This is a genomic window from Streptomyces sp. NPDC046308 (assembly GCF_055588065.1).
In genome coordinates, this window is sequence record NZ_JBVJFB010000001.1 from 997741 (window position 1) to 1054503 (window position 56763).

At 72.6% G+C, this 56763-nt stretch carries 52 protein-coding genes and 1 pseudogene (2 of these 53 cut by a window edge); 21 read left to right on the forward strand and 32 right to left on the reverse strand.

The features are described 5' to 3' along the window. Positions 1-605, forward strand: partial view of a lipase maturation factor family protein gene (locus tag ACZ6JT_RS04460; RefSeq protein ID WP_469207066.1) — the end only. The gene continues 838 nt to the left of window position 1, outside the view; 605 of the gene's 1443 nt are visible here — the last part of the coding sequence; the start codon falls outside the window, past its left edge; the stop codon is at positions 603-605. On the opposite strand, the gene ACZ6JT_RS04465 is transcribed toward ACZ6JT_RS04460, so the two are convergent. Next, entirely contained in the window at positions 591-1571 is a 981-nt protein-coding gene (locus tag ACZ6JT_RS04465; protein WP_469207068.1) for an NAD-dependent epimerase/dehydratase family protein, read from the reverse strand. The genes ACZ6JT_RS04460 and ACZ6JT_RS04465 overlap by 15 nt on opposite strands. A 150-nt stretch (positions 1572-1721) precedes the next feature. After that, a complete protein-coding gene (locus ACZ6JT_RS04470) occupies positions 1722-1895 on the reverse strand; it encodes a hypothetical protein (RefSeq protein WP_189969287.1) in 174 nt (57 codons plus the stop codon). Positions 1896-2207: 312 nt separating this feature from the next. On the opposite strand from ACZ6JT_RS04470, the gene ACZ6JT_RS04475 reads away from it, so the two are divergent. Then, positions 2208-2639, forward strand: a complete 432-nt coding sequence (locus ACZ6JT_RS04475) for an HD domain-containing protein (RefSeq protein ID WP_469207070.1) — start codon at positions 2208-2210, stop codon at positions 2637-2639. 96 nt (positions 2640-2735) lie between these two features. Here the strand turns inward: ACZ6JT_RS04475 and ACZ6JT_RS04480 are convergent, their stop codons facing one another. After that, complete coding sequence (locus ACZ6JT_RS04480) at positions 2736-4223, reverse strand: SDR family NAD(P)-dependent oxidoreductase (protein ID WP_469207072.1); 1488 nt, start codon at positions 4221-4223, stop codon at positions 2736-2738. 291 nt (positions 4224-4514) lie between these two features. Between ACZ6JT_RS04480 and ACZ6JT_RS04485 the strand changes: the two are divergent. Further along, positions 4515-5255: pseudogene (locus tag ACZ6JT_RS04485) on the forward strand (DMT family transporter); the annotation flags it as partial. Between the two features lie 96 nt (positions 5256-5351). On the opposite strand, the gene ACZ6JT_RS04490 reads toward ACZ6JT_RS04485, so the two are convergent. Next, the gene (locus tag ACZ6JT_RS04490) at positions 5352-6653 is read right to left on the reverse strand and encodes a transglycosylase family protein (RefSeq protein ID WP_469207074.1); all 1302 of its coding nucleotides are present in this window, start codon (positions 6651-6653) and stop codon (positions 5352-5354) included. Positions 6654-6847: 194 nt separating this feature from the next. On the opposite strand from ACZ6JT_RS04490, the gene gndA reads away from it, so the two are divergent. Beyond that, the gene (gene gndA, locus ACZ6JT_RS04495) at positions 6848-8293 is read left to right on the forward strand and encodes an NADP-dependent phosphogluconate dehydrogenase (RefSeq protein ID WP_469207076.1); all 1446 of its coding nucleotides are present in this window, start codon (positions 6848-6850) and stop codon (positions 8291-8293) included. A 231-nt stretch (positions 8294-8524) separates the two neighbouring features. On the opposite strand, the gene ACZ6JT_RS04500 is transcribed toward gndA, so the two are convergent. The 4 genes from ACZ6JT_RS04500 to ACZ6JT_RS04515 all read right to left on the reverse strand — a co-directional run bounded on the left by ACZ6JT_RS04500 (position 8525) and on the right by ACZ6JT_RS04515 (position 11161). After that, positions 8525-9163, reverse strand: a complete 639-nt coding sequence (locus tag ACZ6JT_RS04500) for an aspartate/glutamate racemase family protein (RefSeq protein WP_469207078.1) — start codon at positions 9161-9163, stop codon at positions 8525-8527. Then, positions 9160-9519 (reverse strand): GNAT family N-acetyltransferase, encoded by a 360-nt coding sequence (locus tag ACZ6JT_RS04505; protein WP_469207080.1) that lies wholly within the window; start codon positions 9517-9519, stop codon positions 9160-9162. The genes ACZ6JT_RS04500 and ACZ6JT_RS04505 overlap by 4 nt, the downstream gene beginning before the upstream one ends. 16 nt (positions 9520-9535) lie before the next feature. Further along, positions 9536-9955, reverse strand: coding sequence for an aspartate 1-decarboxylase (panD, locus tag ACZ6JT_RS04510; protein WP_030717564.1), 420 nt, complete (start codon positions 9953-9955; stop codon positions 9536-9538). A 117-nt stretch (positions 9956-10072) separates the two neighbouring features. Beyond that, entirely contained in the window at positions 10073-11161 is a 1089-nt protein-coding gene (locus ACZ6JT_RS04515) for a serine hydrolase domain-containing protein (RefSeq protein WP_469208188.1), read from the reverse strand. A 398-nt stretch (positions 11162-11559) separates the two neighbouring features. Here ACZ6JT_RS04515 and ACZ6JT_RS04520 point away from each other — a divergent pair, with 398 nt between their 5' ends. Then, complete coding sequence (locus tag ACZ6JT_RS04520) at positions 11560-13410, forward strand: glycoside hydrolase family 15 protein (RefSeq protein WP_469207082.1); 1851 nt, start codon at positions 11560-11562, stop codon at positions 13408-13410. Positions 13411-13470: 60 nt separating this feature from the next. Here ACZ6JT_RS04520 and ACZ6JT_RS04525 read toward each other — a convergent pair whose 3' ends face one another. The 9 genes from ACZ6JT_RS04525 to ACZ6JT_RS04565 form a co-directional block, all read right to left on the reverse strand. Next, positions 13471-13836 (reverse strand): peptidase inhibitor family I36 protein, encoded by a 366-nt coding sequence (locus ACZ6JT_RS04525; RefSeq protein WP_469207084.1) that lies wholly within the window; start codon positions 13834-13836, stop codon positions 13471-13473. Between the two features lie 117 nt (positions 13837-13953). Continuing rightward, entirely contained in the window at positions 13954-15720 is a 1767-nt protein-coding gene (locus tag ACZ6JT_RS04530; RefSeq protein WP_469207086.1) for a cation:proton antiporter, read from the reverse strand. A 39-nt stretch (positions 15721-15759) separates the two neighbouring features. Then, on the reverse strand, positions 15760-16812 hold the full coding sequence (locus ACZ6JT_RS04535) for a cytochrome d ubiquinol oxidase subunit II (protein ID WP_469207088.1): 1053 nt from the start codon (positions 16810-16812) through the stop codon (positions 15760-15762). Further along, a complete protein-coding gene (locus ACZ6JT_RS04540; RefSeq protein ID WP_469207090.1) occupies positions 16812-18332 on the reverse strand; it encodes a cytochrome ubiquinol oxidase subunit I in 1521 nt (506 codons plus the stop codon). The genes ACZ6JT_RS04535 and ACZ6JT_RS04540 overlap by 1 nt, the downstream gene beginning before the upstream one ends. 41 nt (positions 18333-18373) lie before the next feature. Then, positions 18374-19213: an SDR family oxidoreductase gene (locus ACZ6JT_RS04545; protein ID WP_469207092.1), complete on the reverse strand. Its 840-nt coding sequence runs from the start codon at positions 19211-19213 to the stop codon at positions 18374-18376. A gap of 164 nt (positions 19214-19377) precedes the next feature. Next, positions 19378-20958, reverse strand: a complete 1581-nt coding sequence (locus ACZ6JT_RS04550) for a GMC oxidoreductase (protein ID WP_469207094.1) — start codon at positions 20956-20958, stop codon at positions 19378-19380. 146 nt (positions 20959-21104) lie between these two features. Further along, a complete protein-coding gene (locus ACZ6JT_RS04555; RefSeq protein WP_469208190.1) occupies positions 21105-22028 on the reverse strand; it encodes a cyclase family protein in 924 nt (307 codons plus the stop codon). Positions 22029-22060: 32 nt separating this feature from the next. After that, a complete protein-coding gene (locus ACZ6JT_RS04560; RefSeq protein ID WP_469207096.1) occupies positions 22061-23530 on the reverse strand; it encodes a gluconokinase, GntK/IdnK-type in 1470 nt (489 codons plus the stop codon). A 10-nt stretch (positions 23531-23540) separates the two neighbouring features. Beyond that, entirely contained in the window at positions 23541-24944 is a 1404-nt protein-coding gene (locus ACZ6JT_RS04565) for a chloride channel protein (RefSeq protein ID WP_469208192.1), read from the reverse strand. 382 nt (positions 24945-25326) lie between these two features. On the opposite strand from ACZ6JT_RS04565, the gene ACZ6JT_RS04570 reads away from it, so the two are divergent. Further along, positions 25327-26712, forward strand: a complete 1386-nt coding sequence (locus ACZ6JT_RS04570; RefSeq protein ID WP_469207098.1) for a chloride channel protein — start codon at positions 25327-25329, stop codon at positions 26710-26712. Positions 26713-26761: 49 nt separating this feature from the next. On the opposite strand, the gene ACZ6JT_RS04575 is transcribed toward ACZ6JT_RS04570, so the two are convergent. Beyond that, the gene (locus tag ACZ6JT_RS04575; protein ID WP_469207100.1) at positions 26762-28192 is read right to left on the reverse strand and encodes a DUF2252 domain-containing protein; all 1431 of its coding nucleotides are present in this window, start codon (positions 28190-28192) and stop codon (positions 26762-26764) included. 255 nt (positions 28193-28447) lie between these two features. Between ACZ6JT_RS04575 and ACZ6JT_RS04580 the strand changes: the two genes are divergently transcribed. The 5 genes from ACZ6JT_RS04580 (at position 28448) to ACZ6JT_RS04600 (ending at position 32714) form a co-directional block, all read left to right on the forward strand. Continuing rightward, positions 28448-29890, forward strand: a complete 1443-nt coding sequence (locus ACZ6JT_RS04580) for an MFS transporter (protein WP_469207103.1) — start codon at positions 28448-28450, stop codon at positions 29888-29890. Further along, the gene (locus tag ACZ6JT_RS04585) at positions 29883-30179 is read left to right on the forward strand and encodes an amphi-Trp domain-containing protein (RefSeq protein WP_469207105.1); all 297 of its coding nucleotides are present in this window, start codon (positions 29883-29885) and stop codon (positions 30177-30179) included. Before ACZ6JT_RS04580 ends, ACZ6JT_RS04585 begins: the two co-directional genes overlap by 8 nt. 4 nt (positions 30180-30183) lie before the next feature. Then, entirely contained in the window at positions 30184-31149 is a 966-nt protein-coding gene (locus tag ACZ6JT_RS04590) for a hypothetical protein (RefSeq protein WP_469207111.1), read from the forward strand. Between the two features lie 85 nt (positions 31150-31234). Next, the gene (locus tag ACZ6JT_RS04595; protein WP_469207113.1) at positions 31235-32329 is read left to right on the forward strand and encodes a carboxylate-amine ligase; all 1095 of its coding nucleotides are present in this window, start codon (positions 31235-31237) and stop codon (positions 32327-32329) included. 85 nt (positions 32330-32414) lie between these two features. Then, positions 32415-32714: an SHOCT domain-containing protein gene (locus tag ACZ6JT_RS04600; protein WP_469207115.1), complete on the forward strand. Its 300-nt coding sequence runs from the start codon at positions 32415-32417 to the stop codon at positions 32712-32714. A 38-nt stretch (positions 32715-32752) separates the two neighbouring features. Here ACZ6JT_RS04600 and ACZ6JT_RS04605 read toward each other — a convergent pair whose 3' ends face one another. The 6 genes from ACZ6JT_RS04605 to ACZ6JT_RS04630 all read right to left on the reverse strand — a co-directional run bounded on the left by ACZ6JT_RS04605 (position 32753) and on the right by ACZ6JT_RS04630 (position 38613). Beyond that, positions 32753-33214, reverse strand: a complete 462-nt coding sequence (locus ACZ6JT_RS04605; protein ID WP_469207117.1) for a DUF6325 family protein — start codon at positions 33212-33214, stop codon at positions 32753-32755. A 111-nt stretch (positions 33215-33325) separates the two neighbouring features. Next, positions 33326-34057 carry a GAP family protein gene (locus tag ACZ6JT_RS04610; protein ID WP_469207119.1) on the reverse strand — a complete coding sequence of 244 codons (732 nt, stop codon included), beginning with the start codon at positions 34055-34057 and terminating at the stop codon, positions 33326-33328. Positions 34058-34084: 27 nt separating this feature from the next. Continuing rightward, positions 34085-35956, reverse strand: coding sequence for a glycoside hydrolase family 15 protein (locus ACZ6JT_RS04615; RefSeq protein ID WP_469207122.1), 1872 nt, complete (start codon positions 35954-35956; stop codon positions 34085-34087). 34 nt (positions 35957-35990) lie between these two features. Beyond that, entirely contained in the window at positions 35991-36410 is a 420-nt protein-coding gene (locus ACZ6JT_RS04620; RefSeq protein ID WP_469207124.1) for an SHOCT domain-containing protein, read from the reverse strand. Between the two features lie 27 nt (positions 36411-36437). Next, the gene (locus ACZ6JT_RS04625) at positions 36438-37271 is read right to left on the reverse strand and encodes a class II glutamine amidotransferase (RefSeq protein WP_469207126.1); all 834 of its coding nucleotides are present in this window, start codon (positions 37269-37271) and stop codon (positions 36438-36440) included. Between the two features lie 124 nt (positions 37272-37395). Next, positions 37396-38613 carry a hypothetical protein gene (locus ACZ6JT_RS04630; RefSeq protein ID WP_469207128.1) on the reverse strand — a complete coding sequence of 406 codons (1218 nt, stop codon included), beginning with the start codon at positions 38611-38613 and terminating at the stop codon, positions 37396-37398. Here ACZ6JT_RS04630 and ACZ6JT_RS04635 point away from each other — a divergent pair. The 3 genes from ACZ6JT_RS04635 to ACZ6JT_RS04645 all read left to right on the forward strand — a co-directional run bounded on the left by ACZ6JT_RS04635 (position 38603) and on the right by ACZ6JT_RS04645 (position 42937). Continuing rightward, a complete protein-coding gene (locus ACZ6JT_RS04635; RefSeq protein WP_469207130.1) occupies positions 38603-38752 on the forward strand; it encodes a hypothetical protein in 150 nt (49 codons plus the stop codon). The two genes, ACZ6JT_RS04630 and ACZ6JT_RS04635, sit on opposite strands and share 11 nt — an antisense overlap. Positions 38753-38922: 170 nt before the next feature. Beyond that, on the forward strand, positions 38923-41673 hold the full coding sequence (locus tag ACZ6JT_RS04640; RefSeq protein ID WP_469207132.1) for a SpoIIE family protein phosphatase: 2751 nt from the start codon (positions 38923-38925) through the stop codon (positions 41671-41673). A 118-nt stretch (positions 41674-41791) separates the two neighbouring features. Then, positions 41792-42937 (forward strand): ABC transporter substrate-binding protein, encoded by a 1146-nt coding sequence (locus tag ACZ6JT_RS04645; RefSeq protein WP_469207134.1) that lies wholly within the window; start codon positions 41792-41794, stop codon positions 42935-42937. A 5-nt stretch (positions 42938-42942) separates the two neighbouring features. Here the strand turns inward: ACZ6JT_RS04645 and ACZ6JT_RS04650 are convergent, their stop codons facing one another. Together ACZ6JT_RS04650 and ACZ6JT_RS04655 are read right to left on the reverse strand one after the other, a co-directional pair. Then, the gene (locus tag ACZ6JT_RS04650) at positions 42943-43452 is read right to left on the reverse strand and encodes a hypothetical protein (RefSeq protein WP_469207136.1); all 510 of its coding nucleotides are present in this window, start codon (positions 43450-43452) and stop codon (positions 42943-42945) included. An 83-nt stretch (positions 43453-43535) separates the two neighbouring features. Beyond that, complete coding sequence (locus ACZ6JT_RS04655) at positions 43536-45449, reverse strand: glycoside hydrolase family 5 protein (protein ID WP_469207138.1); 1914 nt, start codon at positions 45447-45449, stop codon at positions 43536-43538. Positions 45450-45518: 69 nt separating this feature from the next. Here ACZ6JT_RS04655 and ACZ6JT_RS04660 point away from each other — a divergent pair, with 69 nt between their 5' ends. Then, positions 45519-45845 carry a hypothetical protein gene (locus ACZ6JT_RS04660; protein ID WP_469207140.1) on the forward strand — a complete coding sequence of 109 codons (327 nt, stop codon included), beginning with the start codon at positions 45519-45521 and terminating at the stop codon, positions 45843-45845. Beyond that, positions 45842-45994: a hypothetical protein gene (locus ACZ6JT_RS04665; protein WP_469207142.1), complete on the forward strand. Its 153-nt coding sequence runs from the start codon at positions 45842-45844 to the stop codon at positions 45992-45994. Before ACZ6JT_RS04660 ends, ACZ6JT_RS04665 begins: the two co-directional genes overlap by 4 nt. Positions 45995-46026: 32 nt before the next feature. Here ACZ6JT_RS04665 and galK read toward each other — a convergent pair whose 3' ends face one another. After that, a complete protein-coding gene (gene galK / locus ACZ6JT_RS04670) occupies positions 46027-47226 on the reverse strand; it encodes a galactokinase (protein ID WP_469207144.1) in 1200 nt (399 codons plus the stop codon). Beyond that, complete coding sequence (galT, locus tag ACZ6JT_RS04675; RefSeq protein WP_469207146.1) at positions 47223-48272, reverse strand: galactose-1-phosphate uridylyltransferase; 1050 nt, start codon at positions 48270-48272, stop codon at positions 47223-47225. Before galT ends, galK begins: the two co-directional genes overlap by 4 nt. A gap of 98 nt (positions 48273-48370) precedes the next feature. Between galT and ACZ6JT_RS04680 the strand changes: the two genes are divergently transcribed. Next, positions 48371-49207 (forward strand): DeoR/GlpR family DNA-binding transcription regulator, encoded by an 837-nt coding sequence (locus ACZ6JT_RS04680; RefSeq protein ID WP_469207148.1) that lies wholly within the window; start codon positions 48371-48373, stop codon positions 49205-49207. Here ACZ6JT_RS04680 and ACZ6JT_RS04685 read toward each other — a convergent pair. Continuing rightward, the gene (locus tag ACZ6JT_RS04685) at positions 49189-49803 is read right to left on the reverse strand and encodes a 2'-5' RNA ligase family protein (protein ID WP_469207150.1); all 615 of its coding nucleotides are present in this window, start codon (positions 49801-49803) and stop codon (positions 49189-49191) included. The two genes, ACZ6JT_RS04680 and ACZ6JT_RS04685, sit on opposite strands and share 19 nt — an antisense overlap. A 42-nt stretch (positions 49804-49845) precedes the next feature. Beyond that, a complete protein-coding gene (locus ACZ6JT_RS04690) occupies positions 49846-50658 on the reverse strand; it encodes a crotonase/enoyl-CoA hydratase family protein (RefSeq protein ID WP_469207152.1) in 813 nt (270 codons plus the stop codon). 136 nt (positions 50659-50794) lie between these two features. Between ACZ6JT_RS04690 and ACZ6JT_RS04695 the strand changes: the two genes are divergently transcribed. Together ACZ6JT_RS04695 and ACZ6JT_RS04700 are read left to right on the forward strand one after the other, a co-directional pair. Beyond that, complete coding sequence (locus ACZ6JT_RS04695; RefSeq protein WP_469207154.1) at positions 50795-51544, forward strand: hypothetical protein; 750 nt, start codon at positions 50795-50797, stop codon at positions 51542-51544. Positions 51545-51559: 15 nt separating this feature from the next. Beyond that, on the forward strand, positions 51560-52357 hold the full coding sequence (locus ACZ6JT_RS04700) for a VOC family protein (RefSeq protein WP_469207156.1): 798 nt from the start codon (positions 51560-51562) through the stop codon (positions 52355-52357). 157 nt (positions 52358-52514) lie between these two features. Here the strand turns inward: ACZ6JT_RS04700 and ACZ6JT_RS04705 are convergent, their stop codons facing one another. Then, positions 52515-54578, reverse strand: coding sequence for a SpoIIE family protein phosphatase (locus ACZ6JT_RS04705; RefSeq protein ID WP_469207158.1), 2064 nt, complete (start codon positions 54576-54578; stop codon positions 52515-52517). A gap of 223 nt (positions 54579-54801) precedes the next feature. Here ACZ6JT_RS04705 and ACZ6JT_RS04710 point away from each other — a divergent pair, with 223 nt between their 5' ends. Then, the gene (locus tag ACZ6JT_RS04710; RefSeq protein WP_469207160.1) at positions 54802-55221 is read left to right on the forward strand and encodes a VOC family protein; all 420 of its coding nucleotides are present in this window, start codon (positions 54802-54804) and stop codon (positions 55219-55221) included. Positions 55222-55428: 207 nt separating this feature from the next. Further along, positions 55429-55887: a GNAT family N-acetyltransferase gene (locus ACZ6JT_RS04715; protein ID WP_469207162.1), complete on the forward strand. Its 459-nt coding sequence runs from the start codon at positions 55429-55431 to the stop codon at positions 55885-55887. Here ACZ6JT_RS04715 and helR read toward each other — a convergent pair. Further along, a protein-coding gene (gene helR / locus ACZ6JT_RS04720) for an RNA polymerase recycling motor ATPase HelR (protein WP_469207164.1) crosses the window boundary here: on the reverse strand, positions 55856-56763 show its 3' end. It continues 1282 nt past the right edge of the window; only the last 908 of its 2190 coding nucleotides appear in the window; its start codon lies beyond the right edge, outside the window; its stop codon occupies positions 55856-55858. The genes ACZ6JT_RS04715 and helR overlap by 32 nt on opposite strands.

The window sequence follows — 56763 nt, forward strand, 5'->3', positions numbered from 1 at the left end:
CCTCGCAGGGGGCTCCCGTGTGGTTCGTGGTCCTCGTCTGCGCGGTGACCGCCCTCGTGCTGTTCCTCAGCCGTCGCCCGGTGCTCAACATGGTCTCGCGCCGACAGGTGATGAACCGCTCCTTCGACGCACTGCACCTGGTCAACACCTACGGGGCCTTCGGCTCGGTCGGCCGGGTCCGGATGGAGGTGGTCGTGGAGGGCACCGCGGACCGGGTGCCGCACGAGGACGGCGGCGCCTGGCGGGAGTACGGCTTCCGGGGAAAGCCGACCGAACTGCGCAGGCTTCCGCGCCAGTTCGCCCCGTACCACCTGCGGCTGGACTGGCTGATGTGGTTCGCGGCGATCTCCCCGGGCTACGCGCGGGACTGGTTCGGGCCGTTCGTGGAGCGGCTGCTGGCGGGCGACCGGGACACGCTGCGGCTGCTGCGCCACAACCCGTTCCCGGACGCGCCGCCCGTCTACGTCCGGGCCCTGCTCTACCGCTACCGGTTCACCACCTGGCGGGAGCTGCGCGAGACGGGGGCCTGGTGGCACCGCACGCTCGTGCGCGAGTACCTCCCGCCGACCCGCCTCGCGGGCGCCCGGCTGTCAGAGCCCGAGTAGCGCGGCCTCCCGCTCGGCGTCGAGTCCGGGGGCCGGCCGGTCGGACCGCTGCGGGGCCTGCCCGCCGAGAGTGCGGAGCCAGGCCCACGTGTCGGCCACGGTCTCCTCGACGGGGCGGCACTTCAGTCCGGCCGCCAGCGCCTTGCCGACGTCCGCGCCGAACATGTGGTCGTGCAACTCGCCCTCGGGGAGCCAGACCGGGAGCTCGGTCCACGGCTCCACGCCGGCCGCCAGGATCGCCTCCGGGTCGGTCCAGCGCAGGTCACCGCCGCCGGTGACGGCGGCGCAGGCGTCGAGGAACGTGCCCATGGTGGCGTGCCCGACCGGGGAGACGAGGTCGTACGGGCCGCCGAGCCCGGCCTCGGCGGCGTCCAGGGTCCAGCGCGCGAGGTCGCGGACGTCGATGTACTGGAGCGGGAGCTCGCGGGGGCCGGGGGCGAGCACCGGACCGCCGCGTGCCGTGCGGTTCAACCACCACGGCAGCCGCCCGACGTTCTCGTACGGGCCGAGGATCAGGCCGGCGCGGACCAGCAGGGCACGGTCCGCGAAGGCGTCCAGTGCGGCGAGTTCGCCGCCCCGCTTGTCCTCGGCGTAGGCCGTCGGCCGTGCGTCCGGCGAGCCCTCCACGAGGGGGCCGCCCTCCCCCTGCCCGGCGGGGGCCGGGTAGGCGTACACCGAGCGGCTGGAGATGTACGCGTACCTCCGGGCGCGGCCGCTCAGCAGGCGGGCGCTGTCGCGCACCGCCGTGGGGGCGCCGCCCCAGGTGTCGACGACGAGGTCCCACTCCCCCGCGGCGAGGGCGTCCAGGCCTCCGGGGGCGGTGCGGTCCCCGTGCAGGGCCGTGGCGCCCGGCGGGGGCGCGTGGTGTCCGCGGTGGAAGACCGTCACCTCCCAGCCCCGGTCGAGGGCCTCCTCGGTGACCGCGCGTCCGACGAATTCGGTACCACCCAGCATCAGCAGCTTCATGGCGGCCAGCCTGCCGGGGGCGTGCGGGGCGCGGAAGGGTTGATCGCCGACAGCGATGACGCCCAGGGCGTACGCGGGACGGGAACCCGCCGGGACGGGCAGCGCCCCCGGTGCCGGTCGGCACGGGGGCGCTCTGCGCTGCTCTGCGGATCAGTCGATTCCGGGCAGGATGTGTGCTTCCGCCAGGTCGTCCTCGTAGCCGGCCAGTCGGATCGGGGCGGATCGGGCCCAGACCTCGAGGCTGCCGAGTTCGTCGGTACGGGGCTTCGCCCGCGTCGCCGTCCGCTCCATGACCGTCGGTTCGGGCTTGGTCTTCTCAGTCACCGCGCACTCCTTTGTGTCGCGCAACCCGGCATGCGGACCGCGAGCCGGGCAAGGGGATAAAGGGTTTCCGGACGCGGTGGCGCCTTGGTGGAGCGCGGCCCGGATGGGGGCCGTCTTGATGCCCCAGAGTACACATATGAGCGGACCTCCGCTCGATCGGAAGGCAAAATCCGCTGCGCCCTCTTACTTTCGCTCCTGGTTCAGCAACTCGTCGGGCTGCGGGTGCGTGACGGGTGATCTGCTCGACCCCGGACGAGCAGGGTGCGACGGAGGGGGTCGGCGGTGGCGGAGTCCGGGGTGTCCGAAGCTCAAGTGCCGTACGTCACAAGCGTGATGGAGCTGATGGAGCTGCTGCACGACAGCCCCGACGACCGGGGCCTGCGGACCGCGGCCCTACTGCGCCGCTCACACCCCTCCGACAAAGAACTGCAGCTCGCGGGCTTGCTGCACGACATCGGCCAGATGCTCCGTCCGGGTGACAGAGCGCGACACGCCGTACTCGCAGCGGAGGCGGTGCGCCCGCTGCTGGGCGAGAGAGTGGCCCGGCTCGTACGGCTGCACGCGCCGGCCGACGGAACCGGTGACGAAGCCGGGGAAGCGGCGGAGGCGGGGGAAGAGGCCGACGCCGTGGCCACCCTGCGCCAGGCCCGCGACGCGGCCGAGGGGTCGCCACTGGACGCGGGCGTACCGGAGGACTGGCGGCCGCTGCTGGAACTCGTCGCGGCCGGGTCCTGCCGGGCCTAGTGCTGTGGCCGGTCACAGCACTGGGAACGCGATCGACCCCCTCGGTTCTCCGAAGGGGTCGATCGGGGGCACGTCGTGGCCCGAGGGCCGCCGGGACTACCAGTTCGCCGGGGCGTAGTCCTTCAGGAAGACGCCGAACAGGTCCTCGCCGAGCTCGCCGCGGACGATGGGGTCGTAGACCCGGGCCGCGCCGTCGACCAGGTCGAGCGGGGCGTGGAAGCCCTCCTCGGCGAGGCGCAGCTTGTCGAAGTGCGGGCGTTCGTCGGTGATCCAGCCGGTGTCGACCGAGGTCATCAGGATGCGGTCGGTCTGGAACATCTCCTGGCCGCTGGTCCGCGTCACCATGTTCATCGCGGCCTTGGCGGCGTTGGTGTTCGGATGGCCCGCACCCTTGTAGCCGCGGCTGAAGACGCCCTCCATCGCCGAGACGTTGACGACGTACGCACGCCCGCTGGACGCCTTCCGGGCGGCATCCGCCATGGCCGGCCGCAGGGCGCTGATCAGGATGAACGGCGACGTGTAGTTGCACAGCTGGGTTTCCAGCAGCTCGACCGGGGAGATCTGGTCGATGGTCTGCACCCAGGTGTTGCTCTCGACGACGTCGGGCAGCAGGCCGCCCGCGTCGATGGCGGTGCCGGCGAGGTGCCGCTCCAGGCTGGCGTTGCCCGCGACCAGGGCGAGGTCGGCGACCTTCTGCGCCTCGAGCCCGCTCACCCCGACGGGCAGCGCCGCCAGGCCGTCGACCGCGCCGGAGTTGAAGGCGCCGATGACCTGGTGGGCGGGGAGCTCACCGGCCGGCAGCGGGGCGGCCTCGCCCTCGACCAGCGCCGCGTAGGCGCTGGGCAGGCGGCGGACGGTCTGCGTCGCGTTGTTGATCAGGATGTCGAGCGGACCGGCGCCGGCCACCTGCTCGGCGAGGGCCACGGCCTGGGCGGGGTCGCGCAGGTCGATGCCGACGACCTCCAGGCGGTGCATCCACTCCGCCGAGTCCTCCATCGCCTTGAAGCGGCGGATGGCGTCCTTGGGGAAGCGGGTGGTGATCGTGGTGTGGGCGCCGTCGCGCAGCAGCCGCAGCGCGATGTACATGCCGATCTTGGCCCGGCCGCCGGTGAGCAGCGCGCGCTTGCCGGTGAGGTCGGTGCGGGCCTCGCGCCTGGCCCGGTTCTCGGCGGCGCACTCGGGGCAGAGCTGGTGGTAGAAGTAGTCGACCTCGACGTAGCGCGTCTTGCAGACGTAGCAGGAGCGCGGGCGCTGGAGTATCCCGGCGATCCGGCCGGCCTCGGTGACCGAGGAGGGCAGGATGCCCTCGGTCTCGTCGTCGATGCGCTCGGCGGAGCCGGTGGCGGTGGCCTCGGTGACGGCCTTGTCGTTGGCGGTCTTGGCGGCGCGGCGCTCCTGGCGGCGGCGCTGCTTGACCGTGCGGTAGACGCCGGCGGTGGCGCGGCGGACGGCGATGGCGTCGGGGTGGTCGACGTCGATCTTGTCCAGCTCTTCGAGCACGCTGAGGCAGAGCGCCAGCCGCTCGGGGTCGATGCCCGGCCCGTAGTCCTGCCCCTGCTGCCGGCTTTCTTCGGTCACCGTCATGGCCGCTGCGTTCCTTGATCACTCGTCCGCATCCGCCTGCTGCGGAAGTCCTCAAAAGGGGAACTGTACGGATCCCACGCACCCGGAGCCAAACCCGATCCCGGAATCCTCACGGACCGCCAGCGGCTCGTCACCGTAGGGGGTCGCGCCAGTGATCCGCGGGCGCCGTAGGGGTCGTCCGCCCGTCGTGGTGAGGGCAGGCTGGCGTACTCCCGTACTACGTCGGGAGTATGACCGGTGACCACCTGTGGGCGGAGGAATAGCGCAGATGGGTCGGGCATTGTGGACCTTATGAGTGCACTGGCGCTGGCGGTCCTGCTCTGTCTCGTGTCCGCCCTGGCGTACGCGGGTGGTGCGATCGTCCAGGAACGGGTCGCGGCGAGCACGCCGGACCGCCCCTACGCCCCGCTGCGGCGCGTCGGCTGGTGGGTGGCGGTGGGGCTGAACGGCCTCGGCGCGCTGCTGCACGTGGTTGCCCTCGCCTACGGACCGCTGAGCCTGGTGCAGCCGCTGGGCGCGCTCACCATCGTCTTCGCGCTGCCGCTGGCGGCCGTGTTCGTGCGGCGCCGGGCGGGCTCGGCGGCCTGGCGCGGGGCGGTACTGGCCACGGTGGGCCTCGCCGGGCTGCTGGCCCTGACCGGCGGGGACGGACGGGCGGAGCAGGCACTGGCGGGCGGCGAGCGGAACGTGCTGCTGACCTTGACCGGGGCGGCGGTGGCCGTGCTGTTCGTGGCGGCGCACCGGATGCACCGGGCGGTGCTGCACAGCGTGCTGCTGGCCGCGGCGGCCGGTACGTCCTTCGGCATGGCCTCCGTGTTCACCAAGTCGGTGGCCGAGGACTTCGCCCCCGGGGCGCTGGGCGGCCTGTGGCCCGACCTCGTGGCGATCGCGGCGCTGGCGACGGCCGGCCTGCTGCTGTCGCAGGCGGCCTACCGCGGCGCGGGGCTGACCGCGCCGCTGGCCACCGTGACGGTGATCAACCCGGTGGTCGCGGCGACGGTCGGCATCACGCTGTTCGACGAGGGCTTCCGGTACGGGGCCGCCGGCACCGCCGCGGCGGTGGCCAGCGCCCTCGTGGCGGCGGCCGGTCTGGTCCTGCTCACGGCCGTGCCCCCGCACGTGCGGGGGTCAGATGCGGACTCCGTGGCCCCGGAGGTACTTCAGCGGGTCGATGTCGGAGCCGTAGCCGGGTCCCGTCCGCATCTCGAAGTGCAGGTGCGGGCCGGTGGTGTTGCCGGTCGAGCCGGAGCGGCCGATCCGCTGGCCTCCGGAGACCTGCTGGCCGGCCTTGACGCCGAGGGCCGAGAGGTGGGCGTACTGGGAGTACCGGCCGTCGGTGTGCTTGATGACCACCTGGTAGCCGTAGGCCCCCGCCCAGCCGGCGGAGACGACCTGGCCGGGCCCGACCGACTTGACGGTGGTGCCGGTGGCCACGGGGAAGTCGACGCCCGTGTGGTAGCCGCTGGACCAGTGGGAGCCCGAGACGCGGTACGCCGTGCCGAGGGCGGCGTCGACCGGGGCGGAGAATCCGCCCGCATCGGGCTTCTGCTGCGCTGAGGCGGCCTGCGGCGCGGGCTTCTCGGCCGGCTTCTCCGCCGGTTTCGGCGCGGGCTTCTCGGCGGGCTTCGCGGCCGCCGGTTCCGCGGGCTTGACCGGCTCGGCGGTCCGCGGCGGCTTCTCGGGGTCCTGCCTCGCGGGCGGCGGCGTCGACGGCTCCGCCGGCGGCTTCGCCGGTGCGGCGGTGACCCGCAGGGTCAGCCGCTGACCGGGGAAGATCAGGTTCGGGTTGGCGCCCACGGTGGCCCGGTTGGTCTCGTAGAGCGCCTGCCAGCCGCCGTCGACGCGCTGCTCGGTGGCGATGGCGGAGAGCGAATCGCCGGGCGCGACGACGTACGGGTTCGGCAGGACGGAGGTCCCCGTCGGGCTGGGCGTGGCGCCCTGGGCCGGGGCGGCCGTCCGCACCGGCTGGGCCGGCGCCACGGCCCTGGGCTGCGCCGCGGACTGGGCCCTGGGCTGCGAGGGTGCTTGCGGGGCGACGGCCGGCGCCGGCCCGCTGCGGGTGAGGCCGGCCTTCTTGCCGCACTGCGGCCACGCCCCGGATCCCTGGCCCTTCAGGACCTTCTCCGCGACCGCGATCTGCTGGTCCTTGGTGGCCAGGTCGGCGCGCGGTGCGTAGGCGGCGCCGCCGAAGGCCCGCCAGGTGCTCTGGCTGAACTGGAGGCCGCCGTAGTAGCCGTTCCCGGTGTTGACGCGCCAGTTGTTGGTGGACTCGCAGGCGGCGACCTTGTCCCAGGTGTCCACGGTCGCGCCGTGGGCGACCCCGGCTCCGATGAGCGGGAGCGCCATCCCCGCGCCGCCGGCGGTGACGGCCAGCGAGGCCCGGTTGATGCTGCTCGGCTGATACCGGCGGTGCCGGCCCCGTACACCCATGGGAGCCCCCCTCGAAGACATCAGGAACCGCACAACCTAACGTTGCGAACAGGGCATGACAAGGGGCGCAACGCGGCGCTCGACAGCGGTACTTGACGGTGTGTTGCCCGTCAGGTGATCCACGGGCGGCCGCGTGGCGGTAGCGTCGGCAGTCCCGCACACGGAAGCACACCGAAGCACGCAGGAGCGCAACGATGAGCACCAGCACAGCCCAGATCGGCGTCACCGGGCTCGCCGTCATGGGCAGCAACCTCGCCCGGAACTTCGCCCGCAACGGATTCACGGTGGCCGTACACAACCGGACCGCCGCCAAGACGACGGCCCTGGTGGAGGAATTCGGGCACGAGGGCACCTTCGTCGCCGCCGGGTCGGCGAAGGAGTTCGTCGACGCACTGGAGCGCCCGCGCCGCATCGTCGTCATGGTGAAGGCCGGGGAGCCGACCGACGCCGTGATCCACGAGTTCGCCCCGCTCCTGGAGGAGGGCGACGTCATCATCGACGGCGGCAACGCCCACTTCGAGGACACCCGGCGCCGCGAGAGGGAACTGCGCGAGCAGGGGATCCACTTCGTGGGCGTGGGCATCTCCGGCGGCGAGGAGGGCGCGCTCCTCGGCCCGAGCATCATGCCCGGCGGCTCGCCGGAGTCGTGGACGTCACTCGGCCCGCTGCTGGAGAAGATCGCCGCCAAGGCCGAGGACGGTACGCCGTGCACCTCGCACGTGGGCCCCGACGGCGCCGGACACTTCGTCAAGATGGTGCACAACGGCATCGAGTACGCCGACATGCAGCTGATCGCCGAGGCCTACCACCTGCTGCGCGAGGTCGCGGGCTACTCCCCCGCGCGGATCGCGGAGACCTTCCGCGGCTGGAACCGCGGACGCCTGGACTCGTACCTGATCGAGATCACGGCGGAGGTGCTCGCGCACACGGACGCCGCGACCGGCCGCCCGTTCGTCGACGTCGTGGCCGACGCCGCCGAGCAGAAGGGCACCGGCCGCTGGACCGTACAGATCGCCCTGGATCTGGGGGTCCCGGTGTCGGGCATCGCCGAGGCGGTCTTCGCCCGGGCCGTCTCCGGCCACGCGGACCTGCGGAAGGCCGCCCGCGGGCTGGCGGGCCCGACCGCCGCCGCGCTCGCGCCGGAGGCGGCGGAGGCCTTCGCCGCGCAGGTGGAACAGGCGCTGTACGCGTCGAAGATCGTCTCGTACACCCAGGGCTTCCACCAGATCCGCGCGGGCAGCGAGGAGTACGGCTGGGGCGTGGACCTGGGCGCGATGGCCTCGCTGTGGCGCGGCGGCTGCATCATCCGGGCCGCGTTCCTCGACCGGATCCGGGCGGCGTACGACGCCCGGCCGGACCTGCCGAGCCTGCTGGCCGACCCGGGCTTCGCGGACGAGATCGGCGCGGCGCAGGAGGACTGGCGCGCGGTGATCACGGCCGCCGTGGGCCAGGGCATCCCGGTCCCGGCGTTCGCGGCGTCACTCGCGTACTACGACGCCCTGCGCGCCGAGCGGCTGCCCGCGGCCCTCACCCAGGGGCAGCGGGACTTCTTCGGGGCGCACACCTACCGCCGGACCGACCGCGAGGGGTCGTTCCACACCCTCTGGAGCGGCGACCGCTCGGAGGTCCGCACGGACTGACGCCCGGCCCAGGGCAGGACCTAGCTGAGGGGCCCGGGCTGGGGGATCGGCGCGGGTCCCGGAGGCGGGGGGACCGGGTCCGGCTCGGGCACCGGTCCGGGCACCGGCGGCACGGGCCGCGGCATGGGCTCCGGGTCGGGGACCGGGCCGGGCCCCGGCACCGGCGGCTGCGTCTGCTCTACGTTTCGTCCCATGTCGTTCAGTTTCCCGCGATCGCGGCGGATACGCCCGCTACCGCCGCGCCGGACGCAGCGCCAGGCCGGCGGCCAGGCCCGGGGCCGGGCTGGACAGCACGGGGACCGGGTTCGCGGTCAGGCCGGCGGCCCCGGCCATGGAGGCCTGGGCGAGCACGATGACATCGGCGCCGGTGACGGCGTCGGCGGCCGCGGCCACGCGGGCCAGGTACCCGGCCGTGTCCCCCGCCTCGAAGCGTTCCCAGGCCCCGGCGACCAGGTGCGTACGGACGGACACGCGCCGCTCGCCCGCCTCCTCGGCCAGCAGCCCGGCCGTCGGGGCGAGCGTGGACTCCAGGGCGGCCAGGACGGCGATCCGCGCGCCCGTGCGCACCGCCGCGGCCGCCATCGGCCGGTCCACCCGCAGCACGGGGGCACCGAGCTCCGGAGCCAGCGACTCCGCGGTCGCGCCGATGGTCGAGCAGGTGACGAGCACGGGCGCGGGCCCCGCGGCGGCCAGCAGGGCCAGGAGGGCCGGAGCCACCGCCCCGGGCCCTTCGACGCGGGCCCGTTCCAGCAGCTCCGGCGCCACCAGGTGGCGCAGTACGGCCCCCGGGTGGTGCCGGTCGCGCAGCGCGTCGAAGACCGGGACGTGCACGGGCGAGGTGTGCAGCAGGACCAGGCCCGGCTCCGTCACCAGCGGGCGGAGTCGGTGTCGAGCTGGGCCTTGGCCGCCGCCACGACATCGGCTGCCGGTTCGGGAGCCTCCTCGGGGTGCTTGGCGGCCCAGCTCGCCGCGTACGGGCAGAGCGGCACCACGGGCACGCCCTCGGCGGCGGCGATCCCGTAGAAGGTCCGCACCAGCCCGCCGGCGATGCCCCGGCCCTCGTGGGCGGGCTCGACGACGGTGTGCACCGCCACCAGGGCGTGGGGCGCCTCGGCGAGCACGAAGTAGGCGATGTACCCGACCACCGCCCCGTCCTCCACGGCGAGCAGCCGCCCGGCCTCGCGCTCGTCGCGGAACTCGATCGGTGTGCTCCGGCTCTGCGGCATTGGTCCCCGACTCCTGTCAGACAGCCACCGCGTGGGGGCTGCGCTCCTGATCCGTTCCCGGCACCGGGGCGGAGGGATCCGCGCCCAGCTCGACGATCCGGTTGTCGCCGTCCACGTGCACGACGCGGGGCTTCAGCGCCCGCGCCTCGGCGTCCTCGACCTGTGCGTAGCTGATGAGGATGACCAGGTCCCCGGGGTGCACCAGATGGGCGGCGGCCCCGTTGATCCCGATGACGCCGGACCCGCGCTCGCCCTCGATGACGTAGGTCTCCAGCCGGGCGCCGTTGGTGATGTCCACGATGTGGACGAGCTCCCCGGGCAGCAGATCCGCCGCGTCCAGCAGGTCGGCGTCGATGGTCACGGAGCCGACGTAGTGCAGGTCGGCCTGGGTGACGGTGGCCCGGTGGATCTTGGACTTGAACATGGTGCGAAGCATGTGGAAACTCCCGGAATGTCTGCTCCCTGCCCGCTTTCCGCAGGTCAAGGGCGGTCATCGGAGCCTACAACGATTCGCGCTTCCGGTCAGCTCTCCTGAGCGGACGATGCCCGTCCTTCATTTGGTCCATATGTCCAGCAGCTGGTCGGCCGCGCGGAAGTGGTCGGGTGGATCGACGTTGCACACGACGGTCACGGCGGTGGTGCGGTCCGGACTCACCTTGAAGGTGCTGTGGAACCCCTCCCAGTCGCCTCGGTGCACCAGGCTCTTGTCGGGGAGGAGGAGGATTCCGGCCCCGTACCGTCCTTCCTCGATGCCGCGCCCGCGCAGGACGTCGCCCACGCTCACGGCTCCCTGCGTGACTCCGGCGAGCAGTTCCGGTCCGCCTATGCGACCGGTGCGGTAATTGTCGGCCCAGCGGACGAATTCTCCGGGGGTGGTCTGGACGGAGCCGTCTCCGTACTGGCTCCAGGGCGAGGAAGCGGGAGTGAACGAGCCGTCCTTCTCGTCGTACGACTTCGCCTTGCCGGGGACGTCCACCGCCGGGGACAACCTCATGCGCAGGTGCAGCGGGGTGAAGAACTCCTGTTGGAGGAAGTCCGGGAACGGCTTGCCGGTGACCTTCTCGACGACGTGCGCCAGGAGGACGTAGTTGGAGTTGGAGTAGGAGAATCGCCTGCCCGGCGGGTCTTCCGGCTGCGAGGCGAGGATCGCTTCGATGGCTTCCTTCTGGCCGGCCGGGTCCGTCAGCTCGATGCCCTTGGCCTCCAGCAGGTCCTGGTAGTCGGTGATGCCGCTGGTGTGACGCATCAGGTCGCCCAGGGTGACGTCCCGCGTCCAGGCGGGCGGGTCGTCGAGGTAGGCGGACAGGGGGTCGTCGAGCGCGAGTCGGTGCCGTCCGGCCAGCAGGAGGACGGCGTCCGCGGTGAACTGCTTGGAGTTGGACGCCATGTCGAAAACCGTCTTCGGGGTGATGGTGCGCCCGGTCGTCAGATCGGCCTTGCCTCTCCCCGCCTCCCAGACGACGCTTCCCCGTTGGCCGACGGCCGCCGCACAGCCCGGGCGATCGGGAGAAGGGACCAACTCGCGCAGAACGTCCGCGCTGCGCTGCGCGCGATCGTCGCCGCTCGCGTGTGCCTGCGGCTGTGCGGCCCCGGCCAGTACCACCACGAGCACGGCGCCCCCGGCCGTGCACAACGACACCATCCGATTCACGGACACCACCTTCTCCGTCAGAAAGCGAGCCCGGGACGCGCGCGGACGGCACGAGGCTGGGCGAGACGGCCCCGCCGGAGCCGGACAGGGGCACACCCGGGTCGGGGACCGAGTCGGGCTCGATCCTGCGCGCGAGGGAGAAGGCGCACGCGAGCAAGGCCCCAGCAGGAGCCCGGTCAGCGGGACGTCCGCAGGCGCGCCTTGACGTACTGCGGCAACCGGAAGCGTGACCACCCGCGAGAGCGTCGTCCGCTCCCGCCTGTACGTCCGGCTCGTCCTTTTCATGCTAGAGCCGTTCCCCGGCGGGTGCAGGGGCGGGCGATCCGCTCGGCGGGCCCGCCGCGAACGCCGTGCCTAAGCTGAGGGAGTGGCGTCGGAAGGGTCCTCCCATGGCTGACTACCCGCTGATCGAGAACCACGGCCTGATCGGTGATCTGCAGACCGCGGCGCTGGTGACCACCGAGGGAACCGTCGACTGGTTCTGCTGCCCGCGCTTCGATTCGCCCAGTGTGTTCGGAGCTCTTCTCGACTGGGAGAAGGGCGGCCACTTCACGGTCAGACCGACGGACGAGACGTACACCACGAAGCAGCTGTACCTGCCGGACACCGCGATCCTCGTGACGCGGTTCATGACCGAGGCCGGTGCCGGCGAGGTGGTCGACTTCATGCCGGTGACCGGGAGGACGGCCACGGACCGCCACCGCCTGGTCCGCATGCTCCGGTGCGTCCGCGGCAGCATGACGTTCCGGATCGACATCGCCCCGCGGTTCGACTACGGGCGCAAGCCCCACACCCTGCGCCTCACCGAGAACGGGGCGGTGTTCGCCTCCGAAGACCTGGAGCTCACGCTCAGTGTGGTGCGCGAGCCCGAGGACGAACGGGTGGTGCACACCGTCACCGGTGAGCACGACCTGCGCGTCACGCTTCCGCTGGAGGCCGGGCAACAACGGGGGCTGGTCCTCGAGTCGGCCGCGGAGGGGCCGCCGCGCGAGATCCGCGTCGCCGAGTTCCAGGAACTCTTCGCCGACACCCGGCAGTTCTGGCGTTCGTGGCTCCACCAGTCCCGGTACGCGGGCCGCTGGCGCGAGACGGTGGAGCGCTCCGCCATCACGCTGAAGCTGATGACGTACGCACCCAGCGGTGCCCTGGTGGCGGCTCCCACGGCCGGTCTGCCGGAGCAGTTGGGTGGCGAGCGCAACTGGGACTACCGCTTCACCTGGATCCGGGACGCGTCCTTCTCCGTGTACGCCCTGCTGGGACTGGGGTTCACGGAGGAGGCGCGGGCGTTCATCGCCTGGCTGGGCGACCGGGTGAAGGAGAAGGCCGGCAGCGACGGCGACTCGGGCCCGCTGAACATCATGTACCGGGTGGACGGTTCCTCCGACCTGTACGAGGAGACCCTGGACCACTGGGAGGGCTACCAGCGCTCCGCCCCGGTGCGCATCGGCAACGGCGCGGCGACCCAGTTGCAGCTGGACATCTACGGCGAGGCCCTCGACAGCATCTCCTTCGCCCACGAGCACGGCATCCACCTGGACATCCACGGCTGGACCTCGCTGCGCACCCTGCTGGACTGGCTCGTGGACCACTGGGACCAGGCCGGTGAGGGGCTGTGGGAGACCCGCGGCGGGCGCAAGCACTTCACGTACGGCCGGGTGATGTCATGGGTCGCGTTCGACCGCGCGCTGCGGCTGGCGGTGGCCCACGGCCGGCCGGCCGAAAGCGGCCGCTGGGCCGCCGAACGCGACAACATCTACGAGCAGATCCTGGCGAAGGGCTGGGACCCCGACCGCAGTGCCTTCGTCCAGCACTACGGCAGCGACGTGCTCGACTCCGCGCTGCTGCGGATGCCGACCGTGGGGTTCATCACGCCCGACGACCCGATGTGGAAGTCCACGCTGGAAGCGATGGACCGCGAGCTGGTCACCGACAGCCTGGTCTACCGCTACAACCCCGAGGCCTCGCCCGACGGCCTGCGCGGCAACGAGGGAACCTTCTCCCTGTGCACCTTCATGTACGTCGACGCCCTGGCCCGCGCCGGGCGGCCCGATCAGGCCAGGCTGGTACTGGAGAAGATGATGACGTACGCCAACCACCTGGGCCTGTACTCGGAGGAGATCGGCCTGACGGGCCGCCAGCTCGGCAACTTCCCGCAGGCGTTCACCCACCTGGCGCTCATCGACGCGGCCATCACCCTGGACGCGACCCTGAACCGCATGGAGCGAGGCAACACCCCGTAGGGCCTCCCGGCGTCCCCCGGGCAGCCGGGAGGCCCTGTCGGGCGCAGTCCTTGTGGGGGGTCAGCGGCAGTTGACCCAGTTGTTGGACTTGAAGTAGTAGCTCTGGCTGCCGGAGCCCTTGGCCCCCCTGGCGACTATGGTGCTGCTGCCGGAGTAGTTGGTCCCCGAGTACGCCTTGAAGTCACAGGAAGCACCGTGGTTGTACCAGGACTTGAAGTTCTGGAACACCGCGTACTGGGTCAGGCTGGCGTTGGTCCCGGCGACCTGCTGCCGCTGGCCGGTGTAGTTCGAGCCGGACCAGACGCAGAAGTAGCCCGAGGGGCAGTCCGACGCCGCCGCGCTCGCGGTTCCCGCGCCCCCGACCAGCAGACCGCCGGTCAGCGCGATACCGCCGGCGACTGCTGCGAGGTTCCTCGTCATACGCATGCCTTGTTCCCCTTCGACGTGGAGGTGCCCACCGGCTCGACCGGCCGGGGTGGCGGAACTCGGCATGAGTCTGGGGGCGTGCCCGGGGACGGGGCTTGTAGAAAACGGCACTTGGTCCTAGACCTCCGGGACGGGGCCGAGCAGGACGACGGAGTCGCCCTTCTGCGGGGTCGCGGGCTGCGTCGCGTCCACCGGGACCAGGCGGCCATCGGCGCTGACCAGGAACAGCGCTTCGTGTCCCGGCGGGACGGGGTCCGCGGCCGGCTGGACGAGGAACCTGGCGCCCTGTTCGTAGCGTCTCGCCAGGGCGTGCCGGACGAGTGAGCCGCCGAACAGGACGGCGCCGCCCGTGTAGGGCGCGACGACGCCGTGGCTCTCGTGGGGCGGTCCCACCCGGTAGACGGGGCCCTCGACGTTGTCCTGGACCACGACCGAGGCGAGCGCGTTGAAGTCGTCGTCATCGGTGAGCAGGAAGACGGCGTTGACCCCCTCCAGCCGGGCCCGCGGGTTGGTGGCCGTGGCCAGCAGGTCTCCTCTGGCCAGTGTGATCCCGGCTTCCTTGATCCGTTCGCGTTCCTCGCCCATTCCCGCCCACATCTGTACGTCCAGCCCCGTCGACCGCAGGGCCGTGCCCAGCGCGATCACCCACGGGGCTCCGCCCACGAGCAGCGGCCGGGTGAGGTCCGGCCGGGCGACGCCGAGCCGCCGGGCCACGGGGCCGGCGGTCAGGGCGTACAGCACCACCGTCGAGACGATCACGAGGAAGGTGATGGGGAGGACCTTGGAGGCGCCGCGCAGTCCCAGTTGGACGAGGCTCGCGGCGAAGGCCGCCGCGGTGGAGGCCGCGACGATGCCGCGCGGAGCCATCCATCCCGCGAACGCCCGTTCCCCCGGGGTCATGTCCTTGCCCATGGTGGCGACGAAGGCCACGAGCGGCCGCACCACGAGGACCAGGAGCGCGACAAGCGCGAGGGTGGGGAGGAGCACGGGGGTCAGGGAGGCCGGGGTGACGCCGGCCGAAATGGAGATGAACAGCAGTCCGATGATCAGCTGGACGAGTGTCTCGAAGAAGGGCCGGCGCGCGGGCATGTCGAAGCCGCGGGTGTTGGCCGCGGCCATGCCGGTGACGATCGCCGCGATGAGGCCGGTGTCGTCGCGGACGATGTCGCAGCCCGCCGACACGGCGATCACCGTGGCCAGCTGTGCCAGGGTGCCGAGCGTCTCGCCGAGCCGCAGCACGCGCAGGGTCAGCCACAGCAGTGCGATGCCCACGGCTCCGCCGACGAGGCCGACGGCCATGCTGATGAGGAACTGGCCAATCTGGTAGCCGCGGCCGATGTCGATCCGGTGCGTCGTGTCGATGGCGTGGAAGACGAGTGCCCCCAGAATGGCGCCGATGGGGTCGGTCAGCGTCCCCTCCCAGATCAGCAGGCGCCGCACCTCGTCCGTCGGCCGCACGTACTGGAGCAAGGGCCCCACGACCGTGGGTCCCGACACGACGAGGATCATGCCGACCATCGCGGCGACCCTGAGGGACATGCCGAACAGGGCCGGGCCGACGGCGCAGACGGCCAGGAAGGTGAAGGCCACGCCGAAGAGGAGCAGCCGGCCCACGATCGCGCGGGTGTGGCCGGTGAGGTTGCGCAGGTCGAGGCCGAGACCGGCGTCGTAGAGGATCACCGCCACGGACAGCGACACGAGGGCGGAGAAGGGCTCCCCGACCAGCTGTTCCGGGTGAACGACGTCGGTCAGGGCGCCCGCGGCGAAGCCGACCGGCAGCAACAGGATCAGCGCGGGGACGCGGAGCCTTCCGGCGAGGATCTGGCAGGCCGCGGCCAGCGCCACGACCAGGGCGATGCCGAGGAGGATGTCGTCCTCGCTCACAGCGCTCTCCTTCCTCGCCCCGCAGGCGCGACGGCGGGCTCAGTCGTCGTCGACCGCGTCCTGCCGCGTGGGGCCGGTCCGTCGCAGGTCGGAGTCGGTGAGGGGCTCCAGCTCGCCGTGGGTGTCCAGCCAGTAGAGGAAGAAGACGGCCGGGGCGACGAGCAGCAGGGCGACGAGGCTGACCACCGACAGCCAGAGCAGCGTCTGCGAGTCGCCCGCGGCGTCCGCCACCGACAGGGACGTGGGGATGAGGTAGGGGCGCTGCGCGAGCCCCCAGGCGAGGACGGCCGCGCCGACGACGCCGACGGCGCTGAAGCGGGCCCAGTGCGTCTGTTCCCGCAGCACGCACAGTCCCGTGGCGACGAAGGACACCGCGGACACGATCGCGAGGGCGAGCCCCGCCCCGTGGGTCAGCCCGTGCCAGACGTGGGGGGCGTCGACTCGGGTGACGAGGAGTACGCCGGCGGCCGTCAGGGCGGACGCGACGAGAGCGGCGAGGGCGCGGATCCGGAAGTAGCCGACCAGGTCGGGTGCGTCGAAGCGCTTGGCGTCGGCGGTCAGGAACACGGCGCCGAGGAGTGCGGTCCCGGCGACGGTGAGCAGCCCGAACAGCAGGGAGGCGGGGGTGGCCCACGCGTGCGCCGAGGCCTCGGTTCCCGGTGCGATCCGGCCGGAGGTTACGGCGCCGACGGCCGCCCCGAGGCAGAAGGGGGTCAGCAGGGAGGCGATGGCGAACACGGCGCCGAAAAGGCGCCGCCGGGCCAGCCGGCGGCTGGGTTTGCGCAGGGCGAAGCCGGCGCCGCGCAGGACCATTCCGAGGGCGGCCACCGCGAAGGGCAGCCACATCGCGGTGAACACCGTTTGGAAGAACACGGGGAACCCGGTCCACATGAGGATGAGGACGAAGATCAGCCAGACGTTGTTGACCTCCCAGACGGGTGCCATGGCGTGGTCGATCAGCCAGCGGGGACGCTTGCCCCGCTCGGCTCCGCCGGCCGTCAGGTCCCAGAAGCCCGCCCCGTAGTCGGTCCCGCCACCGCAGGCGTACGCGGCCACGGCCAGCAGCAGGACGAAGGCGACGAACTCGGCCATCACGCGCCACCTCCCCCGGAGGCGGTGGGGTCGCCGTCTGCCGGGGACGGGGCGTCGCCGGCCGGGACGGCCGGGCGCGGACCGTACGGGGTGACCGCCTCGGGTGCGTCCACCGGAGACCCGTCCGGAGACCCGTCCCGAGGCCCGCCCGAAGGCCCGCCCGTCTCGGCGTCGGCCAGTCGCCAGCGGTCGCGCATCTTCAGCAGGACCCTGAGGAACGCCCCGAAGATGAACACGTACACCACGATCACCAGGCCGAACATGATCCAGAGGGTGGTGGAGCGGGTGGAGGTGACGGCCTCCGCGACGCGCATGTTCTCGTAGACGATCCAGGGCTGGCGGCCCACCTCGGTCGTGATCCAACCGCATTCGACGGCGACGAGGGAGCCGGCGCCGGCGCAGGCGGCGCCGCGGAAGAACCACTTGGATTCGGGCAGTCGGCGGTGGCGCAGCCAGACCAGGCCGTACAGGAGGGCGAGGAGCAGGAGCCCGCTGCCGATCACCACCATGATGTCGAAGGCCCAGTGGGCGATCGTGGCCTGGGTGGCGTTCGGGCGGTCGCCCGCCGGTACGGAGGACAGCCCGATCACCTTCGTGTCCGGGCTGAACCCGGCCAGGATGGAGTCGAGTTGGGGGATCTTGATGCCGCCGGTGACCGTACCGTCCGGATGGAGCCGGCCGAACATGTACTCCGCGACGTGGGTGTCGGTCTCCCAGACGATCTCCATGGCGGCGAACTTGACGGGCTGCTTCTGGAAGACCTGCCGGGCGATCGAGTCACCCAGCATGAACTGCACCGGGGTGGCCACCGCGGCGAGGGTGAAGGGGACCGTGAAGCCGAGCCGGTGGTAGCGGTCCCGGCGTCCGCGCAGCCAGCCCACCGCGTAGACGCCCGCCACGACGTAGCCCGCGGTCAGCAGCATCGCCACCACGAAGTGCCAGTACTGAGGGCCGAACATCGGGGTGAAGACGGCCTTCCAGACGTCGACGTCGACCGGGTTGCCCTGGGAGTCGAGCGAGAACCCCCGTGGGGTGTTCATCCACGAGTTGGCGGCCAGGATGCCGAACGCGCCGAGCAGCGCGGTGGCCGGCAGCGGCAGCCCGAGCAGGAAGTGGGTGCGCGGCTTCAGCCTGCGCCAGCCGTACAGGTAGATGGCGATGAGCACGGCTTCCAGGAAGAACGCCCAGGCCTCGACGCCGAAACCGATGCCGAAGACATCGCCCCACTTGCCCATCAGTCCGGGCCAGAGCAGGCCGAACTCGAACGACAGCACGGTTCCGGTGACGACGCCGATCGCGAACTGCACCGCCATCACGGCCGACCAGCGCCGAGCCAGCAGCAGCGCCGTGGCGTCGTTCTTGCGCAGGCCGATGTAGTGCATGACCAGGGTGATGAGCGGCAGCGTCACGCCCAGCGGCACCAGGATGATGTGGGAGGCGAGGGTGAACGCCATGAGCTGCCTGGCCGGGAGCATCTGCGCGGGGGCGTCCGCCGCCAGCAGGTGGAGCGTGGTGTGCATGCGATCCTTCGGCGCTCGGGACGGCGGTCGGGGGGAGCGTGTCAGCCGCCCGTGGCGAAGCCGGGGAAGAGGGTCATCCCGCCGTCCACGTAGAGCGTGGTACCGACGACGTAGTCCAGGAGGTCGGAGGCGAGGGCCACGGCCGCGTACGCGATGTCCTCGGGATCGCCGATGCGCTCGTACGGGATCAGCCGGAGCAGGTCCTCCCGGGCCTGCTCCGTCTCCCACGCGTCCTTGTTGATCGGTGTCTTGATGGCGCCGGGTGCGATCGCGTTCACGCGGATCTTCCGGGGCGCGAGTTCCTGGGCCAGTGTCGTCATCAGCATGTGCACGCCGCCCTTGGAGGACGCGTAGTTGGCGTGCCCCGCCCAGGGGATGATCTGGTGGACGGAGCTCATGCAGATGATCTTCCCGGCCGCGCGGGACACCTCGGGGACGACCCCGCGCCGCAGGAACTCCTTCGTCGCCTCCCGGGCGCAGAGGAACTGGCCCGTGAGGTTGACGTCGAGCACCTTCTGCCACTGGGCGAGCGTCATCTCCTCGAACCGGGCGTCGCGCTGCAGTCCGGCGTTGGCGACCAGGATGTCGATCGTGCCGAACTCCCGGACCATCCGGTCCGTCATGGCGACGACCTGGTCCTCCTGGGACACGTCCGCCTCGTACGCGGCGGCGCGCACGCCGAACGAGGTGATCTCCTCGACCACCTTCTCGGCCTCTTCCCTGCCGGCCACGTAGTTCACGACGACGTCGGCGCCGGCCCGGCCCAGGCCGATGGCCGTGGCCTTCCCGATCCCGCTGTTGGCGCCGGTGACCAGCGCCTTCTGGCCCTTGAGCAGGTGGGCGGGGATCACACCCCGCGGTGCACCCTCGGTGGGACTCACGATCGACTGCCTCCTCGCATGCCCGGTCCGGTCCGCCGGACCGCGGTCCGTCGGGTCCGAACGCCACGGAAGCACCCTCTTCGCGGATCGGCGGCCCGGGCGGCGTGCCCTTGGGCCACGCGGCCGAGCGTCACCCCCCGGTCGGAGGAACCGCGAACCGCGGGTCAGCCCAGCCGCTCCACTATGTGGTCGCCCACCCGCAGGGCGTTCGCGATCGCCGTGAGGGAAGGATTGACCGCGCCGATGCTCGGGAAGAAGCTCGTGTCGACCACGTACAGGTTGTCGAGATCGTGCGCCTTGCAGTTCACGTCCAGGGCGGAGGTGGCCGGGTCGTGGCCGAACCGTACGGTGCCGGCCTGGTGCGCCGTGGCGCCGATCGGCATGCCCTTGTGGAGGTAGATGCTGCGCGTCAGGAGCTGGTGCTCGTGCATCCCCAGGTGGCTGAGCATGCCCTGGAGCTTGTGCCGCAGGCGCTTCAGCCCCTCGATGTTGTTCTTCTCGTCGAGCACGAGCCGGATGGTGCCGTCGCCTTCGAGGGTGACCCGGTTGTCGGGGAGGGGAAGGTCCTCGCCGCACAGCCAGAAGTCGACCGCGTGATGGGCCATGACCTCGAACGGCATGTCGGGGGCCACGGCGCCCGCCCAGCGGGGCGCCTCGCCGTGGATCTGGGCGGCGTCCGACTTGCCGAGCATCTGGATGCCGCCCAGCGGGTAGTCCCAGTCGTCGGCGCCGAGGTACCAGTCGTGCAGGGCCAGGGTCTTCTGGAACCTGGTGTCGTTGGGCTCCTTCGAAAGGGCCATCAGTGCGAGGTTGTTGTGGCGCATGTAGTGCCGGCCGACCACGTCGGAGCTGTTCGCCAGCCCGTTCGGGTGGCGGTCGTCGGCCGAGGCCAGCAGGAGCGCCGCGGAGTTGACCGCCCCGCAGGCGACGACCACGATGTCCGCGGTGTACGAGGTCTGCGGTCCGTCCCCGTTCCGGGTCACGACGCTGCTGACGGTGCGTCCGGTCGGGTCGGTCTCCAGTCGGACCACTCGCGCGTTGGTGACCATGTCGACGTTCGGGTGCCGCAGGGCCGGTTCCACACAGATCACCTGGGCGTCCGACTTGCCGCGTACCAGGCAGGGGAAGCCGTCCACGCGGTCGCAGCGGACGCAGACGCTGCCGCTGGTGGCCCGCCCGTGCTCGTCCTGGGTCAGGTTGACGCCGATGGGCAGGTGGAAGGGGTGCAGACCGCGTTTTTCCAGGTCGTCGCTCAACTGCTGGATCCGCGGTTCGTGCGCGACGGGCGGGTGGGCGTACTGCGCGCTGTACGGGCCTTCCCACGGGTCCTCGCCGTGGCGTCCGTGGACCAGGTAGAGGTGCTCGGCCTGCGAGTAGTACGGCTCCAGGTCCTCGTACCGGATCGGCCAGGCCGGCGACACCCCGTCGTGGTGGCGGAGTTCCCCGAAGTCCTCGGGCCGCAGCCGGAACAGGGCCGCACCGTAGAACTTGGTGTTCCCCCCGACGTAGTAGTTGACCTCGGGCGGGAACGCGTCGCCGTTCTTGTCCAGCCAGAACTCCGGAGCCCGGTACTTGCCCTTCACGAACACGGCGGTGGAGTCCCAGTTGTCCCGCTCGCGGGGGAGGTAGTCGCCGCGTTCGAGGATGAGCACCCGCTTCCCGGAGGGGGCGAGCCGGTGGGCGAGCGTGCCGCCGCCGGCGCCCGAACCGATGATGACGACGTCGTAGTGCGGGGAGTCGCCCACGGCGACCACCGTCCTTGCGCTCGCGGGCCCGCCCTGTCAGCGGCCCTCTGCCTGCGCGCTGCCGGGACGCGGCAGCCACCCCACCTCTTCGAACGTATCCCTCCTCGCCGGGGCGGGCGACCGGACGGGGGGTGCGCGGCCGGCCGTCACAGCACGGCGATCGGGTTCACGGGTGAGCCGGTGGCCGCGGGGAGTCTGAGCGGCGCCACCACGCACAGGAAGGACCACCGGCCCGCGCGGGCGCACGCCGCGGTCAGCTCCTCGAACTGGAGGTAGTCCATCAGGTGCAGTCCCATGGCGTGCACCGCCAGCACGTGCACGGGGAAGTCGACCCCGGCGACCGCGCTGGGGGCGGTGTCGTTGTTGCCGTCCGAGCCCAGCGCGGCGACCTGCCGCTCGGCCAGGAACCGTACGGCCGTGGGATGAAGGCCGGCCCGGGCCCGCGCGGCGTCCCACGCCCCGCGCTCCTGGCGCCTCGGCCGGTGCCCCACCCGTACGAACAGCAGGTCGCCCGGCCGGACCCGGACCCCCTGGGCCTCCTCCGCCCCGGTCAGGTCGGCGGCGCGCACGTGGTCGCCGGGCTCCAGCCACGGCACGCCCCGCAGCCGCGGAACGTCCAGGAGCACGCCACGGCCCACGATGCCGTCCCCGACGGCATCGACGGAGAGCGCGCCGGCGCCGTGCGACGTCACACTGCTCGCCGGCACGCCGTTGTAGAGCTCCCCGTCGAACACGACGTGGCACAGTGCGTCGAGATGGCTGTCCGCGTCCCCGTGCACGTTCATCGCGAAGCGGTCGCGGGCGAAGTGGAGCGCGTCGCCGCCGCTCGCACCGGTCTCACCGTCGGCGGGCGCGATCATCCGGTGGCGTGCCGGTTCGGGATTGTCCGGGCCGGGCCGGGTCTCGATGGGCGCGGCGAGGGACACCGTAACTCCGGAGCGGACCTCGGCGGCGGCGGCCACGACGCGCTCGGGCGTGAGGTGGCCGAGCGCCCCGCGCCGGTCGTCGGGGGCGCGGGGGCTGCGCTCGCGCAGCTCCTCGTACAGCGCGCGGAAGGCGCCGGCGGTCATGACCTGCGGCGTGGGCGGCCCGTCGGCCGGGGTCACCGGGTTCCCCAGGGGGCCAGGATCCAGCGCAGGACATGGCTGCCGCCCGGCTCCAGGACGGTGAGCGCCGCGCCGCTGCGGAAGGCGTCGGCCGGGCAGGACATCGGCTCGACGGCGACACCGCGCCGGCGCCGCCCCGGCTCCGACAGCGTGTCCCCGGTGTACACCTGTACGTACCGGACGCCCTCGACGAGCCGTACGTCGATGCCGTGACGCCCCGAGGGGTGTCCGAGGCGCACCGTGCAGTGGCCGTCGGCATCCCTGTCGAGCCCGGTGTAGGCGGTGTCGAGGTGCTGCCGGCCGATGGGCCGGGCGGTGCGGAAGTCGTACGCCGTGCCCTCGACCGGTTCCTCACCCGTCGGCAGGCCGTGCGCGTCGCTGCCGAGCCGGTAGCGGGCCGGCACGGTCAGCAGGGCGGTGTCCACCAGGTCGGTGCCCACGGTCAGATAGGGATGCTGGCCCACGCCGTAGGGCGCCGCGGTGTCCCCCCGGTTGGTGGAGGTGACCGTGGTGTCGAGCCCCTCCGGACCCAGCCGGTACTCGGCGCGGACCTCCAGCCGGTACGGGTAGCCCGGCTGCGGGAAGAGGGTGGTGCCCACCGTGACGGCGTCCTCGCCGCGGTCGAGCAGCCGCCACGGGACCCATCGGAGGAGTCCGTGGATCGCGTTGCCGTTCTCCGGTTCGGTCAGCGGGAGTTGCAGGTCCTCGCCGCGGAACCGGTAGCGTCCGCCGGCGATCCGGTTCGGCCAGGGAACGAGGAGCTGCCCGCGGCCGCCGGTGATCTCCTCGTCGGCGGCGAAGCCGTCGAGGAGCGGCCGCCCGCCCACGTCGTAGTGGCGCAGGGCGCCGCCCAGCTCGACGACCACCGCCGTCTGCTCGCCGTGGCGCAGCCGCCACTGTTCTCCCGATGCCGTGGGGGGCATGTGCGGCTCCTCGGTCGCTGCGGCGCGGAGTTGGGCGACGACGGCTTCGACGACGGCTTCCGGGGGCTGGCCGATGTCCACGACGCAGGCGTGCTCGTCGGGTTCCGGCTCCTGGAGGTCGGCGAACTGGCTGTCCATCAGCCGTGCGGGGAAGAAGTGGCCGTGCCGGGCCCGGAGCCGGGCCCCGATCAGCTGCCGTGAGCCGTGCAGGTGGACCAGACGTACCTCGGGCCGCCCTCCGGCCAGCTGGTCGCGGTAGGCGCGCTTGAGGGCGGAGCAGGCCACGACGGCGGGTTCGCGCGCCGTGATCCGTTGGTCGATCCATGCCGCGACCGCGTCCAGCCACGGGCGTCTGTCCTCGTCGGACAGGGGCTCGCCGGCCGCCATCCTGGCCCGGTTCGCCGCCGTGTGGAGGTCGTCCGCGTCCTGGAAGGCCCAGCCGAGCCGGTCGGCCAGCAGCACACCCACGGTGGTCTTCCCGGAACCCGCCACGCCCGTCACGAGCACCACGGATGCGGGCACCGTCACGTCGTGCCGTGCCATACGGCCTCCTTCACGAGGCGGATCCGGGCGACGAACCGGCGGCGGGGGCACGCGCGGTCGGTGGGGCCGCCGCCTTGCCCACCGGTGGAACGGCGGGTCCGGGCGGCAGCAACTGGATCGTCACGAAGGCCACGACGGCCGCGAGGATCACCACGGGGGTCATGGCCACGCTGCCGAGCACCAGGACGACGAGCACGATGCTGCTGACCGGCAGCCGCAGGGCGCTGGTCGTCGAGGCCGCCATGCCGATGGCCATGCCCGGTACGACCCCCAGGCCCGGCAGGGGCGCGAGCAGCACGCCCACCGCGCAGCCCAGGAACAGCGACGGGAACACGGGGCCGCCGCGCAGGCTGCCCAGGCACAGGGAGTAGGCGACGGCCGTGCAGAGCACCACGGCGATCAGGGCCCCGACCCCCCAGGCCGACGGATCGGCGGCCATCGCGCTCAGCGTCGACTGGCCGGAGGACGCCACGTCCGCGGGCGAGCGGCCGGTGGTGAGCCCGTACACGGCGGCGCAGACGCCGGCCGCCAGGGCGCACAGGGTCGTGTGGGCGACGGGACGCTTGGCGACGAACCGCGCGGTCGACCGGCCCCCTCGCATGATCAGGTGCACGAGGAAGCCGATGGCCACGGCCACGGGGACGGACCAGAGCACGTCCCCGGCGTCGAGCCGCGGCAGGGGCACGCCCACCTTCACGGAGAGGCTGGGCGCGTCGAGACCGGTCCAGCGTCCGAAGCCGGTGAACACGAGGGAGCCCACCCCGCTCGACAGCAGCGCGGGCAGCATGACCGCGAACAGCTGGGGCCCGCCGACCCCGGCCACCTCGATGAGCAGGACGCCCGCGATCAGCGGGCTCCCGAAGATCACCGCGACGGCCGCCGCCGCGCCCGCCGCGCCCAGCAGCGCCGTGCTCTGGGCGCTCGCCGGTACCTGCGCGAGATCCCGGAAGAGCAGTGCCAGGCCGCCGCCGAGGGCGATCAACGGGGCCTCCGGTCCGAGCGTGGCGCCGAGGGGGAGGCTGAGCAGGGCGGCGAGGATCACGCCGGGCAGGGCTGCGGGGGAGACTCCGCCGGTGTGCAGTCCCGTAGCGGGGATGTGGCCGCCCCCGCCGGGCATGCGGCTGACCACGAGCCCGACGGTCACGCCGGCGACGAGCAGCAGCGGCAACGGCCACCACCACGGCGGGGCGTCCCACCCCAGGGACTCCGGCAGGCCGCTCCACATCAGGTGTTCCAGCTCGTGGAGGCCGACCAGGAACCAGAAGGCCACCAGCGACACCGGAACTCCGATGAGGGCGCAGAACACGAGTGCCTTGAGATAGCCGGCGCTGCGCAGGAGTTCGCGCAGCCGGTCCGCCTCTTCGGGCTGTGTGGCCCCGCCGGGCCCCGCGGGGTGCGGATCGGACGCCGTCATCCGCCGGGTCCCGTCCCGGCGCCGCACGTCCGTCTCGGGGCACGAGGGGTTCCGGGCATGTTCGCTCATCTCCCAGTGAGTGCGGGTGGACCGGAGCGGGCCGGGTCGCCGCGTCCCCCGGGGGCGCGGCGGGGCCTGGACGGGCCAGAGCCATTGCAGCATCCGGCCGGGGGCTTCGCATGTCCGGCCGGGGCCCGGCCCGGGGTCGTCGCCCTCCGGCGGCGCGGAGCGCCGGCCGGGCGGATCATCGAGACGAGAGGTTCGGCCGCCCGGGTGGCGGCGTCCGGCCGGCGGCGCAGGGGGCGCCGTCGGCACCACACCGCTGGTGGCTGTCCCGTGGGGCGGTGCGGCCGGCGGTCAGGTGTCAGGAAGAGGGAATTCCATGACGGAGCCGAGTCCTCAACCCGTGGGCACCGGTCAGCCGAAGGAGGCGGACCGGCTGCGCGAGATCCTCCGTACGCCCGGCTACCTCGTCATCCTGGTGTACTCGGCCCTCATCGGCGTTCCGGTGTCGCTCGTCGCGTTCTGGTTCCTCGTCGCTCTCCACGAACTGCAGCACGTCTTCTGGACGGACCTTCCGCACCACCTGGGCATGGACACAGCCCCGTGGTGGTGGCCGCTGCCCCTGCTGCTGGTCGCCGGTGTGGTCGTCGGCCTGGTCGCCGCCCACCTGACCGGCGGGGGCGGCCACATCCCCGCGGGCGGCCTGCACGCCGGCGCGACGCCCCCGGCCGCGCTGCCGGGCGTGGTGCTCGCCGCGGCCGCGAGCCTGCCGCTGGGCGCGGTGCTGGGACCGGAGGCGCCCCTGATCGCCGTCGGCGGCGGCCTGGCCCTGCTCTTCCGGGACCTCACACGGACTCCGGCGACCCCGCAGACCACCGCGCTGCTCGGCGCGGCCGGTGCGGCCGCGGCCATCGCGGTGATCTTCGGCAACCCGCTGATCGCCGCCGTCCTCCTGATCGAGGTGTCGGGGATCGGCGGCCCCCAGCTCTTCGCGGTCATGCTCCCGGCCCTGCTCTCCAGTGGGATCGGGGCCCTGGTCTTCACGGGCTTCGGCAAGTGGACCGGGCTGGAGACCGGCAGCCTCAGCCTCACGCTGCCCACGTCCCTGCCGTCCCTGGACGCACCGGACGTGCTGTGGAGCGTGCTCATCGCCCTCGTCCTCGCCGTGCTGCTGAACCCCGTGCTGGAAGTGGGCCGGCGGGTCGCGGCGTTCGTCTCCGCCCGGGTGCTCCCCCGTACCGTCCTGTGCGCGCTGGGCGCCGCGGCCTGCGCCGCCCTCTACGCCCTGATCACCGGCCGCTCGCCCGCGGACGTCGCCCTCTCGGGTCAGGCCGCCCTCGGCGAACTGGCCGCCGACCCGCACGCCTGGGCCGTCGGTGCGCTGATCGCCGTCCTGCTCTTCAAGACCGTCGCCTACGCCCTCTGTCTGGGCAGCCTGCGCGGCGGCGCCATCTTCCCCGCGGTCTTCCTCGGAGCGGCGGCCGGCGTCCTCGTGGCTCCGCTGCCCGGGCTGGGCGCCGTACCGGCCATGACGGCGGGCATGGCGGCGGCCACCGCGGCCGTCATGCGGCTGCCGGTCAGCAGCGTGGTGCTCGTGGTGCTGCTCCTGGGCAGCTCCGCGATGATTCCGATCGCCATCCTCGCGGCCGTGATCTCCTTCACCACGACCGAGCTGCTTCCCGCCGGTACGGCCCATCCGCCCGAGCCGCTCGCCGAGCAGCCGCCCGCGCAGCCGGGCGGCGCCAAGGCGGCCGGAACCCCCTGACGGTATGCCAGGGGGCTCGGGTGCTGCGGTGCGCGGTGGCGCGTCGCGGTCAGGCGGCCGACAGTTCCTCCGCCGGCAGCCGGCCCGCGCGCACCGCGTCGACCAGGGCCTGGTGGTCGCGTTCGTTCTGGTCGGCGTACGCCTCGGCGAAGGTGACGAGCGCCCGGTCGAAGGCCTCGCTGCGGCCCAGGTACGAGGCGATCGCGATCCGGTCGCCCGACCGCGCGTGCGCACGGGCGAGGGTGAGGCCGCACAGCTCGGCGAACGTCGCCAGCTGCGCGGGCGACATCGTCTCCGGCATGGCGATCCCCTTCCAGTCGCGCAGCTGCCGGACGTAGAAGTCGCGCTGCCTGCCGTCGATCCCGTCCACCCGCTCCCAGCCCAGGAACATGTCGCTCGCCGCCTGCATGAGCCGCTGTCCCGAGACGACGCGCTCGCCCTGGTTGCGGTGGCGACTCGCGCCGAGGTGGGCGGCGAGCACGGAGGTGTCGGCTTCCTTGGCCTGCAGGAAGAGCGGGTCCCGGCCGTCGCGGCCGAGCAGCAGCAGGATCCAGCAGCGAGTCCCGACGCTGCCGACGCCGACCACCTTGCGGGCCATGTCCACCAGCCGGTAGTCCTCCAGGAGTACCCGCCGGTCACTCGCCATCGTGAGGCCGTAGGTCTCGATCAGTCGTTGGAACCGGCTCTCCAGCTCGGCGCGCTCGACGTCCGGCAGCAGTTCCGCGAGCGGCACCAGCAGCGGGGGGTCCGGCGCGATGCGCGGCCGGCCGTCGACCAGCTCCGTGAGTTTGTCGAAGGCCTGCAGCGTGTCGCGTGTACGGGCCTTCGACATGGCACGGGCCAGTTTCTTCCGTCCGCCCTTGTCGAGCCGGGCCGTGCCGAAGTCCTCCAGACGGTCCGCGTCGACCTTCGCGTACCAGACGTCGAGGTTGCCCATGCCGGCGAAGCCGCGCATCGCCTCACGGTACGAGCGCACGCCGGCGCCCACGATGCCCGCGCGCTCGGCGTCGTCGAAGCCGTTCGCCCGGGCCGCGATGACGAGGCTCGCCGACAGCCGTTTGACGTCCCACTCCCAGGGACCCGGCAAGGTCTCGTCGAAGTCGTTGATGTCGAACATCAGCCGCCGCTCCGGAGAGGCCAGCAGCCGGAAGTTCAGCAGGTGCGCGTCCCCGCACAGCTGGGCCGTGATCCCCGAGTCGGGGCTGCCGGCCAGGTCGGAGGCCATGATCGCGGCGGCTCCCCGGTAGAACCGGAAGGGGGATTCAAGCATCCTGCCGTAGCGGATCGGCACCAGCTCGGGCACCCGGGCCGCGGACTGCTCCTCGAGGATGGCCAGCGGGTCCGGCCGGTCCGGAGAGGGCCGGTAGACGGCGTGCCCCGAGCGTGGCGAGCGGCTCCGGGCCTCCTTGCCCTGGGCCGCGCGTTCCTGGGGTGTGCTGCCTGCTACCGCGCGCATCGCGGCGGTCGTGCTCTGGGACATCAGTGTGCTCCTGCCTGGACCTGCGTCCTGCGCACGGGAACGACGCCCTGCCGCAAAGGGGTTTCGGATGCGGTGGACATGTCACGTCCTCCTGGGCGATCACCGCTGGTCCTCCGCTTCAACCCTAGGACCTCGCCCGCTACCCCGCATGGGGCTCGGCCCGCCGGTCCGGAGTGCGGGGACCCTGGCCGCGGCGCAGTCTTGAGGCAGGGCACGGCGCTGGCAGCGCTCGACGAGGCGGAGGGAGCAACACCGGTGGCTGAAGCCGACACCTCGCAACGCGCGTCCGGCGCCCTGCGCGGCGTACTGGCCCCGCTCGCCCTGGCCCAGTTCATCTGCAGCTTCGCCGGTTCGAACATGAACGTGATGATCAACGACATCAGCGAGGACCTCGACACGACCGTGCAGGGAGTGCAGGTCGCGATCACGATCTTCCTCCTCGTCATGGCGGCGCTGATGATCCCCGGCGGCAAGCTGACCGACCGCTACGGACGCAAGCGGTGCTTCCTGACCGGTCTCGCCGTCTACGGCGTCGGCGCCCTGCTGAGCGCGGCCGCTCCGGGCCTCGGCGTCCTCATCCTCGGCAACTCGATCCTCGAAGGCATCGGCACGGCGCTGCTCATCCCGCCCGTCTACATCCTCACGACGCTGCTCTTCACCGACATGACCTCCCGGGCCCGGGCCTTCGGGACCGTCATGGCGCTGGGAGGCATCGGCGCGGCCGCCGGGCCGCTGATCGGGGGACTCATCACCTCGGCCATCAGCTGGCGGGCGGCCTTCGTGTTCCAGGCCGTGGTGATCGCGCTGATCATCATGCTGAGCCGCCGGATCAGGGACCCCCTGCCGCCGGATCCCACGCGCCCCTTCGACACCGGTGGAGCGGTCCTCTCCGCCGTCGGGCTCATCCTCCTGGTCACGGGGATCCTGGCAGCCGACGACAACGTCTGGCTGATGCTCGCCCTGATCGTCCTCGGCGCGCTCGTCCTGCTCTGGTTCTTCCTGTGGGTGCGGGCCAAGGAGCGGGCCGGGAAGGAGCCACTCCTGCCGACGAGCCTGTTCCGCAACCGCACGTCCAACCTCGGCCTCGTCACGCAGAACATCCAGTGGCTGGTGCTCATGGGGACGTCGTTCGTGGTGGCGGCCTACCTCCAGGTCGTGCGGGGATACGACGCCATCCGGACCGGCGTGATCTTCACGGCGGCCACGCTCGGCCTGCTCGTGTCGTCCCTGGCCGCCGCCCGCCTGGCGCGGCGGCACGCACAACGCACCTTGATCATGGCGGGGTTCACGCTGACGACCGCCGGGGTCGCCGTCCTGCTGGCCCTGGTGGGCGGCTCTCCGAGTCCCTGGGCCTTGGCGCCCGGGCTGCTGCTGATCGGCCTGGGGCTCGGTGTGATGCTGACCCCGTCGGTCAACATCGTCCAGTCGAGCTTCCCCGAGGACCGGCAGGGCGAGATCTCCGGACTGTCGCGCAGCGTGTCCAACCTCGGCTCGTCGCTCGGCACCGCGATCGCCGGCACCATCCTCGTCGCCGGTCTGACCACCCACGCCTACGCCGCCGCGATGATCACCCTGGCCGTGCTCGGGCTCGCCGGGCTCGCCGCGGCGGCGTTCCTTCCCCGAAGTCCGGGGTCCGGCACCGTTGCCTTAGCCGTCGAGAGCTGTCGGGGGCAGCGGATGGGAGACGTCCGTGAGTGACCTCAAGTTCGAACAGAAGAGTTCCCTGTCCCGCCTGGAGGCCGCGGATCAGCTCTCCGCGCTCGCGGAGGCGCTGAGGCAGGGCGGCGACGTCGAGCTGGAATTCGGCTCCGGGACGCTGAGCCTGCAGGTCCCCGACGAACTCCGCACCGAGATCGAGGTCGAAGTGGGCGACGGGGAGATCGAGCTGGAGCTCGAACTCAAGTGGCCCACCGTCCGGACGGGGGCCGCGCCGCCACGGCCCAAGCGGGCGGCGCGGGGCAAGGGATCGGCGTCCGGGGCGTCGTGATCGCGTGTCACACCGTCCGCCGTCCGGCCCGCCACGGGCGGTCGCCGTCGCCGCCTTCCTGATCGCCCTGGCCGCGGCGCCGCCCGGGGCCGCTTTCGCGTTCACCGGCGGCAACCACGAGGAGATCACCCGGGCGGCCCTGCCCTGGGAGCCGGTCACCCTGACGGAGATGGCCGACTCCCGCGACGGGGCGATCAACGCCAACGACCACGGCGGCTACTTCCTCCTCGGACCCCTGCACTGCGACAACGCCGACTACCTCGCCCCCCGCTACGTCCCGCACTACCCCCGCAGCCGGGACGAGGCCACCACCGAGCTCGTCGCCTGCGTCCGTACCTCCGTGGCCCGCTTCCGGAACGCGGTCCGGGCGGCCGACGGCCTCGTCGACGCGGACGGCAGGGTGCGGGCCGACCAGAGCGACCTGTCCGCGCACTGCACGTGGAAGGAGACGTCCGACCGGGCCAAATGCGAGGTCCTGGGACAGCTCGGCCGCGGGTGGCACCAGATCGAGGACTTCTACGCGCACTCCAACTGGTCCGACCGGGCCGCCCCCGGCCCGGTCGGCCTCGCCGACCCTCCGGGACTGGCGCGTACCGACGTCGCCCCGTTCCTCGACATCCGCCGGTACAGCGCCATGAGCGACGCCGACTGGACCCGGGAGGCGCGTGCCCGCGTACCCGTGGACCTCGCGACCGGCTGCTACTCCGATGTCGACTCCACCGGGGTGAAGGACGACGACTGCGCCGGCCGCGTCACGCACAACCAGGCCCTGAACAAGGACACCGCCGCCTCCCCCCGCTCGAAGACCGGCGACAACTTCGAGCACGCCGTGTCCGGGGCCACCGCCGAGATCACCCGCCAGTGGAACGATTTCAAGGCCGAACTGCTCGCGACGTACCCGGACCACCCGCGCGGCGAGCAGATGATCTGCGCCCTGGTCCACGACGACCCGCGGGCGAGCTGCCCCTGATACCAAAAGCAGCAGGTTTTCCCCTATTACGCCGAAATGCTCCTTCAGCTGGGTGAGCACGGCGGGTTCGGGGTAGCCACCTTGCATGATCACTGTTGGGGTCGAGGAGGAGTACCTGCTGGTCGACCCGGAGACCCTCCTGCCCGTACCGCTCGTGCAGGACGTGCGGGCCACGGCCAGCCTGACGCCGATCGCGGACGAGCGAGAGGTCCAGGACGAACTGCTCCAGGCGCAGATCGAGGTCGCCACCCCCGTGTGCACGGGCCTGGAGGAGGTGGGGGGCCACCTCCTGCGGCTGCGTCACGCCGTCGCCTCCGCCGCCCAGGCCAACGGCTGCCGCATCGCCATCTCCGCCACCGCGCCGGTCCGGGACGCCCTTCCCGTGCCGGTCACCGGCACGGCGAGGTACCTGAGGATGCGGGGAGAGGCCCGGCTGCTCGTCGACGAGCAGCTGATCTGCGGGATGCACGTCCATGTGGGGGTCCCCGACCCGGAGACCGGAGTGGCCGTCCTGAACCGGCTGCGCGTCTGGCTGCCGACCCTGCTGGCGATGTCCGCGAACGGTCCCCTGTGGGACGGGCGGGACACCGGCTTCGCCAGCTGGCGCACGATCATCTTCGGCCGCTGGCCGGTCAGCGGCCCGCCCCCGTACTTCAACGGGTTCGCCGACTACGAGGCCCGGGCCGACGCGCTGGTGGAGTCCGGGCTGGTCCCCGATCGGGGGCAGCTGTACTGGCAGGCCCGGCTCTCCGAGCGCTATCCGACCGTCGAGGTGCGCTGCTGCGACGTGCAGCTGGAGGCGGACGACGCGGTCATGCTCGCCGGCGTCGTCCGCGGGCTCGCCGCCACCGCGATCGCCGAGGAGAAGGCGGGGGCCGCCCCGGTGCTGTGCCCGCCGGAGATCCTGCAGGCCGCGACGTGGCATGCGGCCCGGCACGGGATGAGCAGTACGCTGATGGACCCGCAGGGCCGGCTGCGCAGCAGTGGGGACGTCGTGTGCGCGCTCCTGCGGCACATCGGCCCCGCCCTCGAGGAGAACGGCGACTTCCGCGAGGTCAGTTCGCTCCTTCACCGGCTCCTGCGCCAGGGCACGTCGGCCGACCGCCAGCGCCTGGCCCTGGCCGGGACCGGCCTGTCGGCGCTCGCCGCCCTGATCACCACGGGAGCCACCACCGGGTGAGTCGCCTCCCGAGGTGCGATGCTGGAAGCAGTGGAGGGCCGGCGGCTGGACGTCCGGGCCGGCCCCGTCAGCAAGGGAGAATGACGTGCCCGGTCTTCTTCGAGGAGTAGCGCGCACCGCGGTGGTCGCCGGTACGGCGACGGCGGTGTCCAACCGCGTGTCGCGGCGCCAAGCGGGCCGGTGGGCCGCGCAGGACGAGCAAATCGCCGCGCAGCAGCAGTACGCCGCCCCACCCGCACCCGCTGCCCCCGCCGCCGCTCCGGCGATGGCGGACGACATGAGCAGCAAGATCGACCAGCTCAAGGAACTCGGAGCGCTGAAGGAGCAGGGAATCCTGACCGAGGCGGAGTTCGCGCAGCAGAAGAGCAGGATCCTCCAGGACTGATCGCCTGGGTCTGGGCGTCCGGAGGCGGCCGGCCGGGCTCACTGAGCCAGCCGGCCGCCTTCGGGGTCCTCTTCCACGTCGAGGGAGGCGAGCAGGGCCTGCACGGGGATGCGGCCGCTCGCGACCAGCTGTGCGCCGCTGCGCCGCAGGGCCCGGGCGAAGGGCGCGGCCCACCGGTTCTCGTAGACCAGGATCGCGGCCGCGTTGCCCGGCTGGAGGGCGTTGCCCGCTTCGTCGAGGTCGTCCTGGCCGAGCAGTTCGGACGACGCGCCTTCGAAGACGGCCAGGCCGAAGTCGCCTTCGCCGTCGAGGTCGGTGAGTTCCAGGGCGGTGACGTTCCCGTCGGTGTCCTTCTGCACGAAGCGGAGGTCGAGGAGGTGGATGATGCCCTTGTCGACCAGGTCGATCAGCAGGGGGAACGCCTCGCCCGTCATGCGGTTTCCGGGGAACTCGACGACCAGGTAGTCGACGGGGCCCATGTCTTCGATGTCGTCGCTCATGAGCGCTCCTCGCGTGTGGCTCGACGGCCCGGCGGTGTGGGCCGGACATGCGCATCGGTGGCCGGACACGGCCCCGATCTCATTGCAGCATCCGCCACCGGGGCCCGCACCTCAGCCGGTGAGCTGGTAGAGGCTCCTGCCGACGAGCCACAGTCCCAGGAGCAGGCACACGACGACGATCGCCTGCTCCTTGTGCCGTTCCAGCCATGCGCGCAGGCCCAGCAGGGCGCGCCCGGCCTTCTCCGGTGAGAACACCATGTAGAGCTCCATGGCCAGCAGGGTGGAGGTGGCCAGGAGGCAGAAGCCCATGAGGGCCAGGAAGGACTGCCCGTGGGAGAGGTCGGCCTGCACGACGGTGGCGGCCGCGGCGGCGACCATCCCCCAGGGCTGGAGGAGCACGGCGAGGGCCGCCGCGGACCATCCGGTGGCCTCGTCCATCCGGGACGACACGGGCGACGCGGGCGACACGGACGACCCGGCGTCCTCGGCGTCGGCCCCCTCGGCCCCCTCCCCCGGCGCCCCCTCCCCCGCGGAGGAATCCGCCGTCGTGCGGCCACGGCGGCTCCGGCGCCGCCGGTGCCCGCTGTACAGGACCAGGCCGACACCGATCACCAGCGTGGCCACGAGGGCCGCGATCGACGGAGGAGAGCGGGGCGGGGGCGGCTGCCCGCCGGTGAAGAGGAGCACCATCGCCATCACGGCCACGAGGCACGCCAGCCAGGCGAGGATGAAGGCGAGGCCCTTGCGCACCCCGCGGGGTGCGGACACCACCAGGACGAAGGCCATGATGGGCAGCGGGAACAGGGTGACCGCGAGGCCGATGAGGAGCAGGTCGAGCACCATCGCGGCGCACCTCCTCGAAGGACGGGCTCAGGCGGCGCCCGCGAGCTGGTCGAGCTCGGAGTCGAGGGCGAGGGCGGCGGTGATGAGGGCCAGGTGGGTGAAGGCCTGGGGGAAGTTGCCCAGTTGTTCTCCGGTGAGGCCGACCTCTTCGGCGAAGAGCCCCACGTGGTTGGCGTAGGTGAGCATCTTGTCGAAGGAGTAGCGGGCCTGATGGACGCGGCCGGCCTTGGCGAGGGCGTAGACGTGCAGGAAGGAGCACAGGGAGAAGGTGCCCTCGGAGCCCTGCAGGCCGTCGGGCGAGGCCTGCGGGTCGTAGCGGTAGACGAGGCTGTCGGAGACGAGTTCGCTGTCCATGGCATCGAGGGTGGCCAGCCAGCGCGGGTCCTTGGGGGCGATGAAACCGACCAGGGGCATGAGCAAGAGGGAGGCGTCCAGGACGGTGTTGTCGTACTCCTGGACGAACGCCTGACGCTTTTCGCTCCAGCCGAGGGTCATCACCTGGTCGAGGATCGCGTCCCGTGCCGCCGTCCAGCGGGTCAGGTCGGCGGGGCGGGCCGTGGCCACGGCCTGGCGGATGCCGCGGTCCAGGGCGACCCAGCACATGAGGCGACTGTACGTGAAGTCCTTCTGGCCGCCGCGGGTTTCCCAGATGCCCTCGTCGGGGCGGTCCCAGTGGTCGCACAGCCAGTCCAGCAGGGCGGCGCAGCGCAGCCAGTCGTCGTAGCCGATGACGTTGCTGACCTGGCCGGTCTGGGCGAGGGCGTAGACGGCCTCGCCGTAGATGTCCATCTGGAGCTGGTCCGCGGCGCCGTTGCCCGCACGTACCGGTCTGGAGCCGCGCCACCCTTCCAGGTGGTCGAGGATTTCCTCGGTCAGGTACGGGTCTCCGTCGACGCGGTACATGATCTGGAGGGGTTCGCCGTTGGGCGCGCCGCCGTCCCGCAGCCGCCGGAGCAGCCAGCTCCGGAAGGCGTTGGCCTCGTCGGTGAACCCGAGGGCGCGCATGGCGCGCACGGAGAGGGAGGCGTCGCGGACCCAGGTGTAGCGGTAGTCCCAGTTGCGCTCGCCGCCCTCCTGCTCGGGCAGGCCCATGGTGGCGGCGGCGATCGGCGCGCCGGTCGGTGCGTACGTCAGCAGCTTGATGGTGATCGCGGAGCGGTTGACCATCTGCTGCCAGCGGCCGCGGTAGGTGCAGTGCGCGGTCCAGGCGTGCCAGAAGTCGCGGACGTCGTTGAACTCCTGCGTCATGTCGTGGACGTTCACCGCCGGCGGGGGCGGGCCGTCGGCGTCGCAGACGGTCAGGAGGACGGCCGCGCGTTCGCCCTCGGCCAGGGCGAGGCGCGCGCGCACGTCCGGCCCGTCGGCCTCCAGGTCGAGCGGCCCCAGTGCCTGCAGGTACGCGGTGATGCCGGGGCCGTCGAAGCGGGCGGTGGCGTCGTCGTCGAACGTCAGGTCGTGCGGTGCGCGGCCGTAGTCGAAGCGCGGACGGCACTCCAGGCTGAAGCGCGCGGTCCCGCGCACACCCCGCATGACCCGCACCACCCGGTGCCGGTCGGTGACGGTGTGCGGATCGTGCACGGGCATGAAGTCGATGACCTCGCCGACGCCTTCGGGGGTGAGGAAACGGGTCATCAGGACGGCGGTGTCGGCCATGTAGAGCTGTTGGGTGACGACCTCGGCGCCGCCCGCCGGTCCGGCGCCGGCGTCCGGGGCGTCGGGGGCGTCGGCGGTGATGGCGAAGTAGCCGCCTCCGCGGTCGTCGAGCAGGCCGGCGAAGATGCTGGGCGCGTCGAAGCGGGGTGAGCAGAACCAGTCGAGCACGCCCTCGGAGGAGACGAGGGCACATGTCTGCAGGTCCCCGATCAGACCGTGCTCGGCGATCGGCGGGTAGGGGAGCATCGGCCTCGCCTTCCTGTGGGTCCCGGTCCGGTTCTCAGGAACCGAGGACCTTCGCCTTTGCCTGCTCGTACTCCGTCGGCGTGAGGTCGCCGCGGTTCTTGAGCTCGGCGAGCTTCGCCAGTTCGTCGGCGTGCCCGGTGGGCCCGGCGCTGTCGCGTACGTAGGAGCGGAAGGCCTGCTCCTGCTGCTGGGCCCGCTTGAGCTCACGTTCGCCCATCCCGCGTCCCCGGGCGATCAGGTACACGAACACGCCCAGGAACGGAAGGATGATGACGAAGATCGTCCATCCCGCCTTGCCCCAGCCGCTCAGCCCGTCGTCGCGGAAGATGTCGGCGATGACGCGGAACAGCAGCATGAACCAGAGGACCCAGAGGAAGATCAGCATCATGGTCCAGAAGAAGTTCAGCAGGGGGTAGTCGTAGTCCTCTGCCAGGTTGAGCAACGGGTTCTGCATGGCCCGGTCTCCTGTCGGTCGGGTCGGTCAGGCGGGCACCGGGACGAAGGGGAACAACGCGTCGGCGCCCGGCCGTACGATGCCGTAGCTGCCTTCCGGTACCTCGTTCCAGGCGCCGGGCAGATCGCCGAGGGGTTCGGACACGATCAGGCGGGTCTCGTCGGAGACCTCCTGGAGGAACGCCATGTCCGGGTGCAGCCTGCGCAGCGAGTCCACCTTGCTGCTGTAGAACAGCGAGCGGGAGGCGTGCCCGCTGGAGTAGCGGAACGCCCAGACGCTTTCGCCGTCGGTCATGGCGAGCGTCATCTGGAGTGGGAACTCCACTCCGTGGTCGTGTCCGACGCGTTCCACCACTCCCGCCATCCTGGCGATGGCGGTCGGCGGGTCCTCTTCCAGGCCGAAGGTGAGGGCCAGGTAGAACATGACCTCGGAGTCCGTCGTTCCGCCGATGTCGGCGTAGAGGGCGGGATCGACGAGCATGGTGAGGTCCCGGCGCATCAGGTGGAAACCGGAGATCGCTCCGTTGTGCATGAACATCCAGCGGCCGTGGCGGAACGGGTGGCAGTTCGACTGCTGCACAGCCGTCCCGGTCGACGCCCGGATGTGCGCGAAGAACAGCGGGGAGCGGACATGGTCCGCCAACTCCCGCAGGTTGCGGTTGTTCCAGGCGGGACCGACGTCCCTGAGGAGCGCCGGGGACTCGATGTCGTCCGTGTACCAGCCGACACCGAACCCGTCGCCGTTCGTCGTCTCCACTCCGAGCTTGGAGTGCAGGCTCTGGTCGATCAGCGAGTGAGCCGGTTTGTACAGGATGGTGTCGAGCAGCATGGGCGTACCCGAATACGCGAGCCATCGGCACATGGGCCATCACCTGCGTCTCTACGGCACTGCGGGAAGCGAACCGCCGTCCCCCGCGCTCCGGGGTGGATTGCCGTGTTCTCCCTGTGCGCGGTGGCCGGCGTCATGTGGATCTCGTTCGGCCATCTCATTCTCGGGTCACTCCCCCGGGCGCGCCACGCGGGGCGCCGGAGGCGTCACCGCGCCGGCCACCGGCCGCCAGCAGCGCGAGTACGGCCAGCACGGCCAGCAGGATGAGCACCAGCAGCAGGACCGTGAGCACCGTCGGGTGGTTCCACAGGGCGAACACCAGTGCGAGGACGATCAGCGCGCCGGTGGTGAGCCAGCGCCGGCGGGCCAGGACCCAGGTGCCGACGCGCCCGGTGTGCACTCCGCGCGCGGCTCCCCAGCCCGCGGCGGAGTCGGCCGCGCGCTCCGCGGTGCCGCGGACGCCGCGCGGCAGCCGGCCCGCTCCGGACAGGTAGGCGCCGAGGGCGACGACGATCCCGAGGACGATCGCCATGCGGATGCTGACCCTCAGGAACCGTACGAGCGTGTCGAAGATGGCCGCGGCCGCCGAGGGCGACTGGACCTGCTCCGGGAGGTGGTCGAGGTAGTAGCGGCGGGCGATGACCAGAGCGATGGCCAGGATGAGGCAGGCGAGGGCCGCGCAGAGCATGGTGGTCACCAGGGCCCGGCGCCGGCGCCGGGCGAGCAGGACCCCGGCCACCCCGAGGATCACGGTGAGGACGGGCAGCCAGTTGCCGAGGACGTCGAGCAGGTGGACCATGCTCCTGATCTTCGCCAGTTGGTCGGACTGGAAGAGCACCATCTGCTTGTCGACCTCGGGAATCTTCTCGGCCGGGGAGATACCGGCCTTCACTAGCTCCTCCTTGACCTTCTCCACGGCCTCGCCGATGTCGAGGGTGACGGTGCCGCCCTCGACCTCCACCGCGCCGCGGCCCTGACCGGTCAGCGCGTGCACCACCGCGTTGTGGCCGGCCCGGTTGGCGGTGGTCCAGATCTTCTCGAACCGGTCGCTCTCGACGAACCGGGTCGCCACCTTGGAGACGGCCGCGTCGGCGGCGGAGTCCAGCTGGGGGCCCAGGGCCTTGACGGCATTGCCGACGCGGGGCGGCAGTCCCTGTGATTCGAGCCATTTCGCCAGGTCGTCCGTGACCTGGGCGCCGTCGACGCGGACGTCGGTGGCCTCGGTGATGCGGTGGACCGCGGCGGCCTCGACGTCCGGGTTCGAGGCGAGCGGGGCGACCGTGGCGACGTACCGGTCGGTGTCCAGCACGATGTCGTGGACCCACACGGTGAGCAGGGAGAGCGGGACGAGGATGCACGTGAGCGTGATCAGCACGGCCGAGACGGTGCTGGCCGCGATCCTCCGGGAACGCGAGGCCTGCCGAGCCGGGGTGGGCGGCTCCGCGGGCGGCTGGGACGGCGGCTCGGACGGCGGCTCGGACGGCAGACTCATAGCGCTCCCTGGGGACGACTGAGGTGAAACGCCGCTTCCCGGTCATTGGACATGCCGCCCCGCGGGTCCGCGCGTTCGGTTGGGCTCATCGTGTGAGACGGGTGAGGCGTATGAGCCCCGTCCTCGGGGAGGCGCCGGCGGCCGCCCGCCGCTCCCCGCTGCCGACCGGCCGCCGAGGTTGGAAGATGGAGTATGACCGACCTCCGGCCGGAGCGCGTCCAGCCCGCCAAGGGACGGGCGCGACGGCCACAGCGTCTGTCCTCGTTGCTGAGCGTCCGCAGCGTGGCCGGCGAGGTGTTCCTCCTCCAGCTGGCCGTCGTGGTGCTCCTCGTCGCCGCCGCGGTGGCGGCGCTCGTGGTGCAGGCCCGGAGCGACGCGATGCTGGACGCCCGGCACCGTACGCTCGCGGCCGCCGGGACGTTCGCGGAGTCGCCGGGCATCGTCGCGGCCCTGAAGAGCGACCATCCGAGCGCGATACTGCAGCCGAGCGCCGAGGCGGCCCGGAAGGTCGCCGGGGTCGACGGCATCAACGTGTACACCCTCGACGGGGTCACCCTCACCCACAGCGACCCGCGGCAGATCGGCAGGCGCGTGGTCGGCCCCTTCTCCAAGGCGGCGGCCGGCAAGTCGTTCACCGAGACGTTCGAGGGCTCCCTGGGGCAGTCGGTGGTCTCGGTGGTCCCCGTCAAGGACCCCGACGGCCACGTCATCGCCGTCGTCTCCTCCCCCGTCACCGTCCAGAACGTCCAGGGCATGGTGAACCGGCAGCTGCCGGTCGCCCTAGGGATCGCGGCCGGGGTGCTCCTCCTGAGCGCGGGCGGCACGGCTCTGGTGAGCCGTCGGCTGCTGCGCCGGACGCACGGCCTCGGGCCGGCCGAGATGACGCGGATGTACGAGCACCACGACGCGGTGCTGCACGCGGTACGGGAGGGCGTGCTGATCGTCGGCGGCGGCGGACGGCTGCTGCTCGCCAACGACGAGGCGCGGCGGCTGCTGGACCTGCCCGCGGACGCGGAAGGCCGCCCCGTCACGGACCTGGGTCTGGAGGAGGCGATCGCCGAGCCGATCGTCTCGGGCCGGTCCGCGACGGACGAGCTGCACATGTCGGCCGACCGGCTGCTGGCGGTGAACATCCGGCCCACCGCCCCCTACGGGCAGGCCGGGACCGTCGTCACCCTGCGGGACACCACCGAGCTGCGGGCACTGTCGGGCAGGGCCGAGGTGGCCCGAGAGCGGCTGAAGCTGCTCTACGACGCCGGGGTGCAGGTCGGTACGACGCTGAACGTGGAACGTACCGCCGAGGAACTGGCGGAGGTGGCGGTACCGCGGTTCGCCGACGTGGTCACGGTCGATCTGCTGGACCCGGTGCTGCGCGGCGAGGAGCCGCCCGAGGCGAACACCGAGATGCGCCGCACCGCCGTCGCCGGCCTCCGGGGCGAGCACCCGCTCTCCCCCGTCGGCGAGTTGATCCGGTTCGCGCCCAGCGGCCCCATGGCCACCGGGCTGGCCCTCGGCCGTGCGGTCCTGGAGGCCGACCTGCGCGCCACCCACCGCTGGCGGGCCCAGCACCAGGCCAACGCCCGCCAGATCCTGGACCGCGGCATCCACTCCCTGATCGTCGTACCCCTGCGGGCCCGGGGCGTGGTGCTCGGGATGGCCGGCTACTGGCGGGGGCAGGACTCCCCGCCGTTCGACGAGGAGGACGTGTCCTTCGCCGAGGAGCTGACCGCCCGCGCGGCCGTGTCCGTCGACAACGCCCGCCGCTACACCCGCGAGCACAACATGGCCGTCACCCTGCAGCGCAGCCTGCTGCCGCGGGGCGTGCCGGAGCAGTCCGCCGTCGAGGTCGCGCACCGCTATCTGGCCGCCCGGGCCGGGGTGGGCGGTGACTGGTTCGACGTCATCCCGCTGCCCGGCACCCGGGTGGCCCTGGTGGTCGGCGACGTCGTCGGCCACGGTCTGCACGCCGCCGCCACCATGGGCCGGCTGCGCACCGCCGTGTACAACTTCTCCACGCTCGACCTGCCCCCGGACGAACTCCTGAGCCACCTGGACGAGCTGGTCGCCCACATCGACACCGACGAGCAGGAGTGGCAGGGGATCACCGGAGCCACCTGCCTGTGCGCCATCTACGACCCCGTCTCGGGGCAGGTGACCGCCGCCACCGCCGGGCATCCGGGCCCCGCTCTGATCACCCCCGACGGGACCGTGTCCTTCCCCGAGGTGCCGGTCTCCCCGCCGCTGGGCCTGGGGGCGGGCATGCCCGTCGAGACCACCACGCTCACCCTGCCCGAGGGCTCCCGGCTGGCGCTCTTCACCGACGGGCTCATCGAGAGCCGCGACCGGGACCCGGACGCGGGCCTGGCGGCCCTGCGCGCCGCCCTGTCCGGGCCCGCCCGGACCCCGGAGGAGACCTGCGGCGCGGTGATCGAGGCGATGCTGCCCAACAGGCCCAGCGACGACGTGGCCCTGCTGGTGGCCCGCACCCGCTTGCTGGACCCCGAGCGGATCGCCGAGTGGGACGTCTCCCCGGACCCCGCGGCGGTGTCCCCGGTGCGCAACGCCTGCGCCCGCCGGCTGGCTGAGTGGGGCCTGGAGGACATCTCGTTCACCACGGAGCTCATCCTCAGCGAGCTGCTGACCAATGCCGTCCGCTACGGCACCGAGCCCATCCGGGTGAGGCTGCTGTACGACCGCTGGCTGGTCTGCGAGGTCTCCGACGGGTCCAGCACCTCCCCGCACCTGCGCCGGGCCGCGGACACCGACGAGGGCGGCCGCGGCCTGTTCCTGGTCGCGCAGTTCGCCGAGCGCTGGGGCACCCGCTACACCCCCCGCGGAAAGATCATCTGGAGCGAGCAGGCGCTCCACGACGGGGCCGCGCCAGCCGCGATGGACCTCGGCGAGGCGCTCCTGGCCGGGTGGGACGACGAGGGGTTCCGGTAGCCGCCGGTACGGCTGCCACGGGGAAGAGCGCGGACACCACCGTTCGGGACTGCGCTGCCGGGGCCGTCGACCGTACGCTGGGCTCGATCGGTACACGTCCGCCCGATATGGAGCCTTTGTGCCCGCGTCCCGTCTCCGGACAGCCTTCGTCGCCGCCTGCCTGGCCCTCGCGGCGGCACCCCTCGGCGCTTGCGGGGACAAGCCCGCCGCCGGGCCCACGGCGCCCGCGGAGGCCACCTCGGCCGCGGACGCCGGCGGCATGGCGGCGCTGACGGCCGCGGCGAAGAAGGAGGGCGCGCTCAACGCGATCGCGCTCCCGCGCGACTGGGCCAACTACGGGGCGCTGATCGACGGCTTCGAGAAGAAGTACGGGATCAAGGTCCGGGTGGAGAACCCGGAAGGGACCAGCCAGGACGAGATCAACGCCCTGAAGGAGCGCAGGGACCACGGCCGCGCCCCGGACGTGATCGACGTGGGGGGCTCCTTCGCCCAGTCCGCGGCCCGGCAGGGCCTGCTCGCTCCGTACCGGGTCGCGCCCTTCGACCAGATCCCCGAGGGCCAGAAGGACCCGCGCGCCCGCTGGTACAACAACTACGGCGGCTACATGTCGATCGGCTGTGACGCCAAGCGGGTGAAGACCTGCCCCTCGACCTTCGCCGATCTGCGCAAGCCCGAGTACAGGGGCCAGGTAGCCCTCAACGGCGACCCCACCAAGTCCGGCTCGGCCTTCGCCGGCGTGTACGCGGCGGCCCTGGCGAACGGCGGGTCCTTCGACGACATCCAGCCCGGCGTCGACTTCTTCGCCGAGCTCAGCAGGAACGGCAACTTCATCCCGGTCCCGTCCTCGCCGGCCACGATCGAGTCGGGCCGGACCCCGATCAGCATCGACTGGGACTTCCTCAACCTCGGGTACGCCGACGCGTTCCGCGAGAAGGGCGCGGACGTCGACTGGCGGACCGCCATCCCCTTCGACGGCAGCTTCGCCGAGTACTACGCGAACGGGGTGAACAAGGACGCCCCGCACCCCGCGGCGGCACGCCTGTGGCAGGAGTGGGTCTTCAGCCCGGAAGGCCAGAACCTCCGGCTCGGCGCCTACGCGCGCCCCGTCCTGATGGACGCCATGGAGGAGGACGGCACCCTCGACAAGGCGGCCGCGGAGAAACTGCCGACCGTCGAGGGCACGCCGACGTTTCCGACGGAGGGCCAGACGGCGAAGGCGAGGGAGACCGTCAACCGCGGCTGGGCGGACGCCGTCTCGGGCTGAGGCATTCAGTGCCCGGCGGCGGCCTTGACCAGGGCGACCGCTGTCCCGATCGCCGCGTCGATCGCACCGGCCAGCAGCGCGAAGGCCGTCCCGCCGCCCATCCGGATCCCTCCGTAGCACCCCCACGCGAACAGGGTGGCGACGTTGACCCCGGCCGCCACGAGAAGGGCGGTGTCCAGGTCCATCGCCCCCAGGGCCGAGACGCCGACCAGGGCGAGCGGGCCCACCGCGGACAGCAGCAGCGGGCTGCTGACGAAGAGCATCGCGCGCAGGTCCCGTCCCCGGGCGAGGGCTCCGTGCGTCACGCGGTGGGCCTGCTGGTCGGCAACCAGCGCGGCCAGCCACAGGCCGACCGAGGCGGTCCCGATCGTCGCCGCGGCCCCGAGGGCGCTCACGTGGCTGCTGCCGGCGAGCCCGATGACGACGGAGATCATGGTGATCGTCGCGTAGAGCCGTTCCTTGAGCTGGGCCGCGGCCGGCTCCGTGGTCACCGCGTCCGCCGCATGGTCCGTCACGCGACCCACGGTAGGGCGCGGCCGGGCCGGACCCCCGGAACCACACCGGGCGACCGGCCCGCCGGGCCGTCAGACGACGGATGTCACAGCTTGCGGCACAGCAGGGCGTCCGGCGTCTTGCCCTTGGCCCACGCCCCGGTGAAGGCGATGCCCGCGGCGTACTCGTCGGTGCCGCACTGACCCTTGTAAGTGCCGTACGCGAACTCTCCGCCCGGACCCGCGGCCGGCCGGTTGTCGCCCCGGTCGAACCAGACGGTGCGGCCGTTCGTCCCCAGCGTCCGGCCGGCCCGGGCGCACAGGACCGCGGAGACCGCCTGGCCGCGCACGCTGTAGCCGGTCATGAACTGGTCGGGCCCGCACTGGTACTTGGTGTAGCCGCCCGCCCAGTCGCCCTGCTGTACGTAGCGCTCGTCGCTCACGACGGTCGGCGCCGGGCCGGTGGCCGCCAGGCCGGGGGCCCCGGCATCGGTGCACAACCCGCGCCCGTCCCGGTGGGACAGGCCGACGAGCCGCTGTCCGTCGGGGCAGGTCCCCTTGCGGGCTCCGGTGTCCCAGTCGCCGAGCGCCCGTACGCGTGCCGACTGGACCGCGTCGGCGTGGTCGAGGTTGAGCATGTCCCAGGTGTCGGAGACGGCGACCGGGCCGTTCTTCTGCGGCGAGGCGATCAGCCGGTTCCAGTCGGCGGCGCGCCAGTCGCCGCCGTCGAGGAGGCCGGAACGGCGTCCCGAGGCGTCGAAGTCGAGGATCGACCAGGTGCCGTGTCCGGTCCAGCCGACCAGGGGCCAGTAGGCGAAGTCGGTGTCGTTGGCGATCAGGTGGTCGACGAAGTTGCCGAACCAGGCGCGCGCCTGCGGGTTGGTCTCGTCGCTGCCGATGCCGAACTCGCTGATCCACAGCGGTGCGGTGAAGTGGCGGCCGGTCTCGGCCGTGACGTAGAACGCCTGCCGCTGCAGGGTCGCGAAGAGGTCCTCGCGGGAGAGTTCCTGGTAGCGCGGGTCGTGGGTCTCGCCCATGCCCGTCGCACCGGTGTGGTTCGGCCCGGTGTAGCCGTAGAAGTGCGCCGCGTACACCAGCTTGTTCGAGGCGACGAGGGTGTGCGAGAGGGTGCGTACCGGTTCGAGCGTGGGACGCCCGTGGGGCAGCCCGTCGGCCGGTATCCCCTGCCAGTTGATGCCTTCGACGATCACGAGCAGGTCGGGGTTGGCCTCGGTGAGGAGCCGGTCGCCGAGGCGCTGGGACGCGGCCCACCAGTCGTGGCCGTTGCCCCAGTTCCAGTTGGCGTCGTCGGTGACGGTGCGGCGGACCTCGTTGTAGAGGTCGGCGCCAACGACGCGCTTGTTGTCCTTGTAGCGCCGGGCGAGGTCGAGCCAGGCGTTCTCCCACTGCGCGGTGGACTGGCTGGTGTTCCAGCGCTCGTTGCCGTCCAGACCGCAGCAGAAGCGGGAGGTGTTGGTGTGGTTGTTGAGGATCACCGCGAAGCCCTCGGCCGTGGTCGCCGCGATCACGGCGTCGAAGACCTGGAGCGGGGTCTTGCCGCGCAGGCCGGGGTTGGCGGCGACGGAGGCGTCGGGGACCGGGCGCTGGTCGTGCAGCATCTCGTTCGAGAACGGCAGTCGGATGCTGTTGATGCCGAGTTCACGGAATCCGGCGAGGATCCGCGCGATCGGCGCCCGGTCCAGTCCGAGGGGCATCTGGTCGGCCTTCTCGCCGTCGTGGTGGCCGGCCGGGTCGTTGATGTCGCCGGAGCCGCTCCAGGATCCCTGGGCTCCCTGCCAGTTCGCGGACTTGAGCTTGAAGCGGTTGCCGCCGGCATCGACGACGTAGCGGCCGCGGGTGCTGAGGGGCGCGGTCCAGGACTCGGACAGCGCGGTCGGGGCCGGGGGCGTGGCGGTCCTCCCGGTCGTCCCGGTCGTCGGGGTCGCGACGGTCGGGGAGGCGGCGAGCGCTCCGAGCGCGAGCGCCGCGGCGAGTACCGCGGGGAGTAAGGCTCTTCTCACTGTGTCCTCCGTGAGGCCTGGGGGTGGGACGTACGTGGTCGAGCGGCGGGGCGGGGGTGCGGTGGAACCGTGGGGCGGTGGGGCCGTGGTCGCTCGGCCGTCGCTGCCGAGGACGGCGACACCGCGCGGTGCGGGGGTCACGCCGACGGCGCCGGCGCCGCCTTCCGCAAGGCGTTCGGCATCGAGCTGCCGGCCCTGCGCCCGGCCCTGCTGCCGGCCACGACCTTCGCGGTGATCGGCAGCTTCCGGCTCTTCGACGAGCCGAGCGTGCTCCAGTCCCCGGCGCCCACCGCCGTCTCCACGCATCACACCCCCACCATGTGCGCGTACAGCCTCGCCTTCGACGCGCGCCAGTTCAACTACGCGGCGGCCGGGCCGTGTTGCTCGGCCCGGTGACCGTGCTCCTCGCGTACGGGGTCCAGCGCACGCCGGGCACGTGGCGGGTCGGCGACGGCCGGTCGTACGAGGGCCCGGCCACGGTCCGGGTCGACGCGCCCCCGGCCCGGCTGCCGTACCTGCCCAGGACGGACGCGCCGCAGGGGTGACGAGCCGCCGGCATGGGACCCGGTGTCCCGCGCTACCGCGTCCCGGGGGCCGGTGTGAGGCGGCGGGCGCCCGCCGCGGGGGTGACCTCCAGGATGCGCGGGAGGCGGTGGCCGGCGGACCCGAAGGCGGCGGTGACCGACTCGGCCACCACGCCCTCCCGCCCGTCCGCCACGAGTCCGATGACGGACCCCCCGAAGCCGCCCCCGGTCATCCGGGCACCGAGGGCCCCGGCGCCCAGCGCGGCGCTCACGGCGAGGTCGGTCTCCGCGCAGGAGACGCGGTAGTCGTCGCGGAGGGAGGCGTGGCCCTCGGTGAGGATCGGGCCGAGCGCCGCGGCGTTCCCCTCGCGCAGCCGGGAGACGGCTTCGGTGACCCGGGCGTTCTCGGTCACCACGTGGCGGACCAGCGGGGCGAGTTCCGCCGGCAGGGTCTCCACGGCCCGCGCGAGTTCCCCGGTGGGCAGGTCGCGCAGGGCGGGCAGACCGAGCAGCGCGGCCGCGCGTTCACAGCCCGCGCGCAGGGCGGCGTACGCCCCGTCGCCGAGGTCGTGGGTGACGCGGGTGTCGATCACCAGGAGCCGCAGCCCTTGCCCCCGCAGGTCGAAGGGCACCTGCGCGTGGTCCTCCGGGCTGCGGGCGTCGAGGTGGAGGGCGGCCTCGGCGGTGCAGCAGACGGAGGCCATCTGGTCCATGATTCCGCAGGGGACTCCGGCGAAGCCGTTCTCGGCGCGCTGGGCGGTCCGGGCCAGTTCGGGCCCGGGCAGCCCCAGTCCGTACAACTCGTCGTAGGCGACGGCGACCGCGCACTCCAGCGCGGCGGAGGAGGAGAGTCCGGCGCCGGTGGGCACCGTGCTGTCGAAGTGGAGGTCGGCGCCCCCGACCGGGTGGCCCGCCTCGGCGAGGGCCCAGACCACGCCGGCCGGGTAGCCGGTCCAGCCCTTCACGGCGCCCGGGGTCAGCTCGGCCACGGTCAGGTCGGTGATCCGGCCGTCACCCTGCGCGCTGTGCAGCCGCAGCCGCCCGTCGGTGCGGGCGCGGGCGGCGAGCAGGGTGGTCTGCGGAAGGGCCATCGGGAGGGCGAAACCGTCGTTGTAGTCGGTGTGTTCGCCGATCAGGTTGACCCGGCCCGGCGCCGCCCAGACCCCGTCCGGGGAGCCGCCGTAGAGCGTGCGGAAGGTTTCCGCGACCCGCTCGGCCCGGCTGTCGTGGTCCCGCTGCCCGGTCCCGTTCACGACAGGGCCTCCCGAAGTCGCCGCGCGGCCTCCTCGGGGGCCACGTCGTTGATGAAGGCTTCCGTGCCGGACTCCGTCCCGGCGAGGAACTTGAGCCTGTCGGGGGACCTGCGGATGGTGAACAGCTCGAGGTGCAGGGCCAGTTCCTCGCCCCCGGTGCGCGGTGCCTGGTGCCAGGCGGAGACGTACGGGGTCGGGGGCGGCCCCTGCGGCTGCCCTGGTACGGGGAACAGCCGGTCGAAGCGGCGCAGCAGGTCCAGGTAGATGCCCGGGAACTCGGCCCGCTCGGCCTCGGTGAGGCAGGTCAGGTCGGGGACGCGGCGGTGCGGGTGGAGGTGCACCTCGTACGGCCAGCGGGCGGCGTACGGCACGAAGGCGGTCCAGTGCTCCCCGGCGGTCACGACCCGCTCGGTGGCGGCGCGGGCCCTCGCGAGCAGGTCCTCGAAGAGGTTGCGTCCAGTGGCGGCGCGGTGCGCGGCCGCGGCGGCGGTCATCTTGGCGGTGCGCGGCGTGACGAAGGGGAAGGCGTAGATCTGGCCGTGCGGGTGGGAGAGCGTCACCCCGATCTCGACGCCCCGGTTCTCGAAGCAGTAGACCTGCTCGACGCCCGGGAGGGCGGAGAGTTCCGCGGTGCGGTCGGTCCAGGCGTCCAGGACCAGCCGGGCGGCGGCCGGGGTGAGATCGGCGAATCGGGCCTCGTGCTCGGGGGTGAAGCAGACGACCTCGCAGCGTCCCGCCTCGCCCGCGAGGGAGGGGAAGCGGTTCTCGAAGACGGCCACTTCGTAGTCGGCGGCGGGGATCTCGCCGAGCCGGCCGTCCCGGGAGGGGCAGAGCGGGCACTCGCCGGCCGGCGGGTGGTAGGTCCGGCCCTGCCGGTGGGAGGCGATCGTGATCCAGTCACCGGTGGCCTCGTCCCGGCGCAGCTCCGGGTGACTGCTCACGCGGTCGAGCGGGCGCCGGTCGGGGGCGTCGCGCACGGCGCCCTCGTCGTTGTCGAAGTAGATCAGTTCGCGGCCGTCCGCGAGTTTCGTGATGGTCTTCTTCACCTACCAAGACTAAACAGTTTCCAAAACAAATCAACAGCCAGGCACGTGCTATGTTGTTGCTTTCTGAGTGGATTCCCCAGACGTCCGGGAGTGACCTCGTGGCCGAACAGCAGGCCGCGCAGCTGGCCCACCAGCGACGCGCGTACATCCTCGACGCCGTCCGGCGCGACGGCTCGGTACGGGTGGCGGACCTGGTCGGACAGCTCGGCGTCTCGGACATGACGGTCCGCCGCGACCTGGACGCCCTGGCCCGGCGCGGCGCCGTGGAGAAGGTCTACGGCGGGGCCGTCGCCACCGCCGGGGCCAGTGGGCACGAGCCCGGGTTCGACGCCAAGTCCGATCTGGAGGCGGCCGCCAAGGCCGCCATCGCGGACACGGCCGCGACCCTGGTGGAACCGGGCAGCGTGGTCGCGCTCTCGGGCGGCACCACCGCGCACGCGGTCGCCACCCGGCTGCTCGGCGTCCCGCGGCTCACGATCGTCACCAACTCCCTCCCGGTGGCCGATCTGGTGCGGACCGCCGACCGCGACGGCGCGGGCACGGCCCCCACCCTGCTGCTCACCGGCGGCTCCCCCACCCCCTCGGCCGCACTGGTCGGCCCGCTCGCCGACCTGGTGATCGGCTCCCTGCACGTGGACCTGCTGATCCTCGGCGCCCACGGGGTGACGGAGGAGGCGGGGCTGACCACCCCCAACCTCACGGAGGCCCAGACCAACCGGGCCCTGGTCGCCTCGGCCCGCCGGATCGCCGTCGTGGCCGACCACAGCAAGTGGGGGGTGGTCGGGCTCAGCGGTTTCGCCGCGCTGGACCGGGCCGACTGGTTCGTGACCGACGCGGGGATGCCCGCCCCGGCCCGCGCCGTCCTCACCGAGTCGGTGGGCGAACTCCTGGTGGCGGGCGAGGAGCCCGGTCCGGATCACGCCCCGCAGGGCTGATCGCCGTGCCAGTGGAGTGCGCCCGTGCCCAGGCTGATCGTGGCGCGGGGCCGCATGGGCTCCTGGTCCCTGCGGGCGAGCAGCACGATCTCGTCGACCCGCGCCGCCACGCTGCCCAGTCGGGCCGCGCACTGCGCGGCCAGCCGCCGCGGGTCGTGGGTGCGCCCCAGTGACAGGTGCGGCGTGAAGGAGGGGAACCGGCCCCGGCACGCGGGGAACGGCTCCACGAGCGCCTCCCGGAGCGCCGTCCAGGGGGCCGGGCCGGCCGCGGCGGGGTCCAGCCACACGGTCGCGTAGGAGCGGTGCCGGAAGGCACGCACTCCGCTCAGGCGGACGGAGAACGGCCGGATCCCGCTTGCCACGGCCGCCAGCAGCGGGGCCGCCACGGCGAAATCGTCCTCCGGGACGAAGCCGAAGATCAGGTTCACGTGCGGGGGCCACCGGCGGATCTGGGGGTCGTACTCGGCCCGGATGCCCTGGATGGGGGGCCACAGCCCGGCCGGAGGAAGCCAGGCGACGGCGGTCCGGGGCGTGGGAGCCGCCGCGAGGAACGCGGGGACACCGGATCCGCCACCGGGGGTCGGAAACCCGTTCACACCGCCATGATGCCCCCGGACACCGGCCGGGGGCCGCGCGTCTCAGCCGGTGAAGGAGCCGTGCCGCCCGGCGCCGCCCGTGAAGCGGTCGGCGCCCGCCTGGGTCTCCCCCGCCGCGAGCGGAACGAGGCCGTGCCGGTATTCGCCGGCCAGGGCCTCCGCCTCGCCCAGCCCGTGCTGTTCCCGTACGGAGAGCCGGTCGTGCCGCAGGCACAGCTGCGGGAACCCGGCGATCTCGTGGGCCAGCCGCTCCGCCGCCCGGCGGGCTTCCCCGGGCGGGACGAGGCGGTTGACGAGGCCGATACCGTACGCCTCCGCGGCGGTCACGGGGCGGCCGGTGAGGATCAGGTCCATCGCGCGGCTCTCGCCGATCAGGCGCGGCAGCCGCACCGTGCCGCCGTCGATCAGCGGCACGCCCCAGCGACGGCAGAACACGCCGAAGGTCGCGTCCTCCTCGGCCACCCTCAGGTCGCACCACAGGGCGAGTTCGAGCCCGCCCGCCACCGCGTGGCCGCTGATCGCGGCGATCACGGGTTTGGTCAGGCGCATCCGCGTGGGGCCCATCGGCCCGTCGCCCTCGGCCCGGACCCGGTTGCCCCGGTCGGTGCCGACGGCCCCCAGGTCCGCGCCCGAGCAGAACGTTCCGCCCTCGCCCCACAGCACGGCGACGGACGCCGCCTCGTCCTCCTCGAACGCGCGGAAGGCATCGGCGAGTAGGGCGGCCGTCGGGCCGTCGACCGCGTTGCGGACGCCGGGGCGGCCGAGGATGACCGTACGGACCGGGCCGTCGCCTTCGATCCGGACGGCAGCCGGGTCGGCGGGGGTCGTCCCCGTTGTCTCGGAGGTCGTGGCCACGGCGGAACTCCCTGGGTCGTGGGGTGTGCGGACGCCCACTCTGCAGCAATCGCGCGGGCGGCACGAGAGGCCGGGGGCCGCCCGGACTGCGCCCGCCGCCGCACGGACCTACGCTGCCAGAGGGAGGTGATGCCCGATGTCTGCTGCACCCCGGGCATCCGCGGCCCGATGTGCGGCCGCCGGAACCGTCACTCTGTTGATGTTCGCGGGCCCCGGCGCGGGCGCCGCTCGGGCCGATGACAACGGCATCGCCGACAAGAGCGCCCCCGCCATAGCGGCGGCCGCCCGCGAGGCCATGTCGGGGCTCACGTCCATGCGCATGGCGGCGAAGGTGACCGATCCCTCGGGCACCACCACGCTGGACCTCCGGTTGGACGCGCGGGGCAACTGCGTCGGCACCGTCACCCCGCCCGGCGATTCCGGCACGGCCGACGTCGTCAAACGCGGCGACGACGTGTGGATGAAGCTGGACGACGAGCTGCTGCGGGCCCAAGTGCCGGGCGGCAAAGGCGATGACGCGATCGCGCTCATCAACGGCCGCTATCTGCACGGCACCACGAGCAGCCCGATGCTGAGCGACTTCGCCGAATTCTGCGACCTCGACTTCTACAAGAAGGAGTTCGCCTCGAAGCCGGCGAACGAGCAGCTCGACAAGGGGGCGCGCAGCAGCGTCGACGGCCGGCCGGCGATCACCGTCAACAGCCGCCAGGACGACCGGAAGGGCACCTACCAGGTCTCCACCGAGGACGAGCCCTATCTCCTGCGCGTCCAGGGCACCGACGAGTCCGGCGAGCGGGTGGAGGCCACCTTCTCCGCCTTCGACGAGCCCGTCCGGGCCAAGCCCCCCGCCCCCGCCGACTCGGTCGACCTGTCCGAGCTCCAGTAGCGAGAGGGACCCACCATGATCACCACTGACTTCGTCCCCGGCTCCCCCTGCTGGATCGACCTCGGTGCTCCGGACGTCCCCGCCGCCGCGGCCTTCTACGGCGCCGTGCTCGGGTGGGCCTACGAGTCCATGGGCGAGAGCGAGGAGATGGAAGGCGGGATGTTCCGGAAGGACGGCAAGATCGTCGCCGGGCTCGGCAAGCTCACCGAGGAGGGAGCCCGCTCGGCCTGGATGATCTACTACAGCGTCGCCGACGCGGACGCCACGACGCGGGCCGTCGAGCGCGCCGGCGGCACGGTGCGGGTGCCGCCGAGGGACCTCGACGAGTGGGGGCGGATGGCGCAGTACGACGACCCGCTGGGCGGCCAGTTCGCCGTGTGGCAGCCGGGCGAGGACAGCGGGGTGCAGCTGGTGGACGAGCCGGGCTCACTGTCCTGGACGGAGCTGTACACGAGCGACGCCGCGGCCGCCAAGGAGTTCTACGGCGGCCTCTTCGGCTGGCGGTTCAGCGACATGCCGCTGCCGGGCGGCGGGGGCACGTACGCCCTCATCACCCCCGCCGGGCTCCCCGAGGAGCGCATGCACGGCGGACTCATGGAGCTGCCCGAGGAACACCTCGCCCTGACGGGCGGGCGGCCGTACTGGCACCCGGTCTTCGCCGTCGACGACTGCGACGCCGCCGTGGCCAGGGTCACCGGGAACGGCGGCAGCGTGCAGATGGGCCCGGAGGACGCCGAGGGCGTCGGCCGGCTCGCCGTCTGCCTCGACCCGTCGAACGCGGACTTCGTGGTGCTCGCCCCGGCCCGGAGCTGAGCCCGGACGCACCGGGCCGGCTCGCGGCCGGAGCCCGTCGGCTCAGGCCCCGGACCGGTACGCGCGCAGGCCCAGGGCCGTGGGGTACGCCCGCCCGGTGCGGTTGTCGCGCTTCGGCGGGGCCGCTCCTGCCGTCTCGTGATCGTAGTACGCGCGTTCACGGCGTGCGGTGGACCCGGGCGAGGACGAGGACGGTGTCGTCGGTCGGCGGGGCGGACAGCAGGCCGGCGAGAACGCGGTCCGCCATGTCCTCCAACGAGCCCTGAGCCTTGGCCAGTTCGGTGCGCAGCGCGTCCAGGCCGGCCTCGATGTCCCGGCCGCGCGCCTCGACGAGGCCGTCGGTGTAGAGGGCGAGGACGGCGTCCTCCGGCAGTTCGACCTCCGTCGCCCGGAAGGGCAAGCCGCCGACGCCGAGGGGGACTCCGAGGACTTCGCCGACGGTCTCCACCGTGCCGTCCGGGTGGAGCACCAGGGGCGGGGGGTGGCCGGCGCTGGCGACGCGCGCACGTCCGCTCCGCGGGTCGTAGACGATGCACAGGCACGTCGCGAGCTCGATCCCGGACTCCTGGGCGCACGCGTCGAGTTCGGTGAGCAGGTCGTCGGGCTCGCTGGCGTGCCGGGACAGGGCCTGGGTGGTGATGCGGAGGCGGCCCATGGCGGCGGCGGCCGACACCCCGTGCCCCATCACGTCGCCCACCACGAGCGCGATCCGCCCGTCGGCCAGGTTGATCACGTCGTACCAGTCCCCGCCGACCTCGGTGATCCGGCTGCCCGGCACGTAGCGGTGGGCCACGTCCACGTACGGGCTGCTCGCCAGGGCGGTGGGCAGCAGCGCCCGCTGCAGGGTGAGGGCGATGTCCTGGACGCGGGAGTACAGACGGGCGTTGTCGAGGCAGATCGCGGCGCGCGAGGCGAGCTCGCCGGCGAGGTTGACGTCGTCCTGGGTGAAGGCCGGCCGGCCCGCGGACCGGCCGAACATGGCGATGCCCTGTACGGTGCCCCGGGCGATGAGCGGGGCGACGAGGACCCCGGCCACCCCGCTCTCGGCGAAGAGGCGCGCACGTGACTCGATGGTGACGGTCCGGGCCAGGAACGCCTCGTCGACCACGGCGGAGACGGCACGTCCGGTGCCCACCATGTCGTGGATGACGGAGCCGGGCGGGTACCGGACCTTGTCCACCCCGCTGACCAGCTCGACCGCCGGCCCGGGGAGGACCGTCCCGGAGGCGATCCTGCGGGTGTACAGCGGCCGGGCCGGGTCGAAGTCCTCGGACTCGTCCATCCACTCCACGATCTCGACCACGGCGCCGTCGCAGAAGTCCGGCATCGAGGCGTCGACCAGCTCCTGGGCCGTCTGGTTCACGTCGAGGGTGGTCCCGATGCGCGTGGAGGCCCCGTCCAGCAGGGCGAGGCGCCGGCGGCTGGCGGTGGCCTCCAGGATGGCCTGTTCCCGGTCCGTGACGTCCACCATCAGTCCGCCGACCCCGGGGCGCGAGCCGACCGCCTCGCTCAGGGGGAAGAAGCTCACCGACCGCACCTGGTCGAGGTCCGGGTGCCCCTGCGGGCGCGTGCCCACCAGCGCCCCGACGACCGGTTCGCCGCCCTGGGCGACGGCGCGGAGCATGCGCTCGTACTCGCCCCCGTCGGACATGATCATGATCTCGTCCATGCGGCGCCCGAGGTGCGCCTCGATCGGCAGGCCGTCCATGTCGGCGAGCACCTGGTTGAGGTGGATGTACCGGAGGTCCGGGTCGAGCATGACCAGGCCGATCGGGCAGGTCTCGAAGAGGGCGTCGAGGAAGGCGAGGTTGGTCTTGACGCGGTCGAGCTCGTCGCTGCGGCTCGCCAGGCCCATCACCACCGGGCTGCTGCCGACTCCGGTGACGGGGAAGACCCGGAAGCCGCAGTCGAAGGCCGTGCCGTCGCGGTGTCGCGCCACCAGCTGGCCCCGCCAGTACCCGAGGGTCCGGCCGTTCTCCGCCAGCCGGGCACCGGACAGGGATTCGCCCCGGATCTCGTCGGCGAAGAGGAGGGCGGCGGGCTTCGACAGGATGGCGGCTGCGTCGTACCCGAAGAGCTCCCCCGCGCCGGGCCCCCAGTAGCAGACGAGGCCGTGGTCGTCGATGCCGAAGACGGCCACGCGCACGTGTTCCAGCAGTGTCCCCGGCTCGGACCAGAACGGGCCGTGAGCCTCCTCGCCCCCCGGCCGAGCCGATGGCACGAGACGACCCCTTCCGCCCGCCGATACCTCCACCCATTATGCGGACGCCGCCGTGATTGCGCGGTGGCGGACGGGAGGAGCCCCCCACGGTGCCACCCCGTCGGCAATGGGATCCGTTTTCACGGAGGGGGCGCCGCGAGGGCCGGGGAGTCGGGCCGCGCCATCGGCGGGGCTTCCCCTAATCTGGCAAAAAAGTACCGGATCTTAGCGAAGGGGAAATCCCGTGCCTTCTCGCCTCAATCCCTACATCAGCTTCAACGGCAACGCCCGGCAGGCCATGGATTTCTACAAGGACGTCTTCGGCGGCACCCTGACGGTGAACACGTACGGTGACTTCGGCAGCGGGAAGGAGGCCGGTGGCTCCGACGACATGATCATGCACAGCATGCTCGAGACCGAGAACGGCTTCACGCTCATGGGCGCCGACAACCCGCCGGGGTCGGAGAACAAGCCCGGGAACAACATCTCGGTGAGCGTGAGCGGCGACGAGGCCGAGGAACTGCGCGGCTACTGGTCCAAGCTGTCCGCCGGCGGCACGGTCACGGTGCCGCTGGAGAAGCAGATGTGGGGCGACGTCTTCGGCATGTGCACGGACCGCTTCGGCATCATCTGGATGGTCAACATCGTCCAGCCGCCGGCCTGACCCACGCCGCCGTGCCCGGTCGCCATCGCCCGTAGCAGTCCCGTGCGGCGGGCCACCCGTCCACGGTGGCACCCCGGCCGCCCGTCTTGCTCCACCCCGGCACCTGACCCCGCCGTCCGGCTGCCGCATGATCGATTCCCAGCACCGGTGGAGGAACGCGTGCGCTCCTCCACCACCGCGTTCCTTCGATCACGGGAGCCCCGCCACATGTCCGACATCAACGTGCGTGCCGTACGGGCCGAGGACTTCGCCCAGTGGCGCACCCTCTACCGCGGCTACGCCGACTTCTACCGGGTGGAGCAGACCGAGGAGGCCGCCGCCACCGTGTGGTCCTGGGTGACCGACCCGGGCCACGAGGTCAGCGCCCTGGTCGCCGAGGACTCCTCCGGCCGCCTCCTCGGCCTGGCCCACTACCGCCCGTTCGCCCGGCCGCTCTCCGCGACGGTCGGCTGCTTCCTCGACGACCTGTTCGTGGCGCCCGAGCACCGCGGCTCGGGCGCCGCCGACCGGCTGCTGGGCGCCCTGCGCGAGCTCGCGGCCGAGCGCGGCTGGAGCGTGGTCCGCTGGATCACCGCGGACGACAACCACCGCGCGCGGTCGAAGTACGACCAGGTGGCCACGCGCACCATGTGGATCACCTACGACATGGCCCCGACCGGCTCGTGAGGATCACGAGCTGCTGGGTCGCGCGGGTCATCGCGACGTAGCGGCTGACGGCTCCCTCGACGCCCTCGCCGAAGGTCTGCGGGTCGATGAGGACGACGAGGTCGAATTCGAGCCCCTTCGTCAGCTCCGGTGTCAGCGACCGGACGCGCGACGCCGGCCGGACGGTGACGTCGTCGACGTCACCGGTGGCGATGACACAGGCGACCCCCTCGGCGTGGGCGGCGAGCCACGCGTCGAGGACCGAGTCCAGCTCCGCGACGGAGCCGTGCGCGACGGGGATGCCGCTGCTGCGGATGGAGGTCGGCACGTTGGCGTCCGGGAGCGCGGCCCGGATGGCCGGCTCGGCGTGCGCCATGACCTCTTCCGGCGTGCGGTAGTTGACGCTCAGGGAGGCCACGTCGATCCGGTCGAGCCCGACCCGTTCGAGCCGTTCCCGCCACGACTCGGTGAAACCCCGGCGGGCCTGGGCGCGGTCGCCGACGATGGTGAAGCTCCTGGACGGGCAGCGCAGCAACAGCATCTGCCACTCCGCGTCGGTCAGTTCCTGGGCCTCGTCCACGACGATGTGGGCGAACGGGCCGGCCAGGAGGTCGGGTTCGGTGCGCGGCAGCGCGCTCTCGTCGACCAGGGTGTCCTGCAGGTCCGCTCCGTGCAGCATCCCCACCGCGCCCTCGCTCTCGTCGAGCACGACGTTCTGCAGCAGGCTGTCGATGGCGTCGGACCGGCGCGCGCGTTCGGCGGCGACGGCCGCGTCATGCCGGCGCCTGCGCAGGGAGGCCTCCGCGTCACCAAGCCGCCGGCGGGCCGCGTCCAGGAGCGGCAGGTCGGACACCGTCCAGGCGTGGGTGTCCGTACGCTGCAGTGCGCGCACCTCGT

What these genes read in the sequence shown, in the direction of transcription:
- ACZ6JT_RS04620 (WP_469207124.1), bottom strand. Translation starts at nt 36,410, where the DNA reads ATGCAGAACCCGTTGCTCAACCTGGCAGAGGACTACGACTACCCCCTG.
- ACZ6JT_RS04605 (WP_469207117.1), bottom strand. Translation starts at nt 33,214, where the DNA reads ATGAGCGACGACATCGAAGACATGGGCCCCGTCGACTACCTGGTCGTC.
- ACZ6JT_RS04480 (WP_469207072.1), bottom strand. Translation starts at nt 4,223, where the DNA reads ATGACGGTGACCGAAGAAAGCCGGCAGCAGGGGCAGGACTACGGGCCG.
- ACZ6JT_RS04540 (WP_469207090.1), bottom strand. Translation starts at nt 18,332, where the DNA reads ATGCACACCACGCTCCACCTGCTGGCGGCGGACGCCCCCGCGCAGATG.
- ACZ6JT_RS04490 (WP_469207074.1), bottom strand. Translation starts at nt 6,653, where the DNA reads ATGGGTGTACGGGGCCGGCACCGCCGGTATCAGCCGAGCAGCATCAAC.
- ACZ6JT_RS04505 (WP_469207080.1), bottom strand. Translation starts at nt 9,519, where the DNA reads ATGCCGCAGAGCCGGAGCACACCGATCGAGTTCCGCGACGAGCGCGAG.
- ACZ6JT_RS04595 (WP_469207113.1), top strand. Translation starts at nt 31,235, where the DNA reads ATGATCACTGTTGGGGTCGAGGAGGAGTACCTGCTGGTCGACCCGGAG.
- ACZ6JT_RS04640 (WP_469207132.1), top strand. Translation starts at nt 38,923, where the DNA reads ATGACCGACCTCCGGCCGGAGCGCGTCCAGCCCGCCAAGGGACGGGCG.
- ACZ6JT_RS04615 (WP_469207122.1), bottom strand. Translation starts at nt 35,956, where the DNA reads ATGCTCCCCTACCCGCCGATCGCCGAGCACGGTCTGATCGGGGACCTG.
- ACZ6JT_RS04575 (WP_469207100.1), bottom strand. Translation starts at nt 28,192, where the DNA reads ATGTCCCAGAGCACGACCGCCGCGATGCGCGCGGTAGCAGGCAGCACA.
- ACZ6JT_RS04565 (WP_469208192.1), bottom strand. Translation starts at nt 24,944, where the DNA reads ATGACGGCGTCCGATCCGCACCCCGCGGGGCCCGGCGGGGCCACACAG.
- ACZ6JT_RS04520 (WP_469207082.1), top strand. Translation starts at nt 11,560, where the DNA reads ATGGCTGACTACCCGCTGATCGAGAACCACGGCCTGATCGGTGATCTG.
- ACZ6JT_RS04525 (WP_469207084.1), bottom strand. Translation starts at nt 13,836, where the DNA reads ATGCGTATGACGAGGAACCTCGCAGCAGTCGCCGGCGGTATCGCGCTG.
- panD (WP_030717564.1), bottom strand. Translation starts at nt 9,955, where the DNA reads ATGCTTCGCACCATGTTCAAGTCCAAGATCCACCGGGCCACCGTCACC.
- gndA (WP_469207076.1), top strand. Translation starts at nt 6,848, where the DNA reads ATGAGCACCAGCACAGCCCAGATCGGCGTCACCGGGCTCGCCGTCATG.
- ACZ6JT_RS04700 (WP_469207156.1), top strand. Translation starts at nt 51,560, where the DNA reads ATGATCACCACTGACTTCGTCCCCGGCTCCCCCTGCTGGATCGACCTC.
- ACZ6JT_RS04560 (WP_469207096.1), bottom strand. Translation starts at nt 23,530, where the DNA reads ATGGCACGGCACGACGTGACGGTGCCCGCATCCGTGGTGCTCGTGACG.
- ACZ6JT_RS04715 (WP_469207162.1), top strand. Translation starts at nt 55,429, where the DNA reads ATGTCCGACATCAACGTGCGTGCCGTACGGGCCGAGGACTTCGCCCAG.
- ACZ6JT_RS04695 (WP_469207154.1), top strand. Translation starts at nt 50,795, where the DNA reads ATGTCTGCTGCACCCCGGGCATCCGCGGCCCGATGTGCGGCCGCCGGA.
- ACZ6JT_RS04555 (WP_469208190.1), bottom strand. Translation starts at nt 22,028, where the DNA reads ATGACCGCCGGCGCCTTCCGCGCGCTGTACGAGGAGCTGCGCGAGCGC.
- ACZ6JT_RS04625 (WP_469207126.1), bottom strand. Translation starts at nt 37,271, where the DNA reads ATGTGCCGATGGCTCGCGTATTCGGGTACGCCCATGCTGCTCGACACC.
- ACZ6JT_RS04570 (WP_469207098.1), top strand. Translation starts at nt 25,327, where the DNA reads ATGACGGAGCCGAGTCCTCAACCCGTGGGCACCGGTCAGCCGAAGGAG.
- ACZ6JT_RS04465 (WP_469207068.1), bottom strand. Translation starts at nt 1,571, where the DNA reads ATGAAGCTGCTGATGCTGGGTGGTACCGAATTCGTCGGACGCGCGGTC.
- ACZ6JT_RS04535 (WP_469207088.1), bottom strand. Translation starts at nt 16,812, where the DNA reads ATGGCCGAGTTCGTCGCCTTCGTCCTGCTGCTGGCCGTGGCCGCGTAC.
- ACZ6JT_RS04515 (WP_469208188.1), bottom strand. Translation starts at nt 11,161, where the DNA reads ATGGTGTCGTTGTGCACGGCCGGGGGCGCCGTGCTCGTGGTGGTACTG.
- ACZ6JT_RS04610 (WP_469207119.1), bottom strand. Translation starts at nt 34,057, where the DNA reads ATGGTGCTCGACCTGCTCCTCATCGGCCTCGCGGTCACCCTGTTCCCG.